General features: G+C 65.8%; 52 protein-coding genes (1 of these 52 only partly in view). 17 read left to right on the top strand and 35 right to left on the bottom strand.

All coding sequences use genetic code 11. From position 1 onward, the window contains the following. The 8 genes from QMK22_RS11215 to QMK22_RS11250 form a co-directional block, all read right to left on the bottom strand. The coding region (locus QMK22_RS11215; protein WP_283497732.1) for a hypothetical protein at positions 1 to 254 on the bottom strand (254 nt) is incomplete at its 3' end. A gap of 173 nt (positions 255 to 427) precedes the next feature. After that, complete coding sequence (locus QMK22_RS11220; protein WP_349360980.1) at positions 428 to 712, bottom strand: twin-arginine translocase TatA/TatE family subunit; 285 nt, start codon at positions 710 to 712, stop codon at positions 428 to 430. Further along, on the bottom strand, positions 621 to 2,126 hold the full coding sequence (locus QMK22_RS11225; protein WP_283497734.1) for an aldehyde dehydrogenase (NADP(+)): 1,506 nt from the start codon (positions 2,124 to 2,126) through the stop codon (positions 621 to 623). Before QMK22_RS11225 ends, QMK22_RS11220 begins: the two co-directional genes overlap by 92 nt. Next, positions 2,120 to 3,220, bottom strand: a complete 1,101-nt coding sequence (locus tag QMK22_RS11230) for an ABC transporter ATP-binding protein (RefSeq protein ID WP_283497735.1) — start codon at positions 3,218 to 3,220, stop codon at positions 2,120 to 2,122. Before QMK22_RS11230 ends, QMK22_RS11225 begins: the two co-directional genes overlap by 7 nt. Beyond that, entirely contained in the window at positions 3,213 to 4,235 is a 1,023-nt protein-coding gene (locus tag QMK22_RS11235; protein ID WP_283497736.1) for an ABC transporter ATP-binding protein, read from the bottom strand. The genes QMK22_RS11230 and QMK22_RS11235 overlap by 8 nt, the downstream gene beginning before the upstream one ends. Then, the gene (locus tag QMK22_RS11240) at positions 4,235 to 5,248 is read right to left on the bottom strand and encodes an ABC transporter permease (protein WP_283497737.1); all 1,014 of its coding nucleotides are present in this window, start codon (positions 5,246 to 5,248) and stop codon (positions 4,235 to 4,237) included. The genes QMK22_RS11235 and QMK22_RS11240 overlap by 1 nt, the downstream gene beginning before the upstream one ends. Then, positions 5,229 to 6,230 carry an ABC transporter permease gene (locus QMK22_RS11245; RefSeq protein ID WP_283497738.1) on the bottom strand — a complete coding sequence of 334 codons (1,002 nt, stop codon included), beginning with the start codon at positions 6,228 to 6,230 and terminating at the stop codon, positions 5,229 to 5,231. Before QMK22_RS11245 ends, QMK22_RS11240 begins: the two co-directional genes overlap by 20 nt. A 39-nt stretch (positions 6,231 to 6,269) precedes the next feature. Beyond that, positions 6,270 to 7,826: an ABC transporter substrate-binding protein gene (locus QMK22_RS11250; protein ID WP_283497739.1), complete on the bottom strand. Its 1,557-nt coding sequence runs from the start codon at positions 7,824 to 7,826 to the stop codon at positions 6,270 to 6,272. A gap of 112 nt (positions 7,827 to 7,938) precedes the next feature. Between QMK22_RS11250 and QMK22_RS11255 the strand changes: the two genes are divergently transcribed. After that, positions 7,939 to 8,625 (top strand): GntR family transcriptional regulator, encoded by a 687-nt coding sequence (locus QMK22_RS11255; RefSeq protein ID WP_283497740.1) that lies wholly within the window; start codon positions 7,939 to 7,941, stop codon positions 8,623 to 8,625. 11 nt (positions 8,626 to 8,636) lie between these two features. On the opposite strand, the gene QMK22_RS11260 is transcribed toward QMK22_RS11255, so the two are convergent. Further along, positions 8,637 to 9,398, bottom strand: coding sequence for a ribonuclease activity regulator RraA (locus tag QMK22_RS11260; protein WP_283497741.1), 762 nt, complete (start codon positions 9,396 to 9,398; stop codon positions 8,637 to 8,639). Positions 9,399 to 9,454: 56 nt separating this feature from the next. Here QMK22_RS11260 and QMK22_RS11265 point away from each other — a divergent pair, with 56 nt between their 5' ends. Together QMK22_RS11265 and QMK22_RS11270 are read left to right on the top strand one after the other, a co-directional pair. Further along, entirely contained in the window at positions 9,455 to 9,607 is a 153-nt protein-coding gene (locus QMK22_RS11265; protein ID WP_283497742.1) for a hypothetical protein, read from the top strand. Positions 9,608 to 9,653: 46 nt separating this feature from the next. Beyond that, positions 9,654 to 10,931: a hypothetical protein gene (locus tag QMK22_RS11270; protein WP_283497743.1), complete on the top strand. Its 1,278-nt coding sequence runs from the start codon at positions 9,654 to 9,656 to the stop codon at positions 10,929 to 10,931. Positions 10,932 to 11,003: 72 nt separating this feature from the next. On the opposite strand, the gene QMK22_RS11275 is transcribed toward QMK22_RS11270, so the two are convergent. The 3 genes from QMK22_RS11275 to QMK22_RS11285 form a co-directional block, all read right to left on the bottom strand. Further along, positions 11,004 to 11,522, bottom strand: a complete 519-nt coding sequence (locus tag QMK22_RS11275; RefSeq protein WP_283497744.1) for a CarD family transcriptional regulator — start codon at positions 11,520 to 11,522, stop codon at positions 11,004 to 11,006. 11 nt (positions 11,523 to 11,533) lie between these two features. Beyond that, entirely contained in the window at positions 11,534 to 12,217 is a 684-nt protein-coding gene (locus QMK22_RS11280; protein WP_283497745.1) for a TetR/AcrR family transcriptional regulator, read from the bottom strand. 101 nt (positions 12,218 to 12,318) lie between these two features. Further along, positions 12,319 to 14,676, bottom strand: a complete 2,358-nt coding sequence (locus tag QMK22_RS11285) for a trehalase-like domain-containing protein (protein WP_283497746.1) — start codon at positions 14,674 to 14,676, stop codon at positions 12,319 to 12,321. A 194-nt stretch (positions 14,677 to 14,870) separates the two neighbouring features. Between QMK22_RS11285 and QMK22_RS11290 the strand changes: the two genes are divergently transcribed. From QMK22_RS11290 to QMK22_RS11325, 8 genes are all read left to right on the top strand, one after another. Next, positions 14,871 to 15,473, top strand: coding sequence for a hypothetical protein (locus tag QMK22_RS11290; RefSeq protein ID WP_283497747.1), 603 nt, complete (start codon positions 14,871 to 14,873; stop codon positions 15,471 to 15,473). A 184-nt stretch (positions 15,474 to 15,657) separates the two neighbouring features. Then, positions 15,658 to 16,332 (top strand): copper resistance CopC family protein, encoded by a 675-nt coding sequence (locus tag QMK22_RS11295; RefSeq protein ID WP_283497748.1) that lies wholly within the window; start codon positions 15,658 to 15,660, stop codon positions 16,330 to 16,332. After that, the gene (locus QMK22_RS11300) at positions 16,329 to 16,862 is read left to right on the top strand and encodes a copper chaperone PCu(A)C (RefSeq protein ID WP_283497749.1); all 534 of its coding nucleotides are present in this window, start codon (positions 16,329 to 16,331) and stop codon (positions 16,860 to 16,862) included. Before QMK22_RS11295 ends, QMK22_RS11300 begins: the two co-directional genes overlap by 4 nt. Further along, positions 16,862 to 18,082 (top strand): Dyp-type peroxidase, encoded by a 1,221-nt coding sequence (locus QMK22_RS11305; protein ID WP_283497750.1) that lies wholly within the window; start codon positions 16,862 to 16,864, stop codon positions 18,080 to 18,082. The genes QMK22_RS11300 and QMK22_RS11305 overlap by 1 nt, the downstream gene beginning before the upstream one ends. 111 nt (positions 18,083 to 18,193) lie before the next feature. After that, positions 18,194 to 18,934 carry an ATP-binding cassette domain-containing protein gene (locus tag QMK22_RS11310; RefSeq protein ID WP_283497751.1) on the top strand — a complete coding sequence of 247 codons (741 nt, stop codon included), beginning with the start codon at positions 18,194 to 18,196 and terminating at the stop codon, positions 18,932 to 18,934. A 5-nt stretch (positions 18,935 to 18,939) separates the two neighbouring features. Next, complete coding sequence (locus tag QMK22_RS11315; RefSeq protein ID WP_283497752.1) at positions 18,940 to 19,761, top strand: ABC transporter ATP-binding protein; 822 nt, start codon at positions 18,940 to 18,942, stop codon at positions 19,759 to 19,761. Positions 19,762 to 19,805: 44 nt separating this feature from the next. Further along, positions 19,806 to 21,437, top strand: coding sequence for an ABC transporter substrate-binding protein (locus QMK22_RS11320; RefSeq protein ID WP_283497753.1), 1,632 nt, complete (start codon positions 19,806 to 19,808; stop codon positions 21,435 to 21,437). Beyond that, positions 21,437 to 23,206 (top strand): ABC transporter permease subunit, encoded by a 1,770-nt coding sequence (locus QMK22_RS11325; RefSeq protein WP_283497754.1) that lies wholly within the window; start codon positions 21,437 to 21,439, stop codon positions 23,204 to 23,206. The genes QMK22_RS11320 and QMK22_RS11325 overlap by 1 nt, the downstream gene beginning before the upstream one ends. On the opposite strand, the gene QMK22_RS11330 is transcribed toward QMK22_RS11325, so the two are convergent. The 5 genes from QMK22_RS11330 to QMK22_RS11350 all read right to left on the bottom strand — a co-directional run bounded on the left by QMK22_RS11330 (position 23,203) and on the right by QMK22_RS11350 (position 35,959). Beyond that, the gene (locus QMK22_RS11330; protein WP_283497755.1) at positions 23,203 to 23,547 is read right to left on the bottom strand and encodes an HPF/RaiA family ribosome-associated protein; all 345 of its coding nucleotides are present in this window, start codon (positions 23,545 to 23,547) and stop codon (positions 23,203 to 23,205) included. The two genes, QMK22_RS11325 and QMK22_RS11330, sit on opposite strands and share 4 nt — an antisense overlap. Positions 23,548 to 23,637: 90 nt before the next feature. Further along, positions 23,638 to 24,855 carry a DUF2254 domain-containing protein gene (locus QMK22_RS11335; RefSeq protein ID WP_283497855.1) on the bottom strand — a complete coding sequence of 406 codons (1,218 nt, stop codon included), beginning with the start codon at positions 24,853 to 24,855 and terminating at the stop codon, positions 23,638 to 23,640. 123 nt (positions 24,856 to 24,978) lie between these two features. Then, positions 24,979 to 32,094 carry a hypothetical protein gene (locus QMK22_RS11340; RefSeq protein ID WP_283497756.1) on the bottom strand — a complete coding sequence of 2,372 codons (7,116 nt, stop codon included), beginning with the start codon at positions 32,092 to 32,094 and terminating at the stop codon, positions 24,979 to 24,981. A gap of 271 nt (positions 32,095 to 32,365) precedes the next feature. Beyond that, the gene (locus QMK22_RS11345; protein ID WP_283497757.1) at positions 32,366 to 33,136 is read right to left on the bottom strand and encodes a hypothetical protein; all 771 of its coding nucleotides are present in this window, start codon (positions 33,134 to 33,136) and stop codon (positions 32,366 to 32,368) included. Positions 33,137 to 33,265: 129 nt separating this feature from the next. Continuing rightward, positions 33,266 to 35,959 carry a cation-translocating P-type ATPase gene (locus QMK22_RS11350; protein WP_283497758.1) on the bottom strand — a complete coding sequence of 898 codons (2,694 nt, stop codon included), beginning with the start codon at positions 35,957 to 35,959 and terminating at the stop codon, positions 33,266 to 33,268. A 181-nt stretch (positions 35,960 to 36,140) separates the two neighbouring features. On the opposite strand from QMK22_RS11350, the gene QMK22_RS11355 reads away from it, so the two are divergent. Continuing rightward, entirely contained in the window at positions 36,141 to 36,956 is an 816-nt protein-coding gene (locus QMK22_RS11355) for a thioesterase family protein (RefSeq protein WP_283497759.1), read from the top strand. A gap of 119 nt (positions 36,957 to 37,075) precedes the next feature. Here QMK22_RS11355 and QMK22_RS11360 read toward each other — a convergent pair whose 3' ends face one another. The 13 genes from QMK22_RS11360 to QMK22_RS11420 all read right to left on the bottom strand — a co-directional run bounded on the left by QMK22_RS11360 (position 37,076) and on the right by QMK22_RS11420 (position 47,151). Continuing rightward, positions 37,076 to 37,396 carry a hypothetical protein gene (locus tag QMK22_RS11360; RefSeq protein ID WP_283497760.1) on the bottom strand — a complete coding sequence of 107 codons (321 nt, stop codon included), beginning with the start codon at positions 37,394 to 37,396 and terminating at the stop codon, positions 37,076 to 37,078. 104 nt (positions 37,397 to 37,500) lie between these two features. Then, positions 37,501 to 38,448 carry a sensor histidine kinase gene (locus tag QMK22_RS11365; RefSeq protein WP_283497761.1) on the bottom strand — a complete coding sequence of 316 codons (948 nt, stop codon included), beginning with the start codon at positions 38,446 to 38,448 and terminating at the stop codon, positions 37,501 to 37,503. Then, positions 38,448 to 39,128, bottom strand: a complete 681-nt coding sequence (locus QMK22_RS11370; RefSeq protein WP_283497762.1) for a response regulator transcription factor — start codon at positions 39,126 to 39,128, stop codon at positions 38,448 to 38,450. Before QMK22_RS11370 ends, QMK22_RS11365 begins: the two co-directional genes overlap by 1 nt. A 33-nt stretch (positions 39,129 to 39,161) precedes the next feature. After that, positions 39,162 to 39,728, bottom strand: a complete 567-nt coding sequence (locus tag QMK22_RS11375) for a hypothetical protein (protein ID WP_283497764.1) — start codon at positions 39,726 to 39,728, stop codon at positions 39,162 to 39,164. Further along, on the bottom strand, positions 39,725 to 40,696 hold the full coding sequence (locus QMK22_RS11380; protein WP_283497765.1) for an ABC transporter permease: 972 nt from the start codon (positions 40,694 to 40,696) through the stop codon (positions 39,725 to 39,727). The genes QMK22_RS11375 and QMK22_RS11380 overlap by 4 nt, the downstream gene beginning before the upstream one ends. Beyond that, the gene (locus tag QMK22_RS11385; protein WP_283497766.1) at positions 40,689 to 41,591 is read right to left on the bottom strand and encodes an ABC transporter permease; all 903 of its coding nucleotides are present in this window, start codon (positions 41,589 to 41,591) and stop codon (positions 40,689 to 40,691) included. The genes QMK22_RS11380 and QMK22_RS11385 overlap by 8 nt, the downstream gene beginning before the upstream one ends. Beyond that, entirely contained in the window at positions 41,588 to 42,322 is a 735-nt protein-coding gene (locus QMK22_RS11390) for an ABC transporter ATP-binding protein (protein ID WP_283497767.1), read from the bottom strand. The genes QMK22_RS11385 and QMK22_RS11390 overlap by 4 nt, the downstream gene beginning before the upstream one ends. A gap of 66 nt (positions 42,323 to 42,388) precedes the next feature. Further along, positions 42,389 to 43,042: a DedA family protein gene (locus QMK22_RS11395; protein ID WP_283497768.1), complete on the bottom strand. Its 654-nt coding sequence runs from the start codon at positions 43,040 to 43,042 to the stop codon at positions 42,389 to 42,391. 72 nt (positions 43,043 to 43,114) lie between these two features. Beyond that, on the bottom strand, positions 43,115 to 43,918 hold the full coding sequence (locus QMK22_RS11400; protein ID WP_283497769.1) for a COG4705 family protein: 804 nt from the start codon (positions 43,916 to 43,918) through the stop codon (positions 43,115 to 43,117). Between the two features lie 123 nt (positions 43,919 to 44,041). Beyond that, positions 44,042 to 45,049 (bottom strand): sensor histidine kinase, encoded by a 1,008-nt coding sequence (locus QMK22_RS11405; RefSeq protein ID WP_283497770.1) that lies wholly within the window; start codon positions 45,047 to 45,049, stop codon positions 44,042 to 44,044. Beyond that, positions 45,046 to 45,720, bottom strand: coding sequence for a response regulator transcription factor (locus tag QMK22_RS11410; protein WP_283497771.1), 675 nt, complete (start codon positions 45,718 to 45,720; stop codon positions 45,046 to 45,048). The genes QMK22_RS11405 and QMK22_RS11410 overlap by 4 nt, the downstream gene beginning before the upstream one ends. Further along, a complete protein-coding gene (locus QMK22_RS11415; protein WP_283497772.1) occupies positions 45,710 to 46,423 on the bottom strand; it encodes a phosphatase PAP2 family protein in 714 nt (237 codons plus the stop codon). The genes QMK22_RS11410 and QMK22_RS11415 overlap by 11 nt, the downstream gene beginning before the upstream one ends. 89 nt (positions 46,424 to 46,512) lie before the next feature. Further along, on the bottom strand, positions 46,513 to 47,151 hold the full coding sequence (locus QMK22_RS11420) for a class I SAM-dependent methyltransferase (RefSeq protein WP_283497773.1): 639 nt from the start codon (positions 47,149 to 47,151) through the stop codon (positions 46,513 to 46,515). Positions 47,152 to 47,243: 92 nt separating this feature from the next. Between QMK22_RS11420 and QMK22_RS11425 the strand changes: the two genes are divergently transcribed. Continuing rightward, on the top strand, positions 47,244 to 48,677 hold the full coding sequence (locus tag QMK22_RS11425; protein ID WP_283497774.1) for a dihydrolipoyl dehydrogenase family protein: 1,434 nt from the start codon (positions 47,244 to 47,246) through the stop codon (positions 48,675 to 48,677). Positions 48,678 to 48,754: 77 nt separating this feature from the next. Here QMK22_RS11425 and QMK22_RS11430 read toward each other — a convergent pair whose 3' ends face one another. Continuing rightward, on the bottom strand, positions 48,755 to 49,405 hold the full coding sequence (locus QMK22_RS11430) for a CDP-alcohol phosphatidyltransferase family protein (RefSeq protein WP_283497775.1): 651 nt from the start codon (positions 49,403 to 49,405) through the stop codon (positions 48,755 to 48,757). Continuing rightward, entirely contained in the window at positions 49,398 to 50,105 is a 708-nt protein-coding gene (locus QMK22_RS11435) for a TVP38/TMEM64 family protein (protein WP_283497776.1), read from the bottom strand. The genes QMK22_RS11430 and QMK22_RS11435 overlap by 8 nt, the downstream gene beginning before the upstream one ends. A gap of 160 nt (positions 50,106 to 50,265) precedes the next feature. Between QMK22_RS11435 and QMK22_RS11440 the strand changes: the two genes are divergently transcribed. From QMK22_RS11440 to QMK22_RS11455, 4 genes are read left to right on the top strand one after another with little or no spacing between them, the layout of a single operon-like run. Continuing rightward, positions 50,266 to 51,513, top strand: coding sequence for an ABC transporter substrate-binding protein (locus tag QMK22_RS11440; RefSeq protein WP_283497777.1), 1,248 nt, complete (start codon positions 50,266 to 50,268; stop codon positions 51,511 to 51,513). 10 nt (positions 51,514 to 51,523) lie between these two features. Then, positions 51,524 to 52,408, top strand: coding sequence for an ABC transporter permease (locus QMK22_RS11445; RefSeq protein WP_283497778.1), 885 nt, complete (start codon positions 51,524 to 51,526; stop codon positions 52,406 to 52,408). Further along, positions 52,405 to 53,280 carry an ABC transporter permease gene (locus tag QMK22_RS11450; protein WP_283497779.1) on the top strand — a complete coding sequence of 292 codons (876 nt, stop codon included), beginning with the start codon at positions 52,405 to 52,407 and terminating at the stop codon, positions 53,278 to 53,280. The genes QMK22_RS11445 and QMK22_RS11450 overlap by 4 nt, the downstream gene beginning before the upstream one ends. Continuing rightward, a complete protein-coding gene (locus QMK22_RS11455; RefSeq protein WP_283497780.1) occupies positions 53,277 to 54,374 on the top strand; it encodes an ABC transporter ATP-binding protein in 1,098 nt (365 codons plus the stop codon). Before QMK22_RS11450 ends, QMK22_RS11455 begins: the two co-directional genes overlap by 4 nt. On the opposite strand, the gene QMK22_RS11460 is transcribed toward QMK22_RS11455, so the two are convergent. The 3 genes in view from QMK22_RS11460 to QMK22_RS11470 are tightly spaced (at most 47 nt apart) and all read right to left on the bottom strand, a layout consistent with a single transcriptional unit that may run on beyond the window. Continuing rightward, on the bottom strand, positions 54,328 to 55,824 hold the full coding sequence (locus tag QMK22_RS11460; RefSeq protein WP_283497781.1) for a hypothetical protein: 1,497 nt from the start codon (positions 55,822 to 55,824) through the stop codon (positions 54,328 to 54,330). The two genes, QMK22_RS11455 and QMK22_RS11460, sit on opposite strands and share 47 nt — an antisense overlap. Next, positions 55,821 to 56,405 (bottom strand): TetR/AcrR family transcriptional regulator, encoded by a 585-nt coding sequence (locus QMK22_RS11465; RefSeq protein ID WP_283497782.1) that lies wholly within the window; start codon positions 56,403 to 56,405, stop codon positions 55,821 to 55,823. Before QMK22_RS11465 ends, QMK22_RS11460 begins: the two co-directional genes overlap by 4 nt. Positions 56,406 to 56,452: 47 nt before the next feature. Then, positions 56,453 to 56,631: the 3' end of a YeiH family protein gene (locus tag QMK22_RS11470; RefSeq protein WP_283497856.1), read on the bottom strand. Its footprint extends 796 nt past the window's final position; only the last 179 of its 975 coding nucleotides appear in the window; the start codon falls outside the window, past its right edge; the stop codon is at positions 56,453 to 56,455.

Here is a 56,631-nt window from a genome sequence, read left to right on the forward strand (position 1 = left end):
AACCCGTTCCGGGCCGCCAACCCGGCCTGACCCAGCTCCGGCCGGGACCGCTGCGCAATCGTGCCCGCCAACAACGCCGCCACCGTATTGCTCAACCGCAACAGATCAGCAATCGGACCGCGCGCCGCGAGCACCTGCGCATCAGACAGCCCAGCGAACTCGGCACTGGACCCACCCAGCGCAGCCACAGCAGCCGCCGCCCGAGTGAGCTCTACCGCGAGCCCCACCGGGGAGTCGACCGCCACGTTGTTCATAATTCAACCCAACACCCGACCACCGACATTCCCGAGGAAAAATCATGCTTACAAGCACGAAACCGCCCAAATCCACCAAAGAATACCCAAAGAGATGTTCTTGGTCCGTGCCCGGAGAAGCTCCCGCGACCACCCCGATGACGGACGGACCTCTGGACTCTGCCAGACGCGTTTTACTCGGCGTCGGAGGTCTGAGCTGTTTCGATCCTGAATTCATTCCTGAAGACCTTCATCGACTGACCCAGACTGCGTGAGAGCCCCGGAAATTGGGCAGCACCACAGAGAAGCAGCACGACGAAGAGGATGATCGAGGAATTGCCACGCTCGTGGGATGAGGCCGGGTTGCCGCATCCCACTCCCGGTGCGCTAAGCGGGCAGTACCAGGGAACCATCGATTCGACGAGGGATGGACGTGCAGCTCTCCCGGAGTTCCTCGGGGAGCACCACGTCGGGGGCATCCTGAAAGGCGATCGGGCGAAGGAATCGGCGGATCGCGCTGACGCCGACCGAGGTGTGCTGCGAATTCGTCGACGGCCAATTGCCGCCGTGGTGTTGCGCCCACGACACACGTACCCCGGTGGGAAAGCCGTTGAAGACCAGCCGGCCCACGGTCGGTGCAAGCCTGTCACTGATCTGCCGCACGAGTTCGGGCTCGTTGCTGCCGTGGTGCACGGTAGCGGTCAGCGAGGCGGGCATGAGGTCGACGGCGCGAAAAATCTGGTCGAGGGTATCGAACCGCACCACCACCATGACCGGCCCGAACGCCTCTTCCGCGGTCGCCGCGGTGAACTCGTCGGCGTCGATTTCAAGCAGCGTCGGCGCAGCGAGGATGCCCGGGCCGCCGTCACTGCCGGCGGCGACAACGCGGGCGCCCCCCTCGCCCGTGATGCGTCCCAGGATGCTCGTCAGGGAACTGGAAATGCGGCTGTTGAGCAGCACCATTCCCCCGGCTGCGGCCGTTCGGGCACTGAGATCGTCGAGGATCGCATCGCCAGTCGGTCCGATGGGTAGAAAGGCCACCCCGGGCTTGGTGCAGAACTGGCCAGAGCCGAGGGTGAACGACCCGAACAATCCCTCGGCGATCGCCGCGGTGCGCTCGGCGGCGGCGGCGGGCGTGATGATGAGCGGGTTGAGGCTGCTCAGCTCGCCGAAGAACGGAATCGGTGCGTCACGGGCGTTGATGATCTCGAGGAGGGCCTGACCGGCACCGAGCGACCCGGTGAAACCCACCGCGACGATGCGCGGGTCTGCTACGAGCACCCGCCCGGCGTCCGTGCCGAAGATGATGCCGATCGTGCCCTCCGGGGCGCCGAAAGCCGCGGCGGCGGCGTGCAGCACCTCGAATGACAGCCGCGACGTGAGCAGGTGCGAGCTGTGCGCTTTGAGCACCACGGTGTTTCCGCCGGCCAACGCCGAGGCGGTGTCGCCGCCGGCCACCGAGAAGGCGAACGGAAAATTGCTCGACCCGAAGACGGCAACCGGTCCGATGGGAAAGAGCATGCGCCGCAAGTCCGGGCCGTGGCCAAGCGGGGTGTCGCCGGCGTGATCGATGGTGGCCTCCAGGTAGCTTCCCTCCCGGAGGGCCTCGGCAAAGAGACGCAACTGAAACTGTGAGCGTCCAAGTTCGCCGTTCAAGCGTCCCTCGCCCAGTCCGGTCTCCGCATTGGACACGGAAACCAATTCGGCGCGGTGAGCCTCCAGGCCGTCGGCCATTGCCTCGAGCAGGCCGGCGCGCCACTCCCGGCTGTTTCCGCGCAGCGACTCGAAGGCCCGCTGGGCGGACTCGGCAATCGCGGCGGTTTCTGCCGCGGTCGTGACTCGAATGTCGGTTTCTTGCGTGGTCCCGGTGGCGGGATCGGTGGTCGTCAGCATGGTGCTCCCAAGTCGGTGATGGTGTGAAGTCGTGGGTCGGAATCGTTCGAGCGCGCGGCGGGTGCGAGTAGTTGCACGGCGGTTTCCGGCATGAGGGGGAAGTGGCATTCGGCCACGTGAAGCGGTTCGTCGGTGGAGGCTGCGGCGGGCGGGGCGTCGGTGGCGCAGATATCCTGGGCCTTCCAGCAGCGTGTGCGGAAGCGGCAGCCCGAGGGCGGGTCCAGCGGTGAGGGCATTTCGCCTTCGAGCACAATGCGTTTTCGCGGCGTGCTGTTGCTCACGTCAAGGTGTGGTGAGGCCGACATCAGGGCGGCGGTGTAGGGGTGTCGGGGACGGTCGAAGACTTGCTCGGTGGTGCCGGTTTCGATGATGCGGCCCAAATACATCACGGCGACCCGGTCGGCGACGTGTCGCACGACGGAGAGGTCGTGCGAGATGAAGATGTAGGCCACGCCGAGGCGTTGCTGCAGGTCGTTGAGCAGGTTGAGCACCTGCGCCTGCACCGAGAGGTCCAGGGCGGAGACGGGTTCGTCGAGCACGATGACGTCGGGGTTGAGGGCGAGGGCGCGGGCGATGCCGATGCGCTGGCGTTGCCCACCGGAGAATTCCTGCGGCGATTTTCCGGCGTCGCTGGGGCGCAGGCCGACAATTTCCAGGAGTTCGCGCAGCCGCGCTGCCCGCTCTTTCTTGCTCGGGTACAGGGTGGTGTGGGTGGCCCACGGTTCCGAGATGATTTCCCCGGCGGTCATGCGGGCGTTGAGCGAGGCAAAGGGGTCTTGGAAGACCATTTGCACGCGGCGACGCCAGGCGAGTAGTTCTTTTCCGGTCAGTGCGAACGGGTCGGTGCCTTCGAAGCGGATGGTGCCCTCGTCGGGGCGTTCCAGCATCAGGAGGGTGCGGGCGAGGGTGGATTTTCCGCAGCCGGATTCCCCGACCAGGCCGAGCGTCTCCCCACGGCCGACATGCAGGTTGATTTTGTCCAGGGCGCAGAGCACGTTGTTGCCGCGGCCGGGGACGTGGAAGTTCTTGGTCAGGTCGCGCACGTCCAGCAGTGGGACGGGCAGGTGCGGCACGGTCGCGGTGGTGTCAGACATTGTCGAGCTCCTCGGAGAAGTGGCAGGCCACGGCGCGCCCGGCACCGTCGGGTTCGAGTGTTGGACGAATGGCGCGGCAGATGTCCTGCACCAGCGGGCACCGCGATTGGTACACGCATCCGTCGGGAATGCGGTGCAGTTCCGGCGGTGAACCGGCGATGGAGGTGAGGTCTTGGCCGCGGCCGACATCGGCGGGAACGGAGTCGAGCAGGCCCCGGGTGTAGGGGTGGTGCGGGGTACCGAACACCTCTTTCACCGGGCCGGTCTCGACGACGTTGCCGGCATACATCACCGCAACGGTGTCGGCTTCTTCGGCGACCAGGGCCAGGTCGTGCGTGATTAGCACGACGGCCATATGACTTTCGGTGCGCAGGTCACGCAACAGCTTCATGATTTGCGCCTGCACCGTCACGTCCAGGGCGGTGGTGGGTTCATCAGCGATGAGCAACCGCGGGTTCAACGCCACAGCCATGGCGATGAGGATGCGTTGGCGCATGCCACCGGAGAACTGGTGCGGGAAGGAATCCACCCGCGATTCCGGCTCGGGAATTCCCACGCGACGCATCAGCTCGATCGCCTTCACCTTCGCCGCTTTCGCCGACAGGCCCTCGTGGATGCGAAACGCCTCCCCGAGCTGGGTGCCGACGGTGTAGACCGGGTTCAGCGCGGTGAGGGCATCCTGAAAGACGATGCCCAACTCCGGGCCGGCATAGGCGAGACGTTCCTTCGGCGTCAGGGCGGCGAGGTCGGTGCCGCCGAGCACGACAGTGCCACCGGTGACATCGGCGACCGGGTCCAACAAACCGGCGACGGCCTTCGCCGTCATCGACTTGCCACAGCCCGATTCGCCCAGCAACGCCAGGGTACGGCCGGACAATGCCTCGAAACTGACGTCATTCACGGCCCGCAGCACCCCTTTCGGAGTGCGCAGATCCACGTTCAGACCGGTGACGGTCAACACCACATCGTCGTCAATCATCGACGCACGCGGAACGGAAACAGTGGCTGTTCTCATCAGAGCACCTCCTTCACGGGAAGACGAACAAGCAAACGCTTACGCGGCAAGGTCAGCCGCCAGCGCTGGGCCGGGTCAGTCGCGATCCGCAACCACGCCGCGAGCACATTCGCCGCAACGGTGGTCACCATGATCGCCAGACCCGGGAAGAACGAGAGCCACCACGCGGTCTGCAAATACTGCCGCCCCTGCGCGACCATCAACCCCCAACTCACGTCCGGCGGCTGAATTCCGATACCCAGAAAGCTCAGCGAGCTCTCGGCGAGCATCACATAACAAAACTCGATCGTGGCCAGCGTCAGCAGGGTGGGCAACACCACCGGGATGACGTGGCGCCGGATGATGGCGTTGGGCTTGGTACCGAAGGTGCGCGCCGCATCCACAAACGTGCGGCTCTGCAACTCCGCCGACTCCGCCCGCGCCGTGCGCAAATAAATCGGAATTCGGGTGACGGCGAGGATCAACACAATGTTCGCCGCGCTCGGCGAGAACACATACAGAATCACCACGGCCAACAGCAGCGACGGAAAGCTCATGATCACATCAGCGATACGCATCGACACCGTCTCACGCCAGCCCCGGTGATACCCCGCCCACACGCCCCAGAGCGAACCGAGCACGAGGGAAATCGCCACCGCCGGCAACGCCACCGACAGGGTCGTCTGCGTGGCCACCACCAGGCGAGCCAGCATGCTGCGACCCAGCGAATCACTGCCCAGGATGAAAGCCCAACCGTCGGAGAAGCTGAACGGCGGCCGGTTGGTAGCGCCAAGGTCCTGCCGCGTCGACAGATCGCCCATCAACGTCGGACCGAACACCGCAGTCAACCCGACGAGCACGAGCACCACCGCAGCGACGGTGGCAAAACGGTCCTTCAACAGCAACTGAAACAGACTGGTCTTCTTATCGGCGACGCTCTCACCACGCGGCAGAGCGATCGCTTCCGTGCCGGGAGGCGCGACGGTACGACCGCCGGACGGCAACTGCACCGCGTTACGGGGTGGTCTGGACATGAATTTTCCGTTCCTTCGGCTCGGCCACAACGACCGAAGCCGCTCGGGATGATTTCTTCCGCCGGCCGGCTGGCCGCACACGAGCATCCAACCCGGCATAGCCGAGGTCAATCAAAATGTTCAGAATGAAAATTGACACCGCCGTCAACAGCACGGCCGCCTGCAACACCGCGAAGTCACGCTGCAAAATCGAATCGATCATCAGCTTGCCGATGCCCGGCCAACCAAAGATCGACTCGACCACCACGGCACCGTTCACCAGGCTCACCGTCAGATCGCCCGCCACCGTCAGCGCCGGCGCTGCCGCATTGCGCAACGCGTGCCGCGTCACCACCCGAAACTCGCTCGCCCCCTTGCTCCGAGCCAGCTTGATGTACGGCTCCGACAATGACGACACCATCGCGCCGCGCACAATCTGCACCAACACCCCAAACGGCCGCAATAACAACGTCGCAATCGGCAGGATCCAGGATGTCGCCCCGCCCACCCCCGACGTCGGCACCCAACCCAGCGTGATGGCGAAGACCAAGATGCCCATAATGGCCAACCAGAAATCCGGCACACTCGCCGCCGCCATCGACACGAAACTTGAAATCCGGTCGGCGACACCGTTGGGCTTGAGCGCCGCCCAACATCCCACGATCACCGCCAGCACAACAGCGAGCAACATCGTGGTGCCAGCCAACTGCAACGTGGCCGGGAAAGCCCGCAGCGCCATAGCGGCCGCCGGCTCCCCCGTTCGAAGAGACTCCCCGAAATCCAGCCGCAACACCCCACCAAAATAGTGGGCCATCTGCACCAGGAGCGGATCATCAAACCCGTACTTCGCCGTGAAATTCGCCCGCATCTCAGCGGTCGCATTCAACGGCAAATACAAGCTTGCCGGATTACCAGTCAGGCGCGCCAGGGCAAAAACGCCCAGCACCACCACGAGCAACGGCAACGCGCTCGAGACGATTCTGCGTCTAAGAAATGTCAGCATGAGTCTCTTCTACCTTCAGCTACCGAGTTGACGACGTCGTCAGCTCGCGGGTGTGATCTCCGCAAGGCGCAATTCATCGCCCGACAGGGAGTTCGGTTCGTAGTTCACGGCGGCAGACTTGCCGATCACACCGCTCATACGGGCGATATAGGCGAACTGCACCAGGTTGTCGCGCTCATAGGCGAGCGCGTCAGCGAAGGCGACCTGGCGATCGTCCCCCGTCTTCGTGGCCGCATCGGCCAGAAGGGCATCAAATTCGGGCGAACCGAACATGCTCATCTGCGCCTGGCTGGTCATGTACGAGTCGGTGCTGAAGGATGCGTCTCCGGCCTGATTGCCGTGCTGCACGATCATCGCAATGGCACCCTCATCCAGAACAAACGGACGAACCTGATACTGCAGCCCGACGGAAGTTTCGGCGATCTTCACCTCGATGTTGAGACCGGCCTGACCCAGCTGTTCCTGGAGCACCTCGGTCATCTGGGCGATCTTGGGGAACTGGTCGGCGCGTGCCACGATCGTGATCTTCTCGTCGACGGGAACTCCATCGGCCTTGGCCGCATCGACGAGGTCCTTGGCCTTGGCCAGATCGAATTCCCACGGCTTGAGGCTGTCGTTGTAGCCCACAACCCCGGGCGGCACCAGCTGGTCGGCCGGAACGCTCGCGCCGGCATACAGCGAATCGGTGATGCCCGTGCGATCAATCGCGTAGTTGATGGCCTGGCGCACCCGAATGTCGTTGAGCGGCGCAATATCACCGCTGAACCGCAGGGCTACCGTTTCGTTGTTGGGGTAGTTCAGACCCAGATCGCCCGCTCCGTCATCAGCGCTCAAGCTCAGCGCGAGGTCGGCCTCGCCACGTGTGACCATGGCAGCCCGGACCGTGCCCTCGGAGCGCCACTGGTACTCAGCGGTTGCGAAGGCCGGCGCGTCGCCCCAGTAGGTCTCGTTGGCGTTCAGGGTGAGTTTGCTACCCGCATCCCACTGTCCGACCGAGTAGGGGCCGGTGCCGATCGGTTCACGAACCTTGGCGCTCGCATCGGTCGGCGCACCGATCTCGATGAACGAGATGCGCAGCGGTAACACCGGGTCGGGCGCCTCCGTGGTGATTTTCAGGGTGGTGTCATCAACGACCTCGAGGGCGACATCGGCGTCACCGAACATTTGGCCTTCAACGTCGCAGCCGAGATCCGAGTTGACCGCGCGATCGATCGCAAAGGCGGCCGCTTCGGCGTTGAACGGGGTGCCGTCGGAGAAGGTCACGTCATCGCGCAAGGTGAAGGTCCACTCGGTATCGCCCGTTGCCTCCCACTCGGTGGCCAGAAGCGGCTCGAGGTCACCGGACGTCGGATCGCGTTCGATGAGCGGCTCGGTGGTATTGGATCGCACGACCACGCCCGTGGACGACAGCGTCGCGTCGCACGGTTCGAGTGTGGTCGGTTCGATGGGCAAAACGATGCGAACGGTGTCGGCGTCGGCACCGCTCGACGTTCCCGTGTTCGCCACGCTGCAGCCGGTCAACGCCAGGACGGAGCCGGTGGCCAGGGCGATCGTCATACGTGCCCTGCCGGATATTTTTGGAGCGGAAGACATCATTGGGTTCCTTCGGTTCATTGGGTAAAATCCTAGATTGTGCAGCCGGCCGGCCAGGCCGTCGGCTCGGTAGGTTGTTCGGGGGCTAGCCGTGTGGTCGTTTAGGCTGACCACCATGCCCCAGACGTTCGATGCCACATTTCCTTCGTCCCTGCCCCCGCAGGTTGACGCTCCCACCCGCACGGACCTCGTTGTCGACGCGCTGAAATCCGCGATCCTGGCCGGCGGGCTGAAACCCGGTCAGGTTCTGGTTGAGCGCAAGGTCGCCGAGCAGCTGGGGGTCTCCAAGACGCCGGTGCGTGAGGCGTTGATCGTGCTGGAGCGTTCGGGATTGCTGACCGTGGAGGCTCGAAGAATTTCGGTGCGCCAACTGAGCTTCACCGACATCCGTCATGTCTACGAGGAGCGAGTGCTGCTGGAGCCGTGGGCCATCCTCGATGCCGCGCGCACCGATGGATCGTTCACGGTGGCGGGGCAAGCTCTGGCCGATGCCCGTGCCTTTGCCAAGGCTAACGACAATGCCTCCGCAGCGCTGGCGAACCGACGATTCCACCGCGGGATGTATGCCAACAGTGAGAACGAATTCGTCGTCAACTCCCTGGACCGTTTGCAGGACCTGACCGCACTGGCCGTCGCGGGCGTGCTGTGGGAGAACTGGCCGAGACGAGACATTGAGGCCAGCGAGCACGAGGCCATTTACGACGCGGCCCGCGGAGGCGACGCTGCGACGGCAGCCCGCCTCATGAAGGAACACATCACCTCGTCGATCGACCGGGTCGCGGAGCGCGAGGCCGGCCTGTAGCCCGGGCACGGTTACCCCGCCATGACTTCTCGATAGCCCTTCATGAGCTCATCGTTGGGCGGGTACGTGCCGCGGAGGGGGCTGCCTTCCTCGACCTTGGTCAGGATGTACTCTTCGAGTCGTTCCTGCTCCAGGGCGTCTCGAGCCACGGATTCGACGAAGTGACGCGGTATGCAAACCACTCCATCGCGGTCGCCGACCATGATGTCGCCGGGGTAGATGGCGACCTCGGCGCACGCGATGGGGATCTGGAAGTCCACGACGTGGTGCTGGGCGAGGTTGGTCGTCGGAGAGGCACCGGCCGAAAATGTGGGCATGTCCAATTCTTCGAAGCCGACCATGTCGCGAAAAGAGCCGTCGCTGACGATGCCGCCGGCCCCGCGAAGCTTCAATCGGGTGGCCAGAATGTGTCCGATCGAGGCGGCTCTCTTCTTGCCCCTGGCATCGATCACGAGTACCTGTCCGGCGCCGACCGATTCGACGCCGAGGCGCTGCGGGTGGTCGTAGTCCTGAAAGATCGACGGCACATCCACGTCTTCCCGGGAGGGAATGCACCGCATAGTGAAGGCCTCTCCCAGAAGGCGCTGCCTAGACGGATTGGAGAACGTCAACCCCTCGAGGAAGGTATTGCGCAGGCCCCGTGACAAGAGCTGCGTCGTGATCGTCGCTGTGCTCACCAAACCCAGGGCATGAGTCGCGGCCGCACTCAGCGGCGCAAACTGTTCTCCCGCCGAACTTTCGGTTGCATCCTGCTGTACTGATTTACCTGACATGCTCATAAACCTTTCATTGGGCCGACACCGTTGTCTTGGTATACCAAGATACCAACATGGCAACTGTAGCTGAGCAACGCGAAACATGGAAGTGCCGGCGCGAAAAGAATGGCGCTCCACTCGCATTCGAGCGGCCGCTGAAATCGTTCGACCATCCGGGAACGGTGTACCGGCGCGCCCAGGTCCAGGTGACGGTGCTGCTTGAATAGGAGGACGTGTCCGGGGACACTGCAGAACCAACGGAGGGGGTCACGTGTGAGAACGATCTACGCGTTGCTGCTGAGCGCCCTAATCCTGGCCGTTGGGCTGTCGGTCGCCGCACCCGACGCGACACTCGTAGCCGGCGGGCTCACCTTCGCCGCAGCCGTGGTGGGGCTGGTTTTGGTAAATCGAACTCAGCGCAGCATTGCGCTGGTGCTGAGTGCGGTCGGGGTCGCATCCGTTGTGCTGAGCCTTCAGCTGGGCGGTCAGATCGACGTTCGCGACCTGTTCTCGGTCAACCAGGACCTCATCGGCATGCTCACCGCCGTCTCGTTTCTGCGCCTGGTCACCCCGACCTCGCCCACGACCCGCACCCGCCTGCACGGCCGGCTCGCCGTTGTGCGCACGGCCCTGGCCACGCACGCTCTCGGTGCCATCATCAATATCGGCGCGGTCGGCATCGTCGGCGATCACCTGCGTGGCCGCTCCGCCCTGCGCCTCGCTGACGCCGCGCTGGTATCCCGATCCTTCTCGGCAGCGGCGTTCTGGTCGCCATTCTGGGCGGCCGCCGCGGCGGCCACCACGCTCGTGCCCGGCGCGAATTCTCTCGTTCTTCTCCTCGTGGGGTTGGGCCTCGCGCTCGTCGCTATCGGCCTGAGCGTCTGGGACATCTTTCACCTGTGGGGCCGCGAACTGCCCGCCTATACCGGCTACACGCTGAGCTGGGCGCTCATTCGCGTTCCTCTCGCCCTCGTTGCCCTGGTTATTGTTGCGCACCAGCTTGTTCCCAGCGTTCCCGTGCCGCGCATCGTGCTGCTGGCCGGTCTCGGCGTCACCCTGATCGGTCTGCTGATTGCCAACGGTCGCGGGGCGCTCGGGGCACTCGCCCGGCACGCCCGCCACGATCTGCCGCAGTTGCGCGGCGAGGTCACCCTGTTTGCCTCGGCCGGGATACTCGCGGTCGGTCTGCGGATGCTGTTCCCGCTGTTCGACCTGCAGCTGCCATTTTCTGAATTCACCGTTCCCGTCGCCTGGGCCATGATGCTCACCATGATTTTGCTGGCGCTCGTCGGGGTGCATCCGGTCGTGTCGGTCGCGATCGTCGCTTCGCTCGTGCACACCCTGTCGCCCGACCCGACCCTGTTTGTACTGGCCGCATGCATCGGCTGGGGCGTCTCGTCGGCGGTCGGTCCGGTCACCGGTCTGACCATGCTGCTCAGCGCCCGTTACGGCATCGACAGCGTGAAACTCACCCGCCGCAACCTGGTCTACCTGGCCATTGTGCTCGTCACGTCGTGGCCCGCACTGCTAATCTGCGCCGCGCTGGCCTGATCCCGACGCACGAAAACCCCGTTCGCGCAGCGAACGGGGTTTTCTGTGTGCGACGAAAAGCGGCAGGTGAGACTATACGGTCGCTTCGACCGGCTCGTCGCTGACGACGTAGTTCTGAATTTCGATCAGCAGCAGGTCGCCGGCTTCCTGGTCGGTCAGGCCCTGGGCCAGAGCGAGTTCGGAGACGAGGATCTGGCGTGCCTTTTCGAGCATCCGCTTTTCGCCGGCGGAAACGCCCTTGTCCTGGTCGCGACGCCACAGGTCGCGCACGACCTCGCTGACCCGGTAGACGCTGCCGCTGGCCATCTTCTCCTGGTTGGCCTTGTAGCGACGTGACCAGTTGCCCGGCTCCTCGGTGAAGGCGTTCTGCAGGATTTCATACACGGCGCTGACACCGGCGGCGTCGATGACGTCGCGCACGCCGACGAGTTCAACGTTGTCGACCGGCAGCTGAATGGTCAGCGCGCTGGTGTGCACGTTGAGGGTCATGAACTGCTTCTCGACGCCCTTGATGGTGCGGGTCGCAAGGGCCGTGATGGTGACCGCTCCGTGGTGCGGGTAGACCAGGGTTTCGCCGATTTCAATCTTCATAGAATGCGCCTTCAGTTTTGTGTGGGTGAGGCAACGCGGGCAGGCGTTGCGCTTGAAGCAGGGGTATCGAGCAGCCAACCGGGCAGCAGCGCCACGAGCTGGTCTACGAGTTCGTCGTCGGAGACGTCGAGGTGGCCACGCATCCAGGCACCAATCAGGGTGAGTGCGCCGCCGGCGACATAGGTCGTGACGAGTTCGGCATTCACAGCGTCGTCGAAGACGAGCACCGATCGGAGCATGCGGGTCGCGTAGGCCTCGATGATCTGGTCGTGCGCGCTGCGGGTCAGCGGCAGCTCCAGCACGCTCGCATACAGGGGAAAGTTCTCCACCATGTGGGCGACGAGCCGGGCATAGCCGAGCCGCGAGGCGTTCTCGCCGGTGCGGGGCCGCGGCAGATCGAGGCCGGCCGAGCCGATATCCGCGAACTGGGCCTGCAGCAATTCTGCGGCGAGCACATCCAGGCTGGCGAAGTGCGCGTAGAAGGAGCTGCGGCTGATGCCGGCCAGCCGTACGATGTCGGCGACTGAAACGGATGCCGCCGGCTGGGCAATGAGGGTGCGGATCGCCGTGAAGATGAGCTGCCTGGTGCGTTCGGCCCGGGGGTCGTGCGTGAGCTTGGGCTCGAGCGAAACCTCTGGCTGTTCCGCTGACTTCACCTCTCCCGCCTGCGGGCGGGAGGAAGTCAACGGAGTCATTTATTCATAGTACCACTTTTCGGACACGTGTCCGAGACGCTGTTCCGTTTCACGGCTGACTCGCGGGAAGGTCGTCATTTCGCGAGTCAGCCGGCGAGACCTCAGCGCCCGCGATGCTCGTCGAGCAACTGCGCACAGCGGATGAACCCGAGGTGCGAGTAGGCCTGCGGGTGGTTGCCCAGGTGGGTTTCGGTGGCCGGATCGAATTCTTCCGAGAGCAGCCCGGTCGGGCCGGCCAGGGCGATCAGCTGGTTGAACAGCACCTCGGCCTCGTCCAGGCGCCCAGTGAGCACGTAGGCCTCGATCAGCCAGGTGGTGCAAATGTGGAATCCGCCCTCGAGGCCGGGCAGGCCGTCGTCATAGCGGTAGCGGAACACCGTCGGGCCCATGCGCAGTTCGCGCTCCACCGCGCTCACGGTGAGCTGAAACCGCTCGTCGGTCACGTCGAGCAGACCGGACAAGCCGATGTGCAGCACGGCGGCATCCAGGTCGGGGCTGTCGTAGGCCACGGTGTATGACTGGGCTTCCTCACTCCAGCCTTCGCGCAACACCTCATCGCGAATAGTGGTGGCCAGTTGCTCCCAGCCCGCGCCGATCTCGCGCCCGTGCCGCACTGCGGTGCGAATGGCCCGGTCCACGGTCACCCAGCACATGGTCTTGGTATAGGTGTGGTGCCGCGGCGAGCGCCGGGCCTCCCAGATGCCGTGGTCAGGTTCGTCCCAACGACTCGTGACGGCTTCGACCATTTCGGTCAGCAGATGCCACTGAAAGTCGGAGAGTGTTCCCTGCCGCGCACTGAGGGTGTCGATCAGTTCGGCAACCGGGCCGAAAACATCGATCTGCACCTGATTGTCAGCCGCGTTTCCGATGCGCACCGGGCGTGACCCGGCATAGCCAGGCAGCGACTCGAGGCTCGCCTCGGTCGACAGCGACGAGCCGGTGACCGAATAGAGCGGATGCAGCCACTGCGCGCCGGGACTGTCCGTGACGACCCCGTCCAGCCACTGCAGAAACCCATCGGCTTCGTCGGTCGATCCCAGGTCGACGAGTGCTTTGACGGTCATCGAGCCGTCGCGCAGCCAGCAATAGCGGTAGTCCCAGTTGCGGGTGCCACCGATTCCTTCCGGCAGCGACGTGGTGGAAGCCGCAAGCACCGCTCCGGTCGGTTCGTAGCAGAGGGCGCGCAGCACGAGGGCCGACCGCCCGACGAGCGAGGGTTTCACGCTCGGCAACGTCAGCGAATTCACCCAGGCACGCGAGTCGTTCATGACCGCACCGCGCCTGGCCGCTTCACCCGCATCATCCGGGAAGTAGGGTTCGGTGTCGCCGCAGCGCAGATTGAGCATGATCGCGCCCCGCGAGAGATCGACAACGGCGGTGGCCGTTTCGTTGCGACCGTCGCTCGTGACGGTGAATTCGACACCCGCGGCGGAGAGCACGATCGGATCGGGGGTGCCCGTAATGGTCACCATGCCGTCGGCCGCATGCATGTTGAAATAGGCGCCGGCATAATCGGGCCGCGGGGCAAAGACGATGCGTGCACGGCCGGTTCCGGTGAGCTTGCGCACCAGGTTCGTGATGCCCAGCGGCGACGGCTCGATGTAGTCGGTTACTGTGACGTCGGCCCACCGGGTTTCAACGATCATCGTGTTGTCGACGTAGCGCTGACCCAGCACCCGGCTCTCTTTGACCGGCTCGATCGAGAAATGCCCGGCCTCTTCACTGCCGAGAATGCTGGCGAACAACGAGCCTGAGTCGGGCAGCGGATGCGTCATCCAGCAGATGCGCGCCTCCGGTGTCACGAGGGCCGTCGACGTGCCGTCACCGAGCATGGAGTGACGTTCGATGGCCACGACGTGCTGGCCGAACAGCCAGTCCTTGCGCAGCTCGAACAGCAGCGCCAGCATCTGGGCAAGCATTTCCGGGCCGCTGATGCGGTGCGAGGCAACGGATGCGCCGTCGCCGATGCGAATGCCGAGGTCGGGGCCGTGCAGGGTGTTCATGGCCATTTCGTCGCTCTCGGCGTCGCCGGCAAAGAAGGTGGCGCTCACACCGAGACGCATGCGCAGACGATCGAGGGCCACCCCGGAATCCTGACGCTGATCGGCCCCCTCCGGGGCGTCGACGAACTGCGAGTCGAACTCGCCCCCGTTCGACCCGACCAGGTGCACCTCCCGGGGCAGCCGGGAATCTGCGGCGAGGTCACGCACGGGGCGGCCCGACATAACAGCCGTGTGCGTGTTGGGCAGGGTGGCGAGGGCACGCAGAGCCGTCGCTGATTCCTCCAGAAGTACCGAGGGAACGTCGGAGGCGACGTGATAGGAGAGCGTGCCGCCGTAATTGCAGGCCACGAGCAGGGAGGGCGTGCGCGCGAGCTGTTGCAGATCCTGCAATATCTCGCTTGACAGCCCCGTCAACGTGCGTGGAAGATTCTTCGAAAGATTCAATTGTGGGGGCATTGGAGGTTCCTTGCAGGAGGGGCGTCGACCGTCAAACCAGTTGCTAGACCTAGGCGACGTTACCATTTGCCGGGCCGGGCCGACAAAGAAACCACCTTCTGGCGGATTGTTCGTAGTTTTTGTGGGCCGCGCGAACCACTATCATGAAGCCACAACCGCATTTTCGGTTCGCAAACTTTCGTCGGGTGGCTGACATGGCAACAAGATGGGCGCGGTTCGCTCGCGGCTGGCTGACCGCTGTCGTCGCCGTTCTCGTCGCGGCGCTCTCCCATATTGCCGGCGGCGGCAGCGCTCCCGCCCCCCTCGCCCTCGCCCTCGCCCTCGCTTTCGCCGGGATGGTGAGCGTGGTCCTGGCCGGTAAAAAACTGTCCCTGATGAAGCTGTCCGTGTCGGTCGCCTTCAGTCAGCTGCTGTTTCACCTTCTCTTTGCGCTCGGCGGCACCGCCGGCACGATGACCGTGGCCGGTCATCACGGTTCGACGACGGTTCTGGTGGGGGCGGCATCCGCTGCGCCGGCCATGCACTCCGGTGGCGCGATGTGGATTGCCCACACGGTCGCCGCCGTACTGACGATTGTGGCGTTACGGCGCGGCGAGCGCGCGTTCTGGGCGCTGGTCGAAACGGCGCGCACCGCGCTGGTCACCGTGTTCATCGCCCTCGGCCTGGTCGTGCCGACGCCGGGTCGCACCGCCCGCGTACGCGCGGCGCTGCGGCGCGAGGTCGTGCGAACAGACCTGGCCGTTCTGCTGTCGCCGATGCGGCACCGCGGTCCGCCGCCGGTCCTGGCCGCCTTCTAACCCACTCCGGTTAGCGGCCTCTTCCGCTTGAGCCCGAGCGCCCGCTCGCAGCGCTCGCAGCACTCGTTTGACTCGGCGGCACTCGCAAAATCCAGTGCCGCGAACCCTAACACGTGCCGCGACACACCCGAGCGCGTCCGCGCGACGCCATATCCGCCTTTTCGCGACCCTTTGGAGGTAACGCATGCTCCTTCTCCCTGCCCGAAAACGGTTTCTGACCGTTCTGGGGGCCCTTGCACTCGCGGCCGGATTCGCTCTCACCGGCGCCGCGCCGTCCGCAAGTGCACACGATTCGGTGCTCTCGACGACTCCGGCCGATGCGGAGCACGTCGATGTTGCTCCCGAAACGGTATCGATACGTTTCACCGACGACATCATGCAGCTCGGTGCCGTCGCTCTCGTTGTGGATGCCGCCGGCACCAACTGGGCGGAGGATTCTCCCTCCCTCGACGGGCCAACAGCCACCCTGGCCGTTGACCCGGATCTGCCCGATGGTGCCTACCAGGTGCGCTGGCGGGTGGTCTCGGCCGACGGGCATCCCATCTCTGGCACGTTCGACTTCACCGTCGGCAATGCCGATGCGATACCGCCAGACCCAACGGATGCCGCGGCTCCGGTCGTCACCACACCGACCGAACCGGCCGTCGTCGGATCCACCACCGTGGACTCGACCGCGCCCTCCAACCAGGGCGGGCTGCCAAGCGGGGTCATCGCCCTGATCGGCGCGGTCGTTGGTCTGGGTCTCTTTCTCGGCGTTTTGGCGCTGAGTCGACGCCGCGCGGCATCCGCTACATCGCCCCTCGCGGGCGAAATCGAACAAAACATTTCTCACCCGAAAACTGAAACGGACAAATCATGACACTCACCACCACCCCCCGCATTCTGGTCGTCGCCGTGGCTGCACTGCTCGCCTTGAGCGGTTGCGCCGGAACCATCGACACCGCAGAACCCGCCGCCACGGCCGCAGCGGCCGCAGCCGACAGCCTCACCATCACGGATCCGTGGGTTAAGTCCGCGACCGAAGGCATGAGCGCGGTCTTTGGTAATCTCGAAAACTCGGGCGACACCGACATCAACATCGTCTCAGCCGAGTCATCGGCCGCAATGAAGATGGAGCTACACGAGACCGTGGAAGACGACTCGGGCGCCATGGTCATGCAGCAGAAGGAGGGTGGCTTCATCGTTCCCGCCGGCGGCTCCTACGAGCTCGCTCCGGGCGCCAACCACATAATGCTCATGGGGCTGACCGCGCCACTCGTCGCGGGCGAAGAATCCACGTTCACCCTCACCCTCTCCGATGGCTCCACGTTCGAGTTCATGGCTCCGGCCAAGGATTACTCCGGCGCGAACGAGAGCTACGACGAGGGCACCACCGAAACCGACAAGTAATGACGGGCGATCAGCAGCCATCCGCTGGTCGTCGACTCAGCCGGCGGCACCTTCTTCTGGGAGGTGCCGCCGCCGGGATCGGCGCCGTCGGCGCGGTCGGTATTGACCTGGCTACCAAATCTTCTCCTCCGGCGATTGCGGAGCCGCTCAACGGCTCCAGGACCGTTCCGTTCTACGGTGTGCACCAGGCCGGAATCGACACCGTGCCGCAGAGCAACGCCACCATCATCGCGCTCGATCTCAACGCCGGCACCGACGCACCGACCCTGCGGCGGCTCATGAAGATTCTCACGAGCGACGCCGCGCGGCTCAGCCAGGGCGAGTCAGCCCTGGCCGACTCCGAGCCGGAGCTCGCCGTTGTTCCGGCTCGCCTCACGGTCACCTTCGGTTTCGGTCCCGGCCTCGTCGCCGCGGCCGGCGGCACCGCGCCCACCTGGCTGCGGCCCCTGCCACCGTTCGGCGTCGACCGGCTCGACCCGGCCTGGGGCGACGGTGACCTGCTGCTGCAGATCGCCGCCGACGATGCCCTCACCGTGGCGCACGCCACCCGCATGCTTCTCAAAGACAGTCGATCCTTCGCCACCGTGCGTTGGGTACAGACCGGTTTTCGGCAGGCACCCGGGTCGGTGAAGCCGGGCACGACCATGCGCAACCTGTTCGGCCAGGTTGACGGCACCATTAATTTTGTGCCGGGCACCCCCGACTTCGAGCGCCTGGTCTGGGGCGCCGCCAACAATCCCAGTTGGCTGCACGGCGGCACGGGCTTCGTACTGCGACGCATTGCGATGGACCTCGACAAGTGGGACAAGCTCGACCGCAGCGGCCGCGAGGCATCCGTAGGGCGGACCCTCAGCAATGGCGCTCCGCTCACCGGCGTGCACGAAACAGATGCCGCCGATTTCAACGCGAAGACGGCCATTGGTTTTCCGGTCATTGCGGAGTTCTCGCACATGCGGCGAGCCCGCAGCGAGAACCCGGACGAGCGCATCCTGCGGCGCGGGTACAACTACGACGACACGCCCACCGCCGGCAGTGTCTCAAACTCGGGCCTACTGTTCGTGACTTTTCAAGCGGATGTCGACGCCCAGTTCGTTCCCATCCAGCGCCGCATCGACGAGCTCGACCTGCTGAACGTGTGGATCACACCGATCGGTTCGGCCGTCTTCGCCATTCCGCCGGGGTGCGCTGAGGGAAGCTATATCGGCGACACCTTGTTCTGACCCGGCGGGCAGCGGATCGCACCCTCGGATTGCTATTGATAATAAGAATCAATATGGTTAGTGACGAAGGCGGTGACCACCCGCCCGGCCACACTGAACCAGAGAGCCTGCATGTCCCTAGCGTTAAGCGTGCAGAATCTCACCGTTTCCCTCGGACGGCACCGCCTGCTGCACAATCTGGGCTTCTCGATCGAGCCGGGCGAGCGGGTGGCGCTGCTCGGGGCTTCCGGTTCGGGAAAATCACTCACGGCGGCGGCTGTGCTGGGCTGCCTGGGTGCAGAATTTCGCGTGGAGGGCAGCATCAGCGTGTTCGGCACCGTCGCGGCCGTCTACCAGGATTCGGCAGCGGCCCTGAACCCGCTCGTCTCGATTGGAGCGCAGCTCGCCGTTCCCATATCCCGCCGGTGCGGGCCGGGCCGGACCGCGGCGCGACGACGGGTCGCCGAATTGCTGGACTCGGTCGGCATTGACGACCCGGAGCGCACCATGGCCGGCTACGCCGCCGAGCTCTCCGGCGGACAACGGCAACGCGTCTGCATCGCGTTGGCTCTGGCTTGCCGGGCCCGGTTACTCATCGCCGACGAGCCGACCACAGCCCTCGACGTAGTGAACCAGGCGCGGGTACTCGAGGCGCTGCATTCCTCCGCTGTGGCGGACCGCGCCGCCATCCTGTTCATCACCCACGATCTGGCCGTGGCCGCGTCGATCTGCGACCGCGCCATCGTGCTGGAGAACGGTAAAGTCGCCGAGCGGGCCACCATGGCCGCCCTGATCGGCGACCCGCAGCATCCGTATTCGCGCGCCCTGGTCGACGCCGCGCGGCCCGCCCCCGCCGTGGCGTGGTGCCGTTGACCGTCGTGCCACCGCCCCGTACCCGATCCGCGCCGCCCAGCCTCATCCTGCCGGGCTCCCTGCGCGCCACCGGCATCTCGCACAGCTACCCCGTTGGCACTCGCCGGCGTCGCAGGAGTGCCAACCCGGCCCTGACCGGCGTCACCGTCACCGTCGCTGCCGGCGAGACTGTGGGGCTCGTCGGCCGCTCCGGCTCGGGCAAATCGACGCTGCTGCGCGTTCTGCTCGCTCTGGAACGCCCAACCGCCGGCACGATCCACCTGGGCGGCGACCGCATCCAGCCCGGCAGTGCGCGCGCCCTACGATCCTTTCGTCGGCGGGTGCAGTACGTGCCACAGGATCCGGCGGCGAGCCTCGACCCCCGCATGAGCGTCGATCGGCTGGTGCGCGAACCACTGGTCTGCCTCGACGTGGCAGGCAATCACCGGAACCTCGTGCGTACGGCTCTCGACGATGTCGGACTGCCCGCGAGCCTCGGGGCGCACCGGGTGCGGGAGCTTTCGGGCGGACAGGCCCAACGGGTCGCGATCGCCCGCGCCCTGGTGACGGCACCCCAGTTTCTGCTGGCCGACGAACCGGTCAGCGGGCTCGACCCGCCCCGCCGCAACCGGGTGCTGGATCTGCTCGCCGAACTCGCCCGCGAACGCCGGCTCGGACTCGTTTTCGTCTCGCACGACCTCCACGCGGTCGCACGCCTGTGCAACCGCAGCATCGTGCTGCACTCGGGGCAAATCGTCGAGACCGGAACCACCCTTGATCTGCTGCACAGGCCCGGCCACCACGCCACCCGCGCGTTGGTCGAGGCCCTGCCCGTATTGCCCGCATAGCCGGCCCAGCTCACAAACATTCATTCATTCCAGACAAGGAACCCATGACTCCCGCGAAACACCGCACCGCCCTCGCCGGCTCCCCCGAAAGCTCCCCCGCCCGTTCCCGCACCAATTCCAGCACCAATTCCCGTGCCAAGTCCCCGGCCACCAGCGTGGCCATCGCCCTCGCCCTCGTCGTGAGCTTCGCCCTCACCGGCTGTTTCACGGGCACCTCCGGTTCAGGCGCTTCCGGTACCGACGCCTCCGGCCCGGGCGCCTCCGACCGCATCAGCCTCGCCATGCTGCAACCGCCGCGATCCGGCCTGTCGCCGCTGAGCGACGACGCGTTCAAACTGTCACGTTGGAGTACCGGCGAAACCCTCGTCGCACTCGACGCCCAGGGCGACGCCCAGCCCGCGCTCGCGACGAGCTGGCAACAAACGGATGCCCTCACCTGGCGGTTCGACCTGCGGCCCGACGTGACATTTCACGACGGCACGCTCCTCACTGCTGAGCAGGTCGCGGTCTCGCTCACGGCAGCGGCCGAGTCCACCCCGAAACCGCGCATCCTCGACGGCGTCATCCTCACGGCCACCGCTCGCGGGCCGTTGACCGTGGAGGTGCACACCGGCACCGAAGACCCCCTCATTCCGCAACGGCTGTCCAGCCCGCAGCTCACCATTCTGGCGGCCGCCGCATACTCCGACGACGGCACCGTCAATCCGATCCAGACCGGCACCGGCCCATTCGTGCTCGCCGCCGTCGACGGTACGACCGGCGCCACGCTCAACCGTTTTGACGACTACTGGGGCTCACCAGCGGCCGCGAGCGGCATCGATGTGTCATTCGTGCCCGATGGCACCGCGCGCGCCGCCGCCCTGCGCACCGGAACGGCCGACATCGTCGAGGCGATCCCGGTTGGACAGGTCTCCCAGATCGATGCCGAACTCGTGCACGAGGTGCCGATGCCGCGCACCAATACGCTGTATTTGAACACCGAGACCGGCCCGTTCGCCGACCCGGCCGTGCGGGCTGCTGCGCGGGTCGCGCTCGAGAATGCGACCCTGGTCGAGCTCGTCTACGAAGGTCGCGCCGATGCGGCTGCCGGGCTGCTGGGACCGGCGCTGGACTGGGCGGCCGGTGAGCGCACCACCGCTTTCTATACCGAAATCATGGCCCGTCGCGCCGAGGCTGCGGCCGTCGACGGCGTCAGGATCACGCTCGGCACCTTCACCGACCGCGCCGAACTCCCCGAAGTGGCCGTACAACTGGAACAGCAGCTCGAGGCCGTCGGCTTCGTGGTTGACCAGGATGTGCGCGAGTACCAATACATCGAAGCAGATGCCCTGGCCGGCGCCTTCGACGCGTTCCTCCTCTCCCGCGCGACCGTGCTCGATTCCGGCGACCCGGTCGCCTACCTGTACAGCGACTTCGCCTGTTCCGGTTCTTTCAACATCGCGCAGTTCTGCGATGAGACGGTGGATGCCGCGCTCGACTCCGCCGGCGCACTTGCCGCCGGCAGCGATCGTCGCACCGCCATCATGCACGCCGAAGCCCTCATCCTCGCGAGCGACGCGGCCCTGCCCCTGCTGCACGAGCGGGTGCTGCAGGGCGAGGGTCCCGGCGTCACCGGCGTTGCGCGCGACCCCCGCGAGCGCGCCCTCATCACCAATGAAACGCGCGTCACCGACTGATGAACCGGGGGTGGGCCATCGCAGCAACCTCACGTGCGCTCGCGATCGCGGCGGTCGTGCTACTGATCGGCATGTTGCCCTGGTTGTCGGGCCGCAGCCCGGAATACACCATTCTGCGCGCACGCTACGCCGAGCTGGAAGCCACCGCCGACAACCTGGCCGCGGTGCGCACCGAGCTCGGGCTCGACCGCGGACCGATCGTGGTGTTTCTGCACTGGGTCGGCGGCGTCTTCCGCGGCGACTTCGGCACGTCGTGGATCAGCAACCAGCCGGTACTGCCGGGCACGCTCAACGCCCTCGGCGTGTCGCTCACCCTCATGGCATTCGCCATCGTCGTGGCCGCGGTCGTGGCCGCGCTACTCTGCCTGCCCCGCCTGCGCGCCGGTCTCAGCGGTCATCGCCCGCGCGGTCCCGGAGCCATCGCGGCAGCACTGACCGCGCTGCCCGAATTTCTCCTCGCCGCCGCACTGCTCATCGTCGGCGCGGTCTGGCTGCGCTGGTTTCCGCCATACGGGTGGAGCGGAATCGACTACGCCGTGCTGCCCGCGCTGGCCCTCGGCGTTCCGGCCGGCGGCCTGATCGGGCGTCTGCTCAGCGACGCGATCACCTCCACCTACGCTGAGCGGTGGGTGCTCACCTGGACCATGGCTGATTTTCCGCGCTGGCGCATCGGCGTCGCGATTCTGCGCCGCGCGCTGCCGTCGGTGCTCAGCCAGGTCGGTCTCGTGCTCATCGGTCTCACCGGCGGCGCCGTGGCCGTGGAGCAGATCTTCGCCATTCCCGGGCTCGGCCGGGCCACCCTCGGCGCAGCCCGGTCGCAGGATATCCCGGCGCTGCAGGCCGGGATCCTCGCCCTGCTCGCCGTGGCGGTCGTCGTCGGCGGGCTGGTCGGCCTGCTCCGGTGGTTACTTCTGGGCCCGGCGCTGCGCCTCGGTGCACTGACCGTACCCGATGCGCGTGTTCCGGCCCGGCCCGGCGACCGTGTCACGCCGATCGCCGCGGCGATTTTACTCGCAACCGTGATCGCTGCCGGATTACTGCGGGACCCGTTCACGTCCCAACACGCTCGCCTGGCCCACCCGTCATGGACGTTGCCTTTCGGAGCGGATGCCAGCGGCCGCGATTTGCTCGGCCGCATCGGCCACGGAGCGATCACCACGCTCGGGACTGCGCTCGGCGTGGTTCTGGTGTGCGTCGTGCTCGGGCTCGTCATCGGACTCTTCCCGCACGCCTCGATCGGCCCGCTCGAGGTCACGAATGCCGCGCCGCCGATCCTGGCCGGCATAGTGGTCACCGCGCTGTGGGGCCCCTCGATCACGGGAGCAGCCATCGCGGTGGCCGTGGTCAGCTGGGCGCCACTGGCCGCCCATACCGGTGCGCTCGTGCTGGAGGCGAAAGCCCAGCCGCACATCGGCATTCTGCCGGTTCTCGGCGTGGGACGGGCCCGGGTGATGCTGCGCTATATAGTTCCGGCCGTCGTCGGGCCGGTTTTTCGGCATGCCATGCTGCGGCTGCCCGGGGTGGCCCTCACCCTCGCCGCGCTCGGCTTTCTCGGGCTCGGCACCGACCAGCCCACGCCGGAATGGGGCCTGATTCTCGCCGAGGGAGTCGGCTACGCGGAACGTGCTCCGTGGGTCGTGCTGGCTCCGGCCGGGGCTCTGATGTTGGCCGCCGTGCTCGCCGTTTCGCTGGCCGGCCTGAACTGGGCCCGCTCGCCGTACCCCGCGCCGGTTCGTGCGCCGGGCGCGGGGCAGGATCGTTCTGGTTAGAGCGCTTCGCCCATCGGAAGGTTGCCCTTGCGGGAATCCAGCTTGCCGAAGTGGGTCTCGAGCAGGCTCTGCATCTTGTGCAGGGCACCGGTCAGGGCTTCCTCAACGGCGTTGGCGTTCTCGGTGACGACAACCGGCGTTCCGCCGGCGGGGCGCGCCTCGAGCGTGCACTTGATGTCATCGGCGCTGCTGCGGCCCGCGCTTCCGTCGGTGAGGTGAACCTCAACCCGGGTCAGGCGTTCGCTGTAGCGCGCGAGGGACTCTTCGACGATGGTTTCCAGTCCGCCGGCGACCCGCTCGGTGCCGTTGACGTTGCTGTCGGTGTTCACGATGACCTGCATTTTTACTCCTTTAATAGCTTATGCTTTCAGGCTACCGCTCCCCGCTCGGCCGCGTGCGCACGCCTCAACGCTCCGGCACGTCCAGACAGTTCAGGTCGGGAGCGAGGGACGAGACAATCCTGTAATGATGGCTCGCAGCAGCTCGGTCGTGCCTGGACCGGCCACAACAAGAAGGCGCTCGGCCAGCCCCCTGGCGGCATCGACCACGAGCGGATGGTCGAGACCGTACGTGGTCACGCCGGTGAAGACGTCGGATATCAGGTCGTCGGCCTCGGGCCAATGCACCAGCACCCGCACGGTGTCGTCGGTGTCGGTGAGCGCGGTGAGCGCGGTCGGCCGGTTGAGAAGATCGACCAGCGCGGTGGCGGCCAGATCGAGTGCGGTGACGGCGGTGTACGGGTCATTGGCGCCGGAGGCGAGGCCGCGGACGGCGACTTCGACGAGTTGTTGCAGGGCGAAGCGCACGTCCTGAAGCGGGGTGCGGGCGGTGCCGAGCGAGAACGATGCCCGAACGCTTTTCCCGAATGCCGGCTCGTGGGTGGGTGGGGAGACTCGCACGAAGCAGTCCCCGGCAACAACGTAAGCCCCGGGCATCGCCACCACGTCGATAATGACGTCCGCGTTCTCCGCGATGCGTCTGAGCTGCGCAAGATCCACCTGTTGCACATAGCCATCGGTCTCGGCCGTGACCGGTGCCGGGTCCGTCAGCAGGGGGTGTGACCCGCGATTGCCACGAGCATCCGCTTTGTTGGGATAGACGTGGGCGATGGCGCGCAGCAGATCGGCCTGCACGCGGTGTTGCAGGGTGGTGATTTGCACGGAGTCGGCGATGTGGTGAATGAAGAACACCAGCACCGCCACGTCGAGAACGCCGATGGCGACGCTGACGTAAATCGACATCGTCGGCACGAAGCCGCCCCCGGCGTCGGTCTCGGAGCGCACCGAGAGCAACACAACGAGCGCGTATAAGAACGTGGACGTGAAAACGGCCAGCACGGTCTGATTTGCACGGTCGGCCATAAAGTTGCGCACGAGACGGGGGCCGTAGGTGGACGACGTCGTCGCCAAGACCGAAATGGTGATCGAGAACGACGTGCCGGCCACGGTGAGCATCGAGGTGCCGATGATCGTGAGGATGCTTCGGGCGGCGGAGGCGCTGAGCGCGTCCACGAACCCGATGCGAATTCCCCCGTCGAGCAGGGCCTGGTCCAGCAAGACCAGAGCTTGCGCGAGGATGACCGCTCCGATCCCGAACAGGGCCGGGAGAAACCAGAGCGATTCACGGGTCTGCAGCAGAAAGGAGCGCATCAGGGTCACATCTTCTCACGAAGTATCCGCTGGCGGACAGCAGAATTCGGAACATGCCGGGGCGGTGTCGGTCACCCGAAGGCGACGGGTGAGGGAGCGGGCGGTTCCCGCTCCCTCAGATTCTTACGACTCCGTGATCCGGCGCTTGCGCGAGCGCCGTGCACTCCAGAAGAAGCCGAGTCCCAGCAGAAGCAGCAGCACGGCCACCGCCACCGAGATATAGAGCGCCGCGGCGTTCACACCCGACTGCGCCAGCTTGGTAGCCGGCAGTACGTCGGCCGTGTCGGATCCGGTGATGGGCGACTGCGCCGTGTCGACAGCGCTGCTGTACGCGGTCACCGTGTTGGTCACCTGTGGGAACGCCGCCTGCAGCACGTTCACGGTGAGGGTCACCTGGGCCCTCTGCCCCACCGCGAGCGGGCCCGCGAAGGTGCACGTCACGGTTTGCCCGGCCGGTGCACACTCAACATCTGTGCCGGCACTGGTGCGGTACTCGAGCCCGGTCGGAAGGTCATCAACAATGCTGAATTCGCCCGGGTTTTCGGTGGGGCCGTTGTTCGCAACCTCGATCAGGTAGTCGAGCGTCGTTCCCACCCGGGCCACGCCGACATGGGTTTTGGTCACGTTGAGACCGACCAGCGCGTCAACGGCGAGGGTATCGGTCGACTCGTTATTGTCGGCATCCGGGTCGGGGGTGACAGCGGAGACGACGGCGACGTTCTCGACCGTGGGGTAGGCCAGGGCGTTCACCGCAGCGTTCACGACGAGCACGGGTGCGGTCTGGCGCGGGCCGAGATCGGCGCTCAGCACGCAGGAGACCGGCGTGGTGCCAGCTTCCGCATCGGTTTCCGCCGCAACGCAGTTCCAGAGCGGGTCGCTCCCGGCACTATCCACAAACTCCAATCCGCGCGGCAGCGTGTCGAGAACGCTCACACCGGTGGCCGTTGATGGGCCGTCGTTGGTCACCTCGAGCTGGAATGCGGTATTTTCACCGATACGCCCGGCACCGGAGTGCGATTTGACGATGCTCAGGTCGGCGCTCTGACCGAACGTCACCGCCACCTCGCCCACGTTGTTGGCGCGGGTGATTTCGTCGGTCGGGGTCGAGACGACCGCGGTGTTGGTGAGCGAGACGGTACCGAGCGCCGGGTCGGAACTCGTGGTGAGCCCCAACGCCGTCGCGGTTCCGCCGGTGGCCAGTCCCACCGTGCCGTCGCCGAGGGTGCACGTCACCGGCTGAACCTCACTGTCGAGAACCGCGTCGGCAACGCAGGTCCAGCCGGGGGTATTCGCCTGAAAGCGGATGCCGACGGGCAGGCTGTCGACAATGGTGATCGCGCCCACCGCGTTCGACGGTCCCACATTCACGAGCTCGAAGTCGAAGGTGACGTCGTTGCCGGCGAGCACGTTCGCATTCGGGGTGGATTTGACGAGACTGAGATCGACCAGCGCCACCACCGTCACCGGAACGGTGTCGGTGTCGGTGCCTCGCCCGGGGCGGCTGTCGCTCCAGCCGACCGTTGCCTCGTTGGTGGCGACCGTTCCATCGGCGATCGCGGACGACACGGCAGCCGTGACGGTGATCGTAGCTGTCGTCACGCCGAGGGTCGCTCGAACGCAGCTCGTCGTGGCGAGGGTGCAGGTCCACCCGTCACCGGCGATCTCAACGGCGGTGAAGCCGTTCGGGAGCACGTCGGCAACGGTGAGCGCATCAGCGTTCGACGGGCCGGCGTTCGTCACCGTCAGCGTGTAGCTGATATCCGTTCCGGCGACAATCTCCGTAGCGGTCGGCGTGATCGTCTTGACGATCGTCACCGCGGCCTGGGTGGTCACCTCGGTGGCGTCTTCGGCCCGGTTCGGGTTCAGGTCGCCGGCCGGCTCGGGGAGCACCCCGGTGACCGTGGCGACGTTCGTGAACGTCGCGGCTCCGGCATCCGCCGGGATCGAGACGGTGACGGAGATGATGCCGGCAGTTGCCCCGGCGGCAAGAATGCCGGTGCTCGTGCAGGTCAGGTCCTGACCCACCGGGGCAGCGCAGTTCCAGCCGCTGCCGCTGGCCGATACCGGAACCAGTCCCGCCGGAACATGATCGACCACGACGGTGCCGACCGGCGCGTCGGAGGGCGCGTAGTTGGTCACGGTGAGCGCGTAGCTCACATCGGTTCCGGCCAGGACCTCGCCGGTCGGGTGCGACTTCGCGATGCCGAGGTCGGATTCTCCGGTGAGGGAGGTATCGGTGGAACCGGTGGCCGGTGGCGTGTTCGCCGAGGAGACGGTGGCGCTGTTGCGCACGTCTCCGGTGAGCGAGCTGGGCACGTTCACGCGAACGTTCACGGTTTCGGTGCCGCCCGCCACGAGCGTGCCGGTCAGGGCACAACCAATGGTGGACGGATCCGCACTGGTTTCGGTGCACGCCCAGGTTCCGGGGCCGGCGGTGCCGGTCTCAGCGAACGTCAGCCCGTTTGGCAGGACGTCCTCGATGGCCACCGTGCGGGCATCCGCAAAGCCGTTGTTGGTCACAACGAAGCGGTAGGTACCGGTGGTTCCCGGAACGAGTTTGTCTTCCACGAGCGACTTGGTGATGCCCAGGGTCGTGGCCGTGTTGACGGGGGTCACGGTTTCGGATTCGTTGTTGGCCGACTCCGGGTCCGTCGTCGTGCCCGACACCGTCGCGGTGTTGGTGAGGCTGCCGGTGAAGCCGGAGTCGATCGTGGCGGTCACCACAATCTGGGCGGTGGCGTTCAGGGGCAGGTCACCGGACAGCGTGCAGGTGATCACACCTGCCGACACAGCACAGTCCGCACCGGCGCTCGTGGCGACCACGTCGGAAATATTGCCGGGCAGAGCGTCGGTCACGGTGATGGATTCCACGGAGAGCGACGGGCCCAGGTTGACCACGTCGAGGTTCCAGCTGGCTTGCTGGCCCGCCGCGAAGGTCCCCTGCGCGGTTTTGGTTACGGCGAGGTCGGCGCTCGTGGTGACCGCGATCGTCGACTCGCTCGTATTGTTGGCCAGCGTCGGGTCGAAGGTACGCGCGGCGACGGTCGCCGAGTTGGTGACGCTGGTGGCATCGGCCACGTCCGACGCCACGGCTACGGCAACGGAAATGACCGGCCAGGCTGCGCCGCTCGCGAGCGTTTCGTTGGCGTTGCTGCGTTCACAGGTGAACGCCCCGGTGTCGGCGTTTGGAGTCGTGCAGCTCCAGCCGGTTCCGGATGCCGCGGTGACGGTGATTCCGGCCGGAAGCGGTTGCGCCGGCAGGTCGCTCACCACGAAGTTGTGTCCAGCCACATTGCCCACTGCGGTGTTCGGCCCGGCATTGCTCACGGTCAGGGTCCACGCCTTGGCCGTCGCAGCGCCGGCCACGAGGGCGTCACCGGCGGCCTTCACGATCCGTACGTCGGCGGAATGCACGAACGCATCAGCGGTGGCAGAACCGGGGGCGTACGACGTGGGACCGGATCGGCCGGTCGCGTCGGTCGCATCCGTTGCCACTGCCGTGAGGGTGTTGCGGTGCTGCACGGTTGTGCCGGTGCCCGGGGCGGTCAACGCGGCCGTGGTGGGCTGCGCCGAAAAGCGGATGACGATGGAAGTTCCCGGAGCGACCGCGCTGAACGGCGCCCAAACCAACGTCTGCACACCGCCGATGGTGCTGAGCGAGGGGTCGGCGAGGGCGACGGCCGCCGCAGATCCGATCTTCACCGTGCTGGTGCCCGCGGTGTAGACCCAGTTGGCGGGCAGCGCATCGGTGGCCGTGACTGTTTTGGCAGTGCCGCCGCCCGCGTTCCGCAGGGTGAGCACCCAGCCGAAGTCGGTGTCGACGTAGGCGGTCGAGCCGCTGGCCACGGCCTTGGTCAGGGTGATGCGCGGGAAAGCGGGCGTGACCGTTGCCGTTGCGGTGGGCGGGTTCGCCGTGTATTCGCGTTCGTCGGTCGCGCTGCTCGGCAGGGAACGATAGGTCGGCACGGTGACGACGTTGGTGAGCGCACCGGTGCCGAGCGTCGACGATGCGGCGAGCTGTGCGTCGTAGGTCTGCACGTCGCTGCCGCCCTTGGCGATGGTCGAGATCGTCCAGGTGATGGTGTTGCCCGAGAGCACGCCACCGCCGCTGATATTCGTGACACTGCCCAGGTCGATCCCCGTCGGGATGGTGTCGACAATGCTCACGTCGAAGGCATCGCTCGTTGTGGCGGTGTTCGCGTTACGGGTCGTGACGGTGTACCTGAATACCTGGCCGGGTTCCGGCGTCGTGTCGGAGACCGTCTTGGCGATCGTCAGGGCCGGTTCGAGGACCGTCACGTCGGCGGTCGGCGATACGGCGCTTTCATCGAAGGTGGCGCCGGCGGATAGCGGCGTGCTGCCGTTGGTGCGCATCCAGCCGAGGAAGGCTCCGTTCTTGAGCACGTCTCCAGCGGTTCCGGCGGCGCTGAGCACCGTTGCCGTGAAGGTCACCGTCACCGTGCGGTCCGTGGTGGTGGCGAGCACGTCGCCGAGCGCCCAACCAATCTTCTGGCCGGACGCGTCGAGTGCCGCGCCGGAACCGGGCAGGTCATCGTCGCACGAGCCGAGAGCGGTTTCACAGCTGACCACGGCTGTACCTGCGCGGATCCCGACGGGCAGGGTATCGATGATCGCGGCGTCGTAGAAGTTGACGTTGCGGGGCAGTGCCACGCTGATGGTGTAGTCGATCGTGCCACCGATGGTGGCGGTGGCCGGCTGCACCGTCTTCACGGTGACGGCGCCCTCCACGGTGACCTTGGCGGAGGAGGAGGCCGACACGACGAGTTCGGTCGCCGGGTCGTTGACCGCGGTGACGTTCTGGTTGGGGTCGTTGTCGAGGGTTGAACCGGTCACAAATGCGGTGTTCGTGTAGCTGACCAGGCCGGCAGCGTCGGGGTCAACGACGGCTTCGAAAGTGACGCTGGTGACGTCAGGGCTCAGCAGCGCGCCGCTTCCGGGTAGGGTCCAGGTGAGTTTGGTGGTGCCGGTGACGCATCCGTTGGTGTCGTTGCCGGCGATGCTCGTGGTGACCGTTCCGGCGGGAGAAGTGAGAAAGCCGGTGGAGGGGGTGAAGCGCAGGCCGTCGGGCAGACAGTCGGTGATAACCGAGTCGTAGGCCGCGGGCCGTCCGGCGGTGTTGCCGGCGGCCAGGGTGAAGGTGACCAGCTCACCGCCCCGGGCGGTCGCCTCATCGACCGATTTGGTCAGCGTGGGTTTCGGTACGACGACCGTGACGGTCTTTGTGGCCGTGCGCGCGGGTAACGCGGTTCCCGACGGAGTTGCCTTGCTGGTGAAACTAGCCGTGTTTTTGAGCGAACCCGACGAGCGAGCAACACCCACAAGCACGCCGGGAAGAGTCACCGTGAAGGTCTCGTCGAGCGCGGTGCCGTTGTCGTAGGTCGCCGGGAAGGTCAGCGTTCCGGTAGCGCTGTCGAAACTGCCACCGGTCGGCAGCGAGGACACGGTCGCCACGGTCCCGGCCGGAATCGTCAAGCCCGAGATCATCGGGTCGGAGAGCACGCCGTCAAACACGGTGGTGCCGGCCGGAATACTCACGCTGTAGGTGTAATCCACCGTTTCACCGGCGACGACCTGGGATCCCACGTTGTTGCCGGACTCGTTGATGCTCGTCACGCCCGTCTTGGCAACGACGACGGGCGGCAGGTGAACCTCGGCCGTGTCGTTCGCCGGAGCGGTGTTGCCGTCTGCATCGTGGCTGGGGTCGAGGGAGCCCCTCGGGAAGAACTCGGTGTCGTTGCCGCTGGTGTTGGGCGAGGTGAAGGCGACCACGGATGCGGTGTTCGTGAAGCTCGAGGTGACGCTGACGGCGGCGGGCATCGTGACGGTGTATCGCACGCTGGCCGAGGCGCCGGCCGTGATGGGACCGGGCACGGTCCAGACAATGACGCTGCGCGCGTCGGAGCCGAGCGCGGCGGGGTATCCGGTCGTTCCCGGGTCGGCACAGGCGCCGGAATCGCTGATTGACGCCGTGGTCCATTCCGCGCAGGTATAGTCGGCCGGAAGCGCATCCCACACCGTGACATCCGCTACGTCCACGTTGTTGTTGTCCGTCGCGGCGAAGCGCTCATTTGTAACGTCGATCGAGTAGGTGATCTCGTCGTCTTCGCGCACCGAGACGCTGTCGTTCGCGCCCGTCGGGGCAACGCCGTTCACGAGCGCGACGCTCTTGTTGAGCGTGACCACCGGAGCGGGGGCCACGCCATAGTCCACCTGGTCGCGCAGCGCTAACACGCTGCCGTCGGTCGACGACTGGCGGTACTTCATCAGGTTCGCCGTGATGTCCACGTCGGCGGTGGAGGCCAGGCTCGTGACGGTGGCGCTCACATACAGAATTATCGACGCGCCCTGGGCCACGAAGCGGTTGGCGCCGCCCTCCGTGTCGCCCAGCATCCAGGAGGCCGGGAGAGCATCTGTGGGCAGCGGCATCTCGGCCTCGGTACCGGCCACCGGTGTAATGGTCACGCCGCCCGCGCCGACCTGAAAACCGGCGAACGTTGTACCCACCGGTACGAAGTCGGTGATTTGCGCATTGCGCGTCTTGCTTGAATCGGAGAAGTCGACCGTGAGTTCGAAGCAGACCGTGTCACCGAGCTGGTACGTGGGGATGGTCGTGACGGTGCCGTCAATGTTGTCAATGTAGTCGCCGGCTCCGGCCGCGCAATCCAGCGGGGAACCGGTGGGCGTCGGGCGCGGCAGCACCTTCTTGCTAATGACCGGCTCGCCCGAATCGAGCCCGGCCTTGGAGTCGTCGGTCACGGGCTTCGCGCCTTCACCGGGTGTGCGACCGGTGGTCGTGCCGGTAATAGCGACGACGTTCAGATAGCCGTCGCCGGCGGCCGTTGGTACGTCCGTCGCGGTGCCGGTGGTGGTCGTGCCCTCGTAAAAGGGGCTCATGTAGGCGTCGTAGCCGATCGTGAGACTGGTGTCGTGGGCCAGTTCCGTGGGATCGGGCGTCATGACCACGGTGAACGTGCCGTCGGCGTTGGCGACGGCACTGTCGATGGTGGCGCCGGTGACTATGCCGTCTTCGTCGCAGCCGGCGCTGCGCTCGAAGTCAACGCTGGCCGGAAGCACCGGGCACAGGCCGTTGGGGATGACGTCAGTGATCGTCATCGCGCCGTCATTGGCGTATTCGCCGGCCCGCACCAGCAGGTCGAAGTGCGCCAGCTCGCCGGAGACGAAGCCTGACGTGCCGGTTTTGACGATGGACAGGTCCATGCCGCGCACCGTGACACTGCTCGTCGAAGAGGTGGCCCGATCGGCCTCGGTTTTGACGGGTCCCAGGTAGTTTCCCGAGGCCGTCGCCGTGTTCTTGAAGCCCTGTCCCGACGCGGCATCATCTTCCTGGCGCGTCGAAGCACCCGTGTTGTTATCGAGGTTGGCTCTCTGCCCGCAGGTTTATTACTATTTGCCCCCTATTCGAGCTACCGGGGGGGCCGACTGATCTACCCCGCCCCGCCGCCCGCGACACGACTCGGTCGGCGTCGATTCAGCCGATGCCGCCCATGCGCTCGAGGGCCGCGCGCATGATCTGCGCCTCGGGCGTCGGCGCCACGTGATGGTTGGTGTAGATGCCGACCAGCCATTGCAGCACTTCGTCTTCACTCATCGCCACGGCGTTCCAGTCCACTCCGGGCTCCGCGGCGGTGCGCGGCTCGCCCGTGTCCGGGTCGAGCCAGGCGCGGGCGATCGGCACGTCCGGCTCGTCGTTGTTCACGTTCCAGAGCAGCGCGATCGGGTGGTTGTCACCGTCGATGTGATCCTGATCGACTCGACCGGAACCGAGCCAGGGCAAGGTCAGCAATTCACCGATAATCCCGACCTCGATCAGTTCGAGCTGGGTTGGTTCGGTTTCGGGAACGTAGAGGGTGAAGCCCTGTTCGAACCATTCGGCGGCCTCGTAAATTGAGTCGAGCAGTTCATCCAAACCATCGATTTCCTGCACCAGAATCAGGGCCCACTCGAGCAGAATTTCGGTCTGGTCATCCGGCCAGGGGCTCTCGAACGGGTCACTCGTACCGTGGTAATGAAAGCTCGGGCCGGCCTCATCGAGCAAAACGTGCAGCTGGCCGCTGTCGTAGTCGATCGACAGGTTGAGCGCGCCGCCCTCGTCGTCGCGATCGGCGAACAGGTCGGGGTGGGCCAGTTCCGGCGGCAGCGCGATCGCTGCGGCGAGCCGGGGGCCCAGATCAAGAACGGCACGAAACTGGATGGTCGGCAGGCGCAGGGTTTCATCCTGCTCGAAGTGCTGGTCTGACATATGTTGAGTTTACCGATCGCCGGCCGGGGGCGAGTCTGCCCGACCGGCGCCCGCCGCGGGCGCATTGTCTTCCCCGCGGCACGTCACCACTGATTGACAAGTGGTCAGGGAAGAAACACCGCGCCGTCGTCAGCTGAACGAGGGGCTGCTGCCGTCGTGGCGATGCGACCATCGACGCACGGCCTTTTCCGCCTCGACGATGAGCAAAACGGTCGAGCCCACGGCGATGCACAGAAGCCATTCCCAGCTGCTCAGCGGAGTCAGGCCCAGCAGCTCTGCCGAGAAAGGCCAGATCGTGGCTGCCCAGTGCAACATCAGGGCGCCCAGGGAGGTGAACAGGAGCGGCTTGTTGGCGAGCAGCCGCAGCTCGAAGAGCGACTTGAACTCCGCCCGGGCACTGAAGACCTGAAAGAAACTGAGCCACACAAACATCGTCAGTGCCAGGGTGCGTGCGTGCACCTCGGTATTGCCCAGGCGCAGTTCAACGATAAAAGTCAGCAGCACGGCGAGGGCCATCCACGCTCCGGTTATTCCCGTACGAAACCACAGGGTGCGGGAGAGGATGCCCTCGGTTGAGGCCCGCGGCGGCCGGCTGAGTTCGTGGCCCTCTGCCGGTTCGAACGCGAGGGCGACGTCTTGCACGCCGTTGGTCACGACGTTCATCCACAACATTTGCACCGGCAGGAACAGGAGCGGGGTTCCGGCGAAGACGCTCAGGGTGACGGCCACCAGCGCTGCGGCTCCGGTGGAGAGCAGAAAATAGGTGGTCTTGCGAATGGCGGAGAATGTGACTCTGCCCTCTTCAACGGCGTGCACGATGGTGGCGAAGTGGTCGTCGGTGAGCACGATGTCGGCTGCTTCACGGGCAACATCCGTTCCCGCCCGGCCCATGGCAACGCCAATCGAGGCCGCTTTGAGCGCGGGAGCGTCGTTCACGCCGTCGCCGGTCACGGCCACGATTTTACCGGCCCCCTGCAGCGTGCGCACGATTCGCAGCTTGTCCTGCGGTGAGACCCGGGCTGCCACACTGGTTTGTTCGAGGCGTGCGACCAGCATGTGGTCGTCCAGGTCGGCCATTTCAGCGCCGGTCAGCGCGCGTGTACCGATCGCCAGGCCCAGCCGGGCAGCGATGGCTGTGGCGGTCACCGGGTGGTCCCCGGTGATCATCATCACGGAAATCCCGGCCTGCCTGCATTGCCGGATGGCTTCAGCCACCCCCTCCCGTGGCGGATCGGTCATGCCTGCCATCCCGAGAAAGGTGAGTCCGGACGGCGGGCGCAGCGGCACGGTCAGTTCCTCGCCGTCGGGAACGCGCCGGGAGCCGGTGGCAATGACCCGCAGTCCGTCTCGCCCCATTTGCTCGTTGGCCGTGTGGATCACGTCGTTGTCGAGAGGCTCATCGCCACCGCCGGCGGCCACGGCGACGGAGGCCTCGATCAGAGCCTCGGGAGAGCCCATGACATACAGGGTGCGCTGTCCGTCGGAATCGACGAGAACGGTCTGTGAATACCGCAACTGCGGTTCGTAGGGCTGGTGACCGACGGGCACTGCCAAGCGTTCCTGTTCGGTGACGGCGCCGCGCGCCACGGCGATTCGAGCCATGGCGGCGTCGACAGCATCACCGAAGTATTCGTTGTCGTCTTCGGCGGAGATGGTGGCTTCGTTGGTCAGTGCACCGGCTCGCAGCATTGCGCGCACCAGAACCGAATCCGCACGCCCGTCGGCGTCACGCCTGGTGGTGGCCAGCAGACCGGCCGTGGTCCACACCCGTTCCACGGTCAGTCGATTCTCCGTCAACGTGCCCGTTTTGTCAGAGCCGATCACGTTGGTGGAGCCAAGAGTCTCCACGGCAGGCAGAGTGCGAATAATCGCATTGCGTTTCGCCATGCGCGATACCCCGAGACTCAGGGCGACGGTCAGCACGATGGGCAAGGACTCGGGAATTGAGGCGACGGCGAGACCGACGGCCGTGCGGAACATCGTCGACGCATCGTTGCCGAGCACGATGCCAGCGATGAAGACGAAGACGACGGCACCCAGCACGAGAAGACCGACCGACCGTTCCAGGCTGTTCGTCAGCAGCTGCAACGGCGTCTTACCGGACGGCCCCTGCACCAGCGCGTTTATGGCTCCCAGCGAGGTTGCCGCGCCCGTGGCAATGACGATACCTCGACCTCGGCCACTGCCCACGAATGTTCCGCTGAAGGCGATATTCGCCTTGTCCGAGTCACCGACTTCCTTGGGCAGCACACCGGTGTGCTTGGTCGCAGCGAACGATTCACCGGTCAGCATCGACTCGTCGACTTCCAGCGCGTTGGCGATGAAGAGCCGAAGATCGGCCGGAACCCGTTCACCGCTTTCCAATAGAACGATGTCACCCAACACAACGTCCGACCCCGGGATCACCCGTTCACTACCGTCGCGCAATACGCGGCACGAGGGTGTCGAGAGCGACTGCAGCGCCCGCATGTCAGACTCCGCCTTACGTTCCTGCACGAAACCGAGGGCGGCATTGAGGCAGAGAATCAGAAAGATGGCGCCGGAATCCACCCAGTGTTGTTGCAGCGCGGTGACGATCGCAGCGACCAGCAGAATGGCGATCAACGGGCTGACGAACTGACGTGCCAGAACGCGCCACCAGGGGGTTCGCGCAGCCACGGCCAACTCGTTGGGGCCGCCACTGCGGAGTTTCTCGGCGGCCTCCGCCGCACCGAGACCGTCTGCTGACGACGACAGTCTCGTGAAAATATCGTCGATTGTCAGGGAATGCCAGTGCGTGGCCGGGGCGACAAGCGCAGTGGATTCGATCGGCTGTCTCGTCATGCTCTCAGCATTCAGCAAAAGCGGTCGGCGCGGCAACCCCAAGGGTCGGCCGGGCCGTGTGCCGCAGGGTTTGCTCCGGCCTGGTACCTCGGAATCGAGGTTGATGCACGCTGGGCTGGCCAACCGGCAATCGCATCTAGGGTGGGAGGAACCGCCCTGCGGCGGCTGTCAAAGGAGCAGCATGAGTGAACAGCCCGGAGCAAACCCGCTGATAGGTGCCTATTTCGAACCGGTCGCCCCTGGGCTATACCGGCCGACCGAGCATGCGGGTGGGGCATGGCGGTCCGACGAAATCCACTTCAGTCCCCTGGGTGGTCTTCTGGTGCACGCCATCGACCTGCATCGAGCCGCTGAGCCCGGCGGTGCCAATGGCAAGGAGCTCGGGCGCATCAGCTTCGATATCCTCGGCTTCCTCTCCGCCGAGGAGTGCGAAATTCGGGTCGAGACGATTCGTCCCGGTCGCACCATCGAGCTCATCGAAGCGACCGTGATCATCGCCGGCCGTGCGGCCGTGCTCGCCCGCGCCTGGTTCATCTCGACCACCGACACCACGGCCGTCGTTGGTGGCGACTCGGTTGCGCTGCTGCCTCCCGATCGGTGCGCCCCCTGGTCGATGACCGATATTTGGCCCGGCGGTTATGTGGCGTCCCTGGAAGTGAAGGCCGTTGCACCGCCGCAGCCCGGACGCTCCAGCGCCTGGCTGCGCACCGATCTGGCGCTCGTTGCCGGGGAGCCCAGCAGCCCGCACGCTTCGTTCATCGCCCTGGTGGACACCGCCAATGGCATAGCCGTTCGCCAGTCGCCGCTGGACTGGGCCTACCCGAACCTCGACCTCACCATTCACTTTCACCGGCAGCCGACCGGCAGCTGGGTCGGGCTGGACACCACCGTGACTTTCGGGCCGGCCGGTCACGGACTCACGAGCAGCGTGCTGCACGATGAGGCCGGCCCGGTTGGCCGCGCCGAGCAGATTCTCACCGTGCGCCCCCTGGGCTGACCGCGCAGGAAAAGCGGTGGTGGGGGCGCGGGCGCCGCGACCCCCCCGATGAGGTGCGGGGTGTGGTTTTGGGGGGGGTGGGGGCGCGTGCGCCCCCACCACCGCTTTTCGGATCGTGGTTAGTTTTGCGTTCCGTCTTCGACAGCGACGCCGTTAACGTCGTCGCTCGTGTTTTCGGTGCCAGACTCCGTGCCAGATTCCGTCCCAGATTCCGTGCCCGAATCGTCGGCGGTTTCACCGTCGATGATGCCGTCTTCAACCTCATTCTGCACGTTGTCGGTGTCGGCCGAGGTCGAGGCTGGTTCCACGTTCGACGAGGACGAGGACGAGGACGAGTTTGCGGGAGTGGCTTGGGCTCCAGCGGTGAGGGTTACGCCGCCGACGACGGCCAACGCCAGTGCCAGTGCTGCACCGCTGGCGATCTTCATCTTCTTCTGCATGGTGTTCTGCCTTTCGGGGGTGAGCTCCGCGTGTTCGGAGCCATCTTTCCAAGCTAGATCGGGGCAGGTGAGATGAGCGTGAGAGCGGATCCGGGACGGATCCATTAGGTGCGTAGTGGGAGGTTCACCGTGACGGTCGTGCCCACGCCGGCCTGCGATGTGAGTGTGACCCGGCCATCGTGCGCCGCAACGATCTGGTGCACCAGGCTGAGGCCGAGGCCGTGCCCGGGGTGGGATCTGGCCTGATCGGATCGCCAAAAGCGGTCGAAGGCGTGCTGCAGGTCGGTGTCGTTCATCCCGATTCCGGTGTCACGCACGGTGATGGTGCAGGTGCCGTTCTGAGTGTCGGTTCCGATGAATACGGCTCCGGGGACCGGCGTGAATTTGAGCGCGTTGTCAACGACGTTCGCGATCGCGCGCTTGAGCAGCGCCGGGGAGCCCAGAACCATCGCGGCCCGTGCGGTGTGCGTGACCAGGCGTGCGGCATCCGCTGGATTGCTGGCGCGAGCGTCGATGTCGTCGACCACGAGCTCGTTCAGATCGACGAGTTCGTAGGTCTTCCGAAGCTCGGTTCCTTCGCCCCGCGAGAGTAGGAGCAGGTCGTTGGTGAGTCGGGTGAGCCCGCCCACGGCTTCCAGCGCCGTCTGCATCGCCTGCTCGTACTCGGCGGGCGTGCGGGTCGTAAGCAGGGCGAGTTCCAGTTCGCCTTGAATAATACTGAGCGGGCTGCGCATCTCGTGGGAGGCACCGTCGACGAAGCGCTGCTGCAGCTCGTAGCTTTTCTGCAGCGGCCCGAGCGCGGCGCGTGCCATGACATAGCTGGAAATGGGGATCAGCACCAGGAGTACGGCGTAGAGCACGACCAGCCCCGTGCGGAGGTTGGCGAAGCCTTGCTCCGCCGCGTTCAGGGCGCCGGCACCGTCGGATTCGGCCGCGTCAAAATCAAAGGTGCCCGTCACGAAAATGTAGATTCCCACGGCAAAAGCGGCGAACAGCACCAGCTGCACGACCGTGTAGGTCACGGTGAGTCGAACAATCGCGCGCCGAAACATCAACGATCCGCGTTGATCAGGTATCCGGCACCGCGCCGGGTTTCGATGATGTCCGCTTCACCCGGCGCGGTCAGCTTCTGCCGCAGGTAGCGGATGTAGGTTTGCACGACGTTGCTGAACCCCTCATAGTTGCTGTCCCAGGCATGATCAATCAGTTCGGTGGTGCTGATTATCGTGCCGGCGTTTCGCATGAGATATTCCAACACGGCGAATTCTTTGGCGGTCAACATGATGGTGCGGCCGGCGCGCTGAGCGGTACGGGTGGCCGGGTCCAGGGTGACTCCCTGCGCGCGCAGCACGGGGGCGTGTGCGCGCGGTGAACGTCGAAGCAGTGCGCGCACCCGGGCCAGCAGCTCAACGAGGTGGAATGGCTTGACGATGTAGTCGTCGGCGCCGGCGTCGAGGCCCTCAACCTTGGTGCGCATGGAGTCCAGTGCGGTGAGCATGAGCACCGGCACGTTCTTATCGATCACACGGATGCGTCGGCACACGGCCATCCCTCCGTTCGGCAGCCCGGGGAGCATCAGGTCGAGAACGACCAGGTCATACGTTTCGATCTCGAAGGCCTGTACCCCGTCCGGTGCAGTGTGGGCTACATCGACGGCGTAGCCGGACTCGGTGAGGGTACGACGAATCACGTCCGCGATGCGTACGTCATCCTCGACGACGAGTACTTTCACCCGGTGACCGCCGCCCAGCGACCGATCAGGTGGTTAGTCGGCCTGTTCACCGGTTCCTGCTCCCTTGGTTGCTGTGCCGTTCGCAACTTGCACGCCGTCGGCGCTGACCTGAATGGTGAAATCCACCTGATTGGCGGAACTGCGGTACAGGCTGAATGTGTTCTCCGGGTAATGTCCCGCGCCGGTTTCATTGTCGAAGGAGAATGTGGTTTCAGCATTCGGGGCGAGGGTGAGTCCGTCCAGGGCGAGATAGTACGCCTCGCTGCGGCCGGTAGTGACATCCGTCATCACATAATAGGTCTCCACGTTGGTCAACGGCTTGCTGGTGCTGTTGCCGACCGTGATCTGGAGCCGGTCGGTGATGGCGGCGCCGGAACTCGGATCGACGTTGTCTTCGGCGAGGGCAGACACGATGGTCAGCCCGGGCGTGGTGCTGGGGTTGGCGATGGGGTTGGCAGCCACGGGCAGCACTGCATTCCCTGCCACCGTTGAGGAGGCCGGACGGGCGGGGGTGGCCGCGGTATTGACCTGCGCCATGGCGATTCCGCCAGCGGCGACGAGGACGACGAGGGCCACCGGGATGATGATTTTCCATTTCATGATTGGTTCCTTTGCAGAGTGCGCCTCGTGGTTGCGAGAGCGGCGAAGACCACGGAGGCGAGGGTTGCCGCCGTCAGGGTGATGGCGTAGGGCAGCATTGCCGTCCAGACCAAGCCGAGGGGTAGTTGGTTGTACTGATCTTTAATGCCGAGAAAAGCGAAGGTGAGGCGTTCGAAGTGTTTGGTCACCGATGACACCTCCAGGCCGTTGCGGATGCCGTCGAAGGCGGAGAACTGCGCCAGAACGCTCAATTCGTCGGTCTTCTGAATGTTCAGGGTGGCGAACAGACCGCCGGGTACCTGATTGTCCGGGTCCATGGTGTCGCCGATCTGAGGAATAATCAGCACAAAGGCCAGCCAAATCACCAGGGCCACGATGAGGCCGGTACTCAGCCGGGTGGACAACGCGGTGAGCCCCACCGCCAAGGCGGTCCAGAACACCAGGTAGAGCCACGCGAAGCCCCCGGCAATGAGCAGCCGGGCCACGTCGATCCCGCCGATGGGGGCGTGGCCGATCGTGACGACCGCGACGAGCGACACCGCGGTGAGGACGACGACGACACCGAGCCACACGATCGACAGGCCCAGGACTTTGCCGCCGGCAAAGGAAAATCGACTCACCGGGCGACTGAGAAAAAGGGCCAGGGTGCCCCGGTATTTTTCTTTGGCGATGGTTCCGTAGCCCAGCACGATGGCAAACAACGCGCCGAGAATCTCGAGGTACTCGATTCCACCGCGGAGCAGCTTCAAGGGAAAGAGTTGCGGGGCGGCCGCAGTGACAGTGCTTCCACTCTGCGCCAGGTTGGTGACGTAGAGGTTGTAGGCATCCAGTTGGTTGCGAAAATCAGCCGAGGCCACGGCCACGGAGATCAGCGACGCGATGGCCAGAAACCCGATCAGGATGGCGAAGAGGCGATCCCTCCGAAGATCCAGCAATTCCTTTTCGGCGACAATCCAGGTGTCACTCATTCAGACCACTCCTCAGGGCTCGGCGCGGCGTGACGACCACAATCCAGATCATGGCGATCAAAACGGCCAACAGCAGCAAGATGCTCGCCACCGGATTTCCCGTGACACTGTCATCGCGCAGCACGATGCTCGCCACTCGTTTGAACTGCTCGGTAATGGCGAACGGGCCGGTGAGAGCGCCGATGAGATCGAACGAGGTGCCGCCCGAGGCTGCAAGGGCCGGAACCGGATTCAGCAACGCCACGGGGCGCGCCGCGGTGCCTACCTGCGGGAGTACGAACGCGATCGCGCTCCAGACCACGAACGGCACGAGCAGCGCCGTCGTTTCCTTGCGGCTGTACAGCCCGGTGAGCATGCCGAGCAGGGCAAAAATCATCATCAACACCCACGACACCGCGGCGAATCCCATCAGCCGCAGCGTCGGGTCGACGCCCAGCGGGGTGCCGATGATGACGCCGATGGCGGCCCAGCTGATCGTTGTACTGGCGGCCAGAACGACCGCGATCACGGCTCCCAGACCCAGAAATTGCCCCAGTATCCGAGCGACGGTGTTCACCGGTCGGCTCAGAACCAGATCGACCGTGGCCGACTTGCGATCGCGCAGAGTGGCCTGCACGCCGAGGATGATCGCCATGAGTGCGCCGATCAGAACCACGTAGATCACCGAATTGCGGGAGTAGTACAGCGCAGACACTGCGGCAAAGGGATTCGGGGCTGTGGTGAGCCCGTCGGCCAGGATCTTCTCGTAGACACGGGTGACCGTTGTGTTGGTGATCCATCCGATGAGGGAGGACAGCGACACCATCCCCAGGAACACGACCAGCAGCAGCACCGCGACCCGGGCGCGGAGGGTGCAGAGAATTTCGTGTCGAGCGCTGGTGAGGACGGTATTCATGCGGCAGCCGAGTCGAGTTGAAAGTAGATGTCTTCCAAAGACTCATCGGCCGGAAATGCGGCGAGCGTGTTGGTCATCGAGTCGTGATGCACCAGGCGTCCGTGGTTGAGAATTCCGATGCTCGTGCAGGTTTTAGTCACCTCGCTCAGCAGGTGGGTGTTCATAAAGATCGTCATACCGAATTCATGGTTCAAACGCACGATCGTCTCTCGCAGGGTGCGCACACCCTCCGGGTCCAGCCCCGATGTCGGCTCGTCAAGAAACAACACGGCGGGCGAGTGCAGCACGGCCTGAGCGATACCCACGCGCTGCCGCATCCCCTTGCTGAAGGTCCCCACCCGTTGGGTGTCATGCCCGGTGAAATCCAAAAAGCCCAGCACATCGCGGATGCGCGCGTCCGGACGGCGCAGCCCCGACAGCCGGGCGAAGAAGCGCAGATTCTCCAGCAAGGTCAAATTGTCGTAAAACTGCACGTTTTCGGGCAGGTAGCCGATGCAGGCACGCACGCCCGCGGCATCCGTTTTCACGCTGTGACCGCTGATGCTGGCGTCACCCGCGGTGGGCTCGAGCAGAGTCGTGAGCAGATTGACGGTCGTGGTCTTGCCCGCGCCGTTGTGGCCGAGCAGACCGAAAACCTCGCCCTGCGCAACGTCGAGGGTGAGATCTGCGAGCGCCTGATGCGCGCCGAAACTTCGCGACAGAGCCGAAGTTGAGATTGCCGATGTTGTCATAGTCCCGAGATTATTGACCACACCGTGAGACCACGATGAGAGGCCTCATCTGCGCCGCAAACGACATCAGCGGTGAGCAGCCTGCCGGCGAAGAGCGAGCGTTCGGATGAGCACGGGCACCACAGAAAAGACGACAATGCCGACCAACACGACGTCGATGTAACGGGCCGCGAACTCGGCGACCCCCGGAATGTGAGCCAGGGCGAAGCCGAGGAGCACGACTGCCGTGCTCCACAGCACGGCACCGACGATGTTGAACATCGTGAACACGCGACGCGGCATCAGACCGACACCGGCCGCGACGGGAGCGAAGGTGCGCACGACGGGCACGAATCGGGCGATCGTGACGGCCGCCGGGCCGAACCGGTCAAAAAAGCCCTGGGTGCGCGCCACGCTCTTGCGACTGAACAGACCGGAATCGCGTCGATCGAAAATTCGCCGGCCCGACACGCGCCCGATCAGGTAGCCGAGTTGGTCGCCCAGCGCGGCCGACACGGCGATGGCCGGGATCACAACCCAGAGCGGTTGGCTGATGACTCCGCTGAGCGCGAGAACGCCGGTGAAGAAGAGAAGGGTATCGCCGGGCAGGAAGAAGCCGATGAGCAGGCCGGTCTCCACGAAAACGATGGCGCAGACCACGACGAGTCCCCAGACGCCGGCGCCCGCGATCACCGCTTGCGGATCCAGCACTCCGGACGTAGCGTGCGCGGTGATGATCATAGTTCTCATTGTGCGGGGACTTTCTAGGAAATTTTCGTGAGGGGGCCGGGCATCCGCTGTCGAACGCTGGGTTTAGGACGTCGCCGTCAGTGTTCGGTTGTTGGTGCGCGAACGGCGGGTGAGCGCGATCACGAGTACGAGAATCACGGACAGGAACAGCACGCTGGTTGCTGTGGTCCCGAGCCCTAACCCGCCGTCGGCGACGGGCTGGGAGAGCAGGTCACCGGTGGATGCGCCCAGCGGGCGGGTCAGGATGTAGGCGATCCAGAAGGCGAGCACAGCGTTCAGATGGAAGACGAAGTACGCCACGGCGACGAGGGCGATGGCCCCGGTGAACACGAGCAGGGCAACGAAGTAGCCGAGGTTCAGCCCCTCGGCAACGAGGTCGCCCGCCGCAGTGCCGAGGGCGAACGTGAACAGCACGGCCAGCCAGTAGAACGTCTCCCGGCGGGACGTGTAGATGGAGTGGATGGAGAGGGTCTTCTCCGACACCGCCCAGATCGTGAATGTCACGGCCAGCGCCACGGCGAAGACGACCGTCGTGACCCACAGGGGAACGCCCAGGCTGTCGGTGAGATTGTCGGTGATGAGCGTGCCCACGACGCTGATCAGTACCACCGCCAACCAGTAGACGGCCGGGGTATACCGATGCAGTGCGAACTGCACGGCCAGAGCCGCGGCGAGGAGCACGGCCATGATGATGGACGTGATCGTGAGCCCCATTCCAAGGTCAACGTTCAAGAAGTCGGCTGCGGTCTCCCCCACCGTGGTCGCGAGCACCTTGATCACCCAGAAGATGAGGGTGACCTCGGGCACCTTGGCCAGAACCTGCCGCAGGGGCGAAACGGTGGGGGAAAGGGTTGAGGTCGTGGACAAGTGCTCCTCCTTCAAGGGGTCGATAGCACTAGCGAACACGGCGGCGTCTAAGACTTCTCACAGAAGCGGCCTAGCGACACACGGGTTTCACCAATTCACGGTGTCGTGCCAGCCGCACCGGGATCACGCTCCCTTCTCCCGTGGCACCACGAACCGGATGGCGGTGCCCGCCGCGGAGCTATCGACCACGGTGACGGATCCGCCATGGCGTACGGCGATGTCCCGCACCAGGGAGAGACCGATTCCATAGCCGGTGTGGGCATCGCCTCCGCCGCCCACCGCCATACTCGAGTGCGCAAACCGATCGAAGATGCGGGCCGGGTCGATGCCTTGGATGCCGGGACCACGGTCACGCACGGTGACCGCCACAATTTTCTTGTGCACGGCCACCTGCACGGAGATAACGGATCCTTCGGGAGCAAACCGCAGCGCGTTGTCGAGTAGGGCCACAACGCTCCGGGTCAGGCTGGATGCCGGCACCCGCGCGAACACGGCGTGTTGGGCATCCAGGTCAATGGTGATGTGTTTGTCGACCCCGATGAGCGCCATCGACGCCACGGCAGCTGCCACCACTGCGGGGACGTCGGTGACAACGGTGTCATCGACAACGGTGCCGCCGATCTCGGCCGATTCCAGCAGATCGTTCACAATATGAACCAGGTCGGTGGTGTCACTGCGCAGTTCGGCGACGACCGTCGCGGAGGGGTCATCGGCGGGGAGGGATCGCTGCAGAATCTGCAGGCGGGCGCCGAGAACGGCCAGTGGTGTGCGGAGCTCGTGGCTGGCATCCGCTACGAAGGCCCGTTGGATGCGCAGCGCCTCACCGAGCGGCTGCACCGCGCGCCGAGTGACCAGCCAGCTCAAACCGCCGGCCAAAACGATTAGGGCCACACCCAAAACCGCGGCGGCGCGCAGCAGTTTGACGGCGCTGACCTGCAGATTGTGTGTATCCGGTACCGGTTCAAACAGCTCGGCGGGCGAGATCTCGGACAGGATATAGACGAACACGGCCACGATAACGAGCAGGACAACGGCGGTGCAGGCGATCGCGATTCGGGTCCCGACGATACGTGAGGCGCGACGGATGGCGAGGGTATCGCTGTCGACGACGGGGAGGCTTTTGCGGGTCATGGTTGCCCCAGTCGGTAGCCCTGCCCGCGCACGGTGAGAACGATGTTGGTGTCGGTTTTGCGCCGCAGGTAGTGCACGTAGGTGTCCACCGTGCCGGCGGTGTCGGCGGCGCTGAAAACGGCCTGCAAAATTTGCTGCCGGGAGAACGTGCGTTGCGGGGCGAGAGCCAGAAGCTTGAGCAGTGCGTTCTCCTTCGCCGTGAGCAGGATGCGCCCGTCGTACGGAGAATATATCGTGCGGCTGTCCGGGTAGTATTCCCAGCCGCCCAACAGCAGGGTGCGGCCCTCGCCGGTGAACACCCGCCGGATGGCGCGCAACCGGGCGAACAGCTCATCGAACTCGAATGGCTTAACTAGGTAGTCGTTGGCACCGATATCCAGCCCGGCCACCTTGTCGCCGGTGGTACCCAACGCCGTGAGCAGCAGGATGGGGGTGGTGATCAGCTTGCGGCGCAAGGCCTCAACGACATCGAGGCCGTCCAGCGAGGGCAGCCGCCGGTCGATGACCATCACCTCGAACTCGCCAGCGAGGCCGGCGGCCAGCCCATCGGCTCCGTCAGCCACGAGGGTGACGTCGTAGATCTCCGTGAGCACGTCCTTGATCATGGGACCGAGCTTTGCGTCGTCCTCGATCAACAGCAGTCGGGCGCGAGTCGTGATCTCAGCCGGCATCCAAGGCTCCTCCGTAGACGGGTCCGGCGTGCAGGCCGGATCGACGTTCGGTCCAGTGTGACATCGTTAGCATCCAGGCCGCATTGACCAAAAGTACGGCGGCGATCGAGTACACGATCGATGCCACTACGTCGGACGGGTAGTGCACCCCGAGGTAGACCCGGGAGGCCGCCGTTCCGAGCATGACGACCGTCGCTGCTCCGATGACGAACCACTGCCAACGGTGACCGGCGGTCGCCACGATGAGTCCGAGAACGAAGCAGGCGGCGAAACTGGTGTGCCCGCTCGGAAAGCTGAGTCCGCCCGGCTCGAGCACCAGGATGTGGGCTAGCGAGGCGATGTCGGGACGCGGACGGTGCACGATCAACTTGATCACCTCGGCACCCACCGTAGGAATCGCCACGATCACCAGGAACTGGATCGCCGCGCGCGGCCGCCGGGTGGCCAGCAGGATCGAGCCGGTGACGAGAAGCACGAGCACCGCCGCCACGACCGAGCTGAACAACCAGTTGATCCCGAGCGCAACCCAGTCAAGTTGCGGGGTGTGCAGCAGATTCACCCGGCGGAGTGCATCCATTTCTACGGCCGTCCATCCGGCCGACGATCGCAACACCATCCCGCTGACGATGACGGCGAGGATGACGCCGGCGGTGGGGATAGCGGTGCGTGCAAAACGGAGGCGTGGTGCGAGGTCTGTGCTCATGCTCCCAGAATCGCTCTTGCCGCCACAGAAGCTTCTAAGAAAGGGGCCGTTGCACTCGCTTGCTGCCGCGCCGCGAGCACAGGTGCGGGCTACGGAAACGTTCCCGCGACCACTCGGATATGTCCGCCGCGCAGGGCGGTGGAGTGCACATCGACGCCGTCACGTTCGATCACGGTCCAGGGGCGGGCATTCAGGTCGGCACCCCCCACCGCGGCGGCCATCCGCACGAACGGCCCCAGCAGCCGCGCCCGGCCCACCGGTAACTGCATGTCCACGATGCACGCGCGTCCCCCGGGGCGCAGCAGGGCGCGCCCCCGCTGCCAGGCCGGGTGCCAGTCGTCGAAGACGCTCATCGCGTAGCTGGAAAAAACACCGTCGACCCTGCCGCCCGACGCCGCGGGAAGCTCGTCCGCGACCTGCGCGGGGTCGAAGGTGGTGGCATCCGCTTCGACCAGACGAACGGATGCCCACCCGTTGGCCTGCACACGCCGGCGGGCCATGGTGAGCATGGCTGGGCTGCGGTCCAGCCCGATCACCGTGCCACCGGGGCCGACGGCGTCGACGAGGAGGGCAAGATTCAGGCCCGTGCCGCAGCCCAGGTCCAGCACGGTGTCGCCCGGCCGCAACTCCAGCAGCGGCACGCCGCGTTGTCGTCCAGCGCGGTAGACGAGGCCCTCTCCGGAGAGTACGTCGTAGAGCCCGGCGGCAGCCTCGTAGACATTCGTCATGGCACAGACGGCCCTTCGTTTGCAGCCAGTCTAACCAGCCGCTGCAGCATCAGCCCGAACGGGGCCGCCCGCGAGCGCCTACGCTCGAAGTCATGAGCGAAACAGACGAATTTGATCTTGTCGTCATCGGCGGCGGAACGGCCGGCCTCGTGGCGAGCCGCTCGGCGGCGAGTTTCGGTGCGAAGGTGGCGCTGATCGAGAGCCACCTTCTCGGCGGAGATTGCCTGTGGACCGGCTGCGTGCCGTCCAAATCGCTGATTGCGGCAGCGGATGCCGCCACGACGGCCCGTTCATCGGCGCACCTCGGTGTGAGTTCGAGCAACGTCGTCGTTGACTTCGCCCGCGTCATGGCGCACGTTCAGGAGGCGATGCATGAAATCGCCCCGGTTGATTCCGCCGAGTCTCTGGAACGGGACAACATTGCGGTGGTGATCGGGCGGGCACGATTCACCGGCGCGAACACGGTGGCGGTGAACGGCCGCGAACTGCGGTTCAAGCAAGCCCTGATCGCGACCGGAGCGTCGCCCACCCTGCCGGATATCCCCGGGATTGACGCGGTCGACCTGCTCACGAGCGAAACATTCTGGAATCTCACGGAGCTCCCGGAGCGACTCGTCATCCTCGGCGGCGGGGCGATCGGCTGCGAGATCGCGCAGGCGATGTCGCGCCTCGGCTCGGCCGTGACCCTGGTACAGCGTGGACCACGCCTTCTTCCCAAGGAAGACGAGCGGGCCAGCAGCATCATCCACGCCGCGCTGGTCGCCGACGGAGTTGATGTGCGTCCCAACTCCACCGTGAGTTCGGTCAGCTCGACCGACCGCCTCGGGGGAACGTTCACGCTCAGTGATGGTGAAACTCTGCAATTCGACCGGGCACTGGTCGCTCTGGGGCGGCGTCCGAACTTCGCAGGTCTCGACCTGCACCGGGTGGGCGTGCGACAAGACCAGCACGGCAACGTGGTGGTCAACGGTGCGCTGCGCACCTCCAACCCGCGCGTTTGGGCGGCCGGCGACGTCACGGGGCTACCCCAGTTCACCCACACCGCCGGCATGAACGCGAGCGTGGCGGCCACGAATGCCATCCTCGGTCTCAGCCGTCGCTATGACACCATGGCCATCCCCCGGGTCACCTTCACGCACCCGGAGGTGGGCGCGGTCGGCATGCAATCCGCGGAGGCAGCGGCGGCGGGCCACCGCATCGTGTCACGCGATCATGAGCACGTCGACCGGGCCGTGACCGAAGCGAACACGGATGGTTACACCCAGTTGGTCGTGGACAACCGCGGCCGCGTTCTCGGCGGAACCGTCGTGGGACCCCGAGCGGGTGAAACCCTGGGCGAGATCTCCCTGGCCGTGAAGAACAAGCTGACCACGAGCGCCATCGCCGGCACCACGCACGCGTATCCCACCTACAACGACGGCCTGTGGAATGTGGCCGTCGCAGACGTGCACGGTCGACTCGGATCAGGGCTGGTAGTCGCGGCCACGCGCACCCTCCGACGTCTGCGCAGCGCCCGGCTGCGCTGACGCTCGCGGCACTTACGGTGTCGGCCCTGACGTACCGGTCAGCGCAGCCGGTCAGCGCAGCCGGTCAGCGCAGCCGGTCAGCGCAGCGCACGATAGCCGGCGATCATCCGTTGCACGGCGCTGAGCCCCACAAACAGTGCCCAGGCGAGGGCGATCTGCCAGGCGAAGAACGGCACGATCAACCACAGACTGTGTACCAGAATCGTCTCGGTGCCTTCGGCGATACGGCCGAGAAATGACAGCGACCGGCCATCGTCGATCTGCCGGTTGGTGCGTTCGGCGATCGAAGAAAAAGCCAGGAACGCACCACCATTGAGGTAATAGGCCAACAGAACGAGCACGAACGGCCACCACGGGGCACCGAAGCCGGCGGTTGCCCCCACTCCCACGCCGAAGACGGTGAAGCCGTACACCGTGAAGTCCGCGATGATGTCGAGAAAGCCGCCGGCCTGGCTCTGGGCCGTGCCGCCCGTGCCGTCGTCGCCGGTTGCGGCACGTTCGCGGCGCAACCGGGCCAGTGACCCGTCGAGCCCATCGAAGAGGCGGGAGAGCAGCCAGAGGGCGAGCGACCACCACCAGAGCTGGGTTGCCGCCGCGGCGGCGCTGCTCAAACCCACCACCAGGCCAGCGATCGTCAACCGATCGGGGGTGATCCACGGGCGGTCGAGAGCGGTCGCCACGGCGCGCAGCGGTGCGTCCAGTGTCTGGCGCAGTGCGGCGTCAAACATCCGCTTCATTCTCGGGTACTGCGCCGGAATCCGGTGCTGGTTTTCCGCGTCGCCGCGCCCGGTTTGCCAAGAACAGCCCCACCACGGTCAGGCTGCCCAGCACCCCGACGGCGAGCCAGAACGGCCAACCCAGTTCGAGTCCGAAGGCGCCCAGAGCCACGTAGGCGAGAGTGCCGGGGATGATGCCCAGAGCCGTGCCGAGGGCGTAGTCGAAGCGTCGCACGGCGGTCAGCCCCGCGGTGTAGTTGATGACGGTGAAGGGCAGTACGGGGATCAGCCGGGCGCCGATCACCGTGGCCAGACCCTGCTGGCGCAGCAGTTCATCGACGCGAGCCACCCGAGCGCCGGTGAATCGTTCGACGGCTTCCCGACCCAGAAAACGCCCGATCACGAACGCGAGCGTCGCGCCCAGCAGCGCGCCGAGATAGACCAGCAGCGCTCCGAATCCGAATCCCCAGGTGAGGCCGGCAGCGATGCTCAGCACGTTTTTCGGCACCGGCGTGAGCGTGAGCGCGCCGTATCCGAGCACGAAAGCGATGACCCCGAGCGCCCCGGCGTTGCCGGCGGCCGCACGAATCTGATCGACCGTGGGCACCGGGAAGACGATCCCGATCACAATCACCGCGACGATGAAAGCCGCGAGAATTCCGAGTCGCCAGAACACGCGTCGGCGGCCGGTTGTGGCAGCGGGAGTGTGCACGTGGTCCTTCCATGGGAATGGAAGCGTTGTTCCGCGGTTTACCCTAGTCGAAACGGATCTATTGTCCCGTCCGCTGTGCCGGACGGCCTCTGCCTGATCCCGTTGCGCTGAAATGGAGTCGTCACCGATGCTTTTTGCCCAATCCCGGCGTGAATCAGGCGTGTCGTCGCGTAGAGCTCGATCGGCCATGCTCGTTGGCCTGGGAGCCGTCGTCTCGCTCACACTCGGCGCGTGCGCTGCGCCGGCGCCCGATGGCGCCCGCAGTGAGTTCGCCGACTGGAACGACGTCATCCGTGCGGCACAGGGCCAAACCGTCAAACTCTGGATGTACGGTGGCGACACGCAGGGCAACGCCTACATCGACGATGTGCTCGCCCCCGCCGTGGCCGCCGAGGGCGTGACGCTCGAACGCGTACCCGTCACGGACACGAGCGACGCACTCAACCGGGTTCTCTCCGAGTTGCAGGCAGGGCGCACCGATGACGGCACGGTTGACCTGGTGTGGGTCAACGGCGACAATTTTCGCACCGGAAAAGAAGCGGGTGCGTGGCTGTGCGACTGGACGAACCTGATGCCCAACCTCGCCCTGACCGCGCCCGACGACCCGCTCCTGCTGAAAGATTTCGGCACCCCCGTCGATGGCTGCGAAGCCCCGTGGAACAAAGCCCAGTTCACTTTCGTGTACAACTCCGACGTGATTGCCGACCCGCCCACCACCCTGGCGGGCGTGCTCGCGTGGGCCGAAGCACATCCGGGTCGTTTCAGTTATCCGGCGCCCCCGGACTTCACCGGGTCCGTCTTCACCCGCGAGGTTCTGTATAGCGTCTCTGGCGGCTACGAGAACGTTCCCGCCACGTTCGACCAAGACGCGTACGACCAGTTGACGCCCAAGCTGTTCGAGCGTCTGCGGGATCTGGCCCCGTCGCTGTGGCGCGCCGGCAGCACGTATCCGGCCAACGAACAAGAACTCAACCAGCTCTACGCGGATCGTCAGATCGACCTGACCATGACTTACGGTCCGGCCACCCTGACCGACCTGGTCGCCAGCGGCACCTATCCGCCCGGTACGAAAGTGCTTTCTCTGGAGGAAGGAACCGTGGGAAACGCCAGCTTTCTTTCCATTCCCGCCAATGCGGCGTCATCGGCCGGAGCGATGGTCGTAGCCAACGTGGCGCTGTCGGCCGGGCAGCAGCTCGCTAAAGCGCACCCGGCAACCTGGGGACAGTTCACGGTGCTCGACCCGAACGAGCTCACCCCCGACGACCGGGCACGCTTCGATGCCCTGCCGTCTTCCCCCGTGGTGCCGTCTTATGACGTTCTCTCCCGCAGCGCCAACCCCGAACTTGCCGCGGCGTGGGTGCCCGTGCTCGACGAGGGCTGGCGCACCACCGTGCTGGCCGGCCGCTAGCCACCGTCGGATGACGGTACACACGGTGGAGACCTCGCCGCGGGGCGAAGGCATCAGGGGCGAACGGATGCGGAGCGCCCTGATGGTGCTGCCCGCTCTCGTCCCCGCCGTGTTCGTGGTGGCGGGTGGGGTCGGCGCCGCCGCGATGCAGAGTTTGGGGCTGATGCCTCTGGTCGGGCCGGTCCGGTTCAGCGCCGACGCCTACACCGGCCAGGCCGAAGATCTCTTTCGAGCCCTGGGGCTCTCCCTGGCCATCGCGGCGGTTTCCACCGTGATCGCCGCGGTCTTCGGGGTGGGTACCGCCCTGCTGATCGTGGGCGGACGCTGGTGCGGTCGAATCCTGGCGGCCACGAGCGCCGCGACGGTGACCATCCCGCATTTGATCGGGGCCGCCACCGTCGGGCTGCTCCTGGCCGACTCCGGGGTTCTCGCCCGAGTGTTAGGGGTACCCCCCGAGCTCTGGCCGTCGCTGGTCGGTGGCCCCTGGTGGCTGGCCGTTGTCGCCGAGTACGCGTGGAAGGAATCCGCTTTCATTGCATTGATCGTCGCTGGAACCCTCATCACCCGGGTGGCTCGCTTCGATGAGGCGGCTGCGCTGCTCGGCGCCACCCGATGGATGCGGTTTCGGTTTGTGATGCTGCCCCTGGCCCTGCCGGCCCTGGCTATTTCGTCGACGATCGCGTTCGTCTACACGCTGGGCTCCTACGAAGTGGCCTGGTTGCTCGGTCGAACCTACCCGGAACCTCTCGCCGTGATGGCGCTCCGGCTCTTTAACTCGGTGTCACTCACCGCACGGCCGGAGGCCGCTGCCGCCGCCGTGCTCACGACCCTGGTCTCCTTCCTCGTCGTGGGAGCCTGCTTCTGGGCACTGCGCAAGACGGCGCTGTGGCGATGACGGGCCTGGATCTGCGGCGGCCCGGCGACCCCGGCAGCACCCTGACCCTGGCGCACGGTCGCGGCCGTCTGCTGCGCGTCCTCAGCACGACGCTGGTCGCGAGCTGGTTCTTGCTGCCCTTTGCACCGCTCGCACTGTGGGCCTTCGCGAACCAGTGGTCCTTTCCGTCGACGCTGCCCACCGAATGGGGCTTCGACGGCCTCAGCAGCGCGATCGCGCAAGGGGCACTTCCGGCGCTCGGAACGTCGCTCCTGCTCAGTCTCGTCGTGGCGGCCCTCGCGACTCCCCTCGGAGCGCTGGCCGCCCGGGCGCTGACCTTCGGCACCGTGCCCTGGCCGCGCACGGTCAGCATCGCTCTTCTCGCTCCCATCGCCCTGCCACCGTTTGCGGCTGTGCTGGGCCTGAACGTGCTCCTCCTGCGCGCTCATATCCCGCCAGAAGCCGGACTGGTCCTGGTTCTGGTCGTGATGGCCGTGCCGTATACAACCTTCACTATGCGGGTCGCCTACGCCGCCCACGACATCCACTACGAAGAGGAAGCCCGCACGTTGGGGGCCTCGCGGTGGAATATTCTCTGGCGGGTGCATATCCCCCTGGTTGCGCCGGCTCTGTCTCGCGCGGCTTTTCTGGCGTTCCTCGTCGGGTGGAGCGATTACGTGGTCACGGTGGTTGTGGGTGGCGGGGAGGTCGTGACGCTCCCGCTGGTGACCGCGTCGATGGCTGCCGGAATCGGCAATGATTCGGCGGTCGCCATCCTGTCGCTCTCGGCCATCGTGCCTCCGCTGGCGCTGCTGGCCCTGGCCGGATTCGCGGGGCGCCGCCCCCGCACCGGGGCAGTCCAGAAAACACCGAACGTTGGAGAACGACCATGAGCCGCACGGTATCCCTGCACGAGGTATCCAAAACGTTCGGGGCCTCGCAGCATCCCGCGCTGACGGGAGTGTCGCTGGAGGTCCCGGCGGGATCCTGCACGGCAATTCTCGGTCCGAGCGGGTCGGGGAAGAGCACGATCCTGCGGGTAATCGCGGGGCTGGAACGTGTCAGCGCCGGAAAGGTAGTGGTTGACGGCACGGATGTCGGCGGTATCGCCGCAGAGAAGCGCGGCATCGGTATGGTGTTTCAACGCCCGCTGCTCTTCCCCCACCTGAGCGTGCTGGACAATATTGCCTTCTCCCAGCGGGTCGGCGGGGCGAGCCGCGTCGCCTCCCGGCGTCACGCCCAGCACTACCTCGATCTCGTGCAGTTGGGCGGATTCGGCGCACGATCGGTGCAGGCCCTCTCGGGCGGGCAGGAACAGCGCGTTGCCATCGCCCGCGCTCTCGCCGCTGCGCCCGGCGTACTGCTGCTGGACGAGCCGTTCAGCGCCCTCGATCCTGCGCTGCGGGACGATATGCACGAATTGCTCGACGACATCCGTCGCGCCGAAGCCCCCACCATCATTCTGGTCACCCACGACCGCGATGAGGCGTCAGCGGTCGCCGACAACATCGCCGTCATCGACGGCGGCGAGCTCCTGCAGCACGACACCGTGGACCACCTTTACAACCGTCCGGCGTCGATTCGGGTGTCCCGGCTGATGGGTGGCCTCAATGAGATCGAGGGAACCGTACAGGCGGGGATGCATGTCTCACCGCTCGGTCGGGTTCCCGTGCCAGCGAATACCCCCGACGGCCCCGGCATCCTCGTCATTCGTCATGAAGCCATCGAGGTCTCGCCGTGCACCGAAGCGGCGGCACCGCCGTCGGGCGTCATCGGACACGTCTCGCGGGTGCGTCGGTTCGGCCCCCGACGCATGGTCAGCGTCGCGTTCAGGGGCGGCCTGCTGCTGCACGCCGCGTTACCACCCGGTGACGCCGTGCGAGACGGATGCCGCGTGTCACTTACCTTGCCGCCCCAAGCGGTGTCGGTCGTAGCGGTACCTATTGGGCCGGTCTTTGGCGAGCCTGGGTCTGGCGCACCGCGGTAAGACCGCTCGGCCGCGCCACGATTCCGGCTTCCGCGCCCAGTGCGGTGCCGGTCGCCGTGCCGATGATCGGCAGCAAAGCGCGCAGCCCGATGTTCTCGATCGGGTCGAGCACCGAGTGCTGGACACACGCGGGCACGAGTCGGTCATCGCCCGGGTGACTCATGGCATACATGCACGAGCCAAGGCGTTCCTGCGTCTCGATCGTCTTCGCATCGGTGCCTACGACGCCACGCTGCATCAGCTCCCAGGCCGGCGCAACGTCGGAGGCATCCATGAAGCTGTGCACCACGAAGGTTTTGAACCCGAGCCGACCGGCGCGCGCTGCCCGGAGGACTCCGCGTACGCCGCCGGCGCGGCCGAGCACGCGGTGCACCAGCCCGAGCAGCGGTGGGATATCGCCGGGGTGGGCACCGAGAGCGCGAATAATTTTGACGGTGAGGATGTGCGCGGGCACGTCGCCGAAGACCATGCCGCCGAAGTGGTTCAGAAACCGATCTCGAGCCGCAATGTCCTTGGGCTCGTCGGGGTCGAGCAACGGCGCGAACACTCCCCCGGCCCGCAGGCCGACGGTGGTGCGGTTGCATCGCGGGTCACCGAACTGAGCGGCCTGCCAGGGCAGTTTCTGCCCGGCTCCTTCTTCGATGCGTTCCCAGACGGCGTCGACGGTGACAGCGTCGAAGTCTTCTTTCCAGCGGCGGTCATCCCCGATGAACGCGGCCGGTTGAAACGACATCATGTCGTAGGGCATCTCCAGCACGTCGCGGGTGACCGAGCCCACCTGCGCCACGTTCGACGGCGTAACCGTCATATTGTGCGCAAGGTAGCTCGTCACGCCGTGATCGCGTTTGAGGTCCACAAACATGCGGGCGAATTTTTCGCGGAACGGGTTCAGTTCCGCTTCCGTGTGGGGTCGTACGGCGCCGCGGCGGCCGCGCATCAAGGAATCAAAGTGCGCGGCGAAGGAGACCTTGTTGAAGCGCCGCCGGCCGGTGTCGTCGAGAACAACGTCGAGCAGGTACTGGTAGTCGAAATCGCCGTGGGTCATCGACATCGGCTCACGGCCGTGTGCCCGCATGGCGGTGAGCGCGGCCGCGTGATCCGCTGCGGGCAACAGGCTGACCTCACCGCCGATCAGCTGCGCGTGCGCGCGGGGGCCGCGGATGCGGCGCAGGTACTCCATCTGCTCGGTAACGCCATCGACGGTGTGATTGCCGTCGATGCGGACCTTGTTCGCGTCAGCGGCGTGGTAGCACGGCGAACAGGTCAGGTCACACTTGGGAAAGACCCCGTGCGTGCCCTCACAGCCGACCGCGGATCGGCCGAGCAACTGGTTGTCGGTCTGGGCGTGTGGGGGCAGTTCGTTCCAGCGTTTATCGAGCGCAGCCCGCGATTCCGGGTGGATCGGTCGGGTCGTCAGCTCAAATGCCCGCAGGGCGTTGGTGATCTTCACCGGGTCCCGGGTTTCCGGTGATCGGCACTCGCCAAGTCTTGCGCCATGGCGCTGGCTTCGCGCACCAGGTCGGCGTCACGGGCGACCTTGGCTGCGGTGATAGCGCCGTCGTACAGCAGTACCAGGCGGGAGACAACGCCGGCGTCGGGGTTCTCCTGAACAAGACCGGCCAGGTGTGAGCGCACCGCGTCACGGTACCGGTCTGCGACCTGTCGCACCGCCACGCACTCCGGCAGTTCGATCACCGCGTTGGTGAACGGGCAGCCGTAGAAGGTCTGGGATTCGACGGAGAGTGCGAGCGCTTCGAAGACGGCAGCGACCCTCGCCTGCGGGGAGAACTGGGCGTCGTCGAGTGCGCGGGATTGCTCAACCCAGCCATCGAGTTCGTTCTCCAGATACGCCACCACGAGCGCTTCCTTGCTGGCGAAATTGTTGTACAGGCTTGCCTTCGCCACCCCCGCACCGCGGACAACGAGATCGATGCCCGTGGCGTTGATTCCGTTTTCATGAAACAGGTGACTGGCGGATGCGAGGAGGCGCGCGCGCGCGCTCGCCACCGGCGCTGCGATCGTGGATTCCATAGCTGGAGTTTACCAGACCGATCGGTATAGTCGATAGTGCTCGCGGTTCACCCGAGTTGCACGGCGCCCCAGGCGAGCGACGCGATGAGCGTCCACGACAGCAATGCCACCAGAAGGGCGCGCCATCCGGTGCGCACGAGCGGGCCGAGCCGAACGGCCGTGCCGAGAGCGAAGAGCGCCATCGCCAACAAGACGGTTTGCACGGTGTCGGCGCCGTCGGTGACGG

The sequence above is a fragment of the Cryobacterium sp. PH29-G1 genome, from assembly GCF_030063365.1.
In the GTDB taxonomy this organism is placed as follows: Bacteria; Actinomycetota; Actinomycetes; order Actinomycetales; family Microbacteriaceae; genus Cryobacterium.

Excerpts from the sequence above, each read along its gene's own strand:
- QMK22_RS11220 (WP_349360980.1), bottom strand. The coding sequence starts at position 712 with ATGCCCCCGACGTGGTGCTCCCCGAGGAACTCCGGGAGAGCTGCACGT.
- QMK22_RS11225 (WP_283497734.1), bottom strand. The coding sequence starts at position 2,126 with ATGCTGACGACCACCGATCCCGCCACCGGGACCACGCAAGAAACCGAC.
- QMK22_RS11230 (WP_283497735.1), bottom strand. The coding sequence starts at position 3,220 with ATGTCTGACACCACCGCGACCGTGCCGCACCTGCCCGTCCCACTGCTG.
- QMK22_RS11235 (WP_283497736.1), bottom strand. The coding sequence starts at position 4,235 with ATGAGAACAGCCACTGTTTCCGTTCCGCGTGCGTCGATGATTGACGAC.
- QMK22_RS11240 (WP_283497737.1), bottom strand. The coding sequence starts at position 5,248 with ATGTCCAGACCACCCCGTAACGCGGTGCAGTTGCCGTCCGGCGGTCGT.
- QMK22_RS11245 (WP_283497738.1), bottom strand. The coding sequence starts at position 6,230 with ATGCTGACATTTCTTAGACGCAGAATCGTCTCGAGCGCGTTGCCGTTG.
- QMK22_RS11250 (WP_283497739.1), bottom strand. The coding sequence starts at position 7,826 with ATGATGTCTTCCGCTCCAAAAATATCCGGCAGGGCACGTATGACGATC.
- QMK22_RS11255 (WP_283497740.1), top strand. The coding sequence starts at position 7,939 with ATGCCCCAGACGTTCGATGCCACATTTCCTTCGTCCCTGCCCCCGCAG.
- QMK22_RS11260 (WP_283497741.1), bottom strand. The coding sequence starts at position 9,398 with ATGTCAGGTAAATCAGTACAGCAGGATGCAACCGAAAGTTCGGCGGGA.
- QMK22_RS11265 (WP_283497742.1), top strand. The coding sequence starts at position 9,455 with ATGGCAACTGTAGCTGAGCAACGCGAAACATGGAAGTGCCGGCGCGAA.
- QMK22_RS11275 (WP_283497744.1), bottom strand. The coding sequence starts at position 11,522 with ATGAAGATTGAAATCGGCGAAACCCTGGTCTACCCGCACCACGGAGCG.
- QMK22_RS11280 (WP_283497745.1), bottom strand. The coding sequence starts at position 12,217 with ATGACTCCGTTGACTTCCTCCCGCCCGCAGGCGGGAGAGGTGAAGTCA.
- QMK22_RS11285 (WP_283497746.1), bottom strand. The coding sequence starts at position 14,676 with ATGCCCCCACAATTGAATCTTTCGAAGAATCTTCCACGCACGTTGACG.
- QMK22_RS11290 (WP_283497747.1), top strand. The coding sequence starts at position 14,871 with ATGGCAACAAGATGGGCGCGGTTCGCTCGCGGCTGGCTGACCGCTGTC.
- QMK22_RS11295 (WP_283497748.1), top strand. The coding sequence starts at position 15,658 with ATGCTCCTTCTCCCTGCCCGAAAACGGTTTCTGACCGTTCTGGGGGCC.
- QMK22_RS11300 (WP_283497749.1), top strand. The coding sequence starts at position 16,329 with ATGACACTCACCACCACCCCCCGCATTCTGGTCGTCGCCGTGGCTGCA.
- QMK22_RS11305 (WP_283497750.1), top strand. The coding sequence starts at position 16,862 with ATGACGGGCGATCAGCAGCCATCCGCTGGTCGTCGACTCAGCCGGCGG.
- QMK22_RS11310 (WP_283497751.1), top strand. The coding sequence starts at position 18,194 with ATGTCCCTAGCGTTAAGCGTGCAGAATCTCACCGTTTCCCTCGGACGG.
- QMK22_RS11320 (WP_283497753.1), top strand. The coding sequence starts at position 19,806 with ATGACTCCCGCGAAACACCGCACCGCCCTCGCCGGCTCCCCCGAAAGC.
- QMK22_RS11325 (WP_283497754.1), top strand. The coding sequence starts at position 21,437 with ATGAACCGGGGGTGGGCCATCGCAGCAACCTCACGTGCGCTCGCGATC.
- QMK22_RS11330 (WP_283497755.1), bottom strand. The coding sequence starts at position 23,547 with ATGCAGGTCATCGTGAACACCGACAGCAACGTCAACGGCACCGAGCGG.
- QMK22_RS11335 (WP_283497855.1), bottom strand. The coding sequence starts at position 24,855 with ATGCGCTCCTTTCTGCTGCAGACCCGTGAATCGCTCTGGTTTCTCCCG.
- QMK22_RS11340 (WP_283497756.1), bottom strand. The coding sequence starts at position 32,094 with ATGGACCTGTCCATCGTCAAAACCGGCACGTCAGGCTTCGTCTCCGGC.
- QMK22_RS11345 (WP_283497757.1), bottom strand. The coding sequence starts at position 33,136 with ATGTCAGACCAGCACTTCGAGCAGGATGAAACCCTGCGCCTGCCGACC.
- QMK22_RS11350 (WP_283497758.1), bottom strand. The coding sequence starts at position 35,959 with ATGACGAGACAGCCGATCGAATCCACTGCGCTTGTCGCCCCGGCCACG.
- QMK22_RS11355 (WP_283497759.1), top strand. The coding sequence starts at position 36,141 with ATGAGTGAACAGCCCGGAGCAAACCCGCTGATAGGTGCCTATTTCGAA.
- QMK22_RS11360 (WP_283497760.1), bottom strand. The coding sequence starts at position 37,396 with ATGCAGAAGAAGATGAAGATCGCCAGCGGTGCAGCACTGGCACTGGCG.
- QMK22_RS11365 (WP_283497761.1), bottom strand. The coding sequence starts at position 38,448 with ATGTTTCGGCGCGCGATTGTTCGACTCACCGTGACCTACACGGTCGTG.
- QMK22_RS11375 (WP_283497764.1), bottom strand. The coding sequence starts at position 39,728 with ATGAAATGGAAAATCATCATCCCGGTGGCCCTCGTCGTCCTCGTCGCC.
- QMK22_RS11380 (WP_283497765.1), bottom strand. The coding sequence starts at position 40,696 with ATGAGTGACACCTGGATTGTCGCCGAAAAGGAATTGCTGGATCTTCGG.
- QMK22_RS11385 (WP_283497766.1), bottom strand. The coding sequence starts at position 41,591 with ATGAATACCGTCCTCACCAGCGCTCGACACGAAATTCTCTGCACCCTC.
- QMK22_RS11390 (WP_283497767.1), bottom strand. The coding sequence starts at position 42,322 with ATGACAACATCGGCAATCTCAACTTCGGCTCTGTCGCGAAGTTTCGGC.
- QMK22_RS11395 (WP_283497768.1), bottom strand. The coding sequence starts at position 43,042 with ATGATCATCACCGCGCACGCTACGTCCGGAGTGCTGGATCCGCAAGCG.
- QMK22_RS11405 (WP_283497770.1), bottom strand. The coding sequence starts at position 45,049 with ATGACCCGCAAAAGCCTCCCCGTCGTCGACAGCGATACCCTCGCCATC.
- QMK22_RS11410 (WP_283497771.1), bottom strand. The coding sequence starts at position 45,720 with ATGCCGGCTGAGATCACGACTCGCGCCCGACTGCTGTTGATCGAGGAC.
- QMK22_RS11415 (WP_283497772.1), bottom strand. The coding sequence starts at position 46,423 with ATGAGCACAGACCTCGCACCACGCCTCCGTTTTGCACGCACCGCTATC.
- QMK22_RS11420 (WP_283497773.1), bottom strand. The coding sequence starts at position 47,151 with ATGACGAATGTCTACGAGGCTGCCGCCGGGCTCTACGACGTACTCTCC.
- QMK22_RS11425 (WP_283497774.1), top strand. The coding sequence starts at position 47,244 with ATGAGCGAAACAGACGAATTTGATCTTGTCGTCATCGGCGGCGGAACG.
- QMK22_RS11430 (WP_283497775.1), bottom strand. The coding sequence starts at position 49,405 with ATGTTTGACGCCGCACTGCGCCAGACACTGGACGCACCGCTGCGCGCC.
- QMK22_RS11445 (WP_283497778.1), top strand. The coding sequence starts at position 51,524 with ATGACGGTACACACGGTGGAGACCTCGCCGCGGGGCGAAGGCATCAGG.
- QMK22_RS11450 (WP_283497779.1), top strand. The coding sequence starts at position 52,405 with ATGACGGGCCTGGATCTGCGGCGGCCCGGCGACCCCGGCAGCACCCTG.
- QMK22_RS11455 (WP_283497780.1), top strand. The coding sequence starts at position 53,277 with ATGAGCCGCACGGTATCCCTGCACGAGGTATCCAAAACGTTCGGGGCC.
- QMK22_RS11465 (WP_283497782.1), bottom strand. The coding sequence starts at position 56,405 with ATGGAATCCACGATCGCAGCGCCGGTGGCGAGCGCGCGCGCGCGCCTC.